Here is a 56,768-nt window from a genome sequence, read left to right on the forward strand (position 1 = left end):
CTCAGTTGTTAAAATAAGCACTAATAATCCAGCCCAACAAGGTGAATCATTGAATAAGTTGCTATACCCTTAGCACGCTATGATTGAGACTGATCTCGTACCACAAGATAGTGCAGGCTGCACGTTCTGTTCAGACTGCCGGCAACCGTAACGAATGATGGGCCACTCGCGTCACTTATGAAAATTCACGCTATCAGCCAGAGCTTGCCCCACGCACGTTATCAGCGTTGCCCCCAATGCGATACCCTTTTTTCCTTACCGGATGTGAAATCGCATCAAACGGCTTATTGCCCGCGCTGTCATGCCAAAATCCAGAATGGCCGTGACTGGTCAATGCGTCGTCTGACCGCGATGGCAGTGACAATGCTGGTGCTGATGCCCTTTGCTTTCAGCCTGCCACTGGTTGAAATTCGCTTACTTGGCATGCGCATAAACGCCAGTCTGCTGGAAGGCGTATTGCAGATGGCGCAGCAGGGCAACGTGCTGACAGCCGCCATGGTCGCGTTTTGTACAATCGGGGCTCCGGTGACGCTGGTTGCCGGCATCAGCTATCTGTGGATTGGCAACCGGCTGGGCATGAATCTGCGACCGGTGCTGCTAATGCTTGAGCGGCTGAAAGAGTGGGTGATGCTGGATATCTACCTGGTAGGTATTGGCGTCGCCTCTATCAAAGTTCAGGATTACGCCTCGCTGGCGTTGGGTTATGGTCTGGTCGCTTACGTAGCTCTGACCCTGTTAAGCCTGCTCACTATTATTCATCTTAATGTGGAAGAGCTCTGGGAGCATTACTATCCCCAGTCCATCCCAACCGCGCCGCCAGAGCGCTGGCAGGTGTGCCTCAACTGTCATCACACCGGCATGCCCGATGAGCGTGGTCGCTGTACCCGCTGCCACACGCCGCTTGATTTTCGCCGTCGCCACAGCCTGCAAAAATCCTGGGCGGCGTTAATTGCGTCGATCGTGATGCTGATACCCGCCAACCTGCTGCCGATTTCCGTGGTCTTTGTAAACGGTTCGCGGCGTGAAGACACTATCTTTTCCGGTATCCTCGGGCTGGGCTCAGGCAATATTCCCATTGCTGCGGTGGTGTTTATCGCCAGTATCCTGGTGCCTTTCACTAAAGTGCTGGTGATGCTGACGCTGCTGCTCAGTATTCACTTCAAATGTGAACAGGGGCTGAAAACCCGCATCCGGCTGCTGCGCGTGGTGACCTGGGTGGGACGCTGGTCGATGCTGGATCTGTTTGTTATTGCTTTAACCATGTCGCTGGTCAATCGCGATCAGCTGCTGGCTTTTACCATGGGACCTGCCGCGCTTTACTTCGGCGCAGCGGTAATCCTGACTATTATGGCTGTTGAGTGGCTGGATAGCCGCCTGATCTGGGATGCACATGCAACAGGAAACGCCGACTACACCGACTAGCGCAACCGTGCGTAACAAACGCAAGTTGTCGCCATTCTGGCTTTTGCCCATTATCGCCCTGCTGATTGCCGGCTGGCTTTTATGGACCAATTATCAGGAGCGCGGTACCACCATTACCATCAACTTCCAGACGGCGGACGGCATAGTGCCGGGCCGCACGCCGATTCGCTATCAGGGCGTGGAGGTCGGTACTGTGCAGGGTATTGAGCTGAGTGATGATTATCGCAGCATTCGTATCAAAGCGAGCATCAAAAGCGATATGCGCGACGCCCTGCGCGAGAATACGCAATTCTGGCTGGTGACGCCAAAAGCCTCCCTGGCCGGCGTCTCCGGGCTTGATGCGCTCGTGGGCGGTAACTACATCGGTATGATGCCTGGCGATGGTAAAGAGCGCGACCATTTCACCGCGCTTGATACGCAGCCTAAATACCGGGTCAATACCGGCGAGCTGCTCATCCATCTGCATGCGCCCGATCTCGGTTCGCTTAATACCGGCTCGCTGGTCTACTACCGGAAAATTCCGGTGGGTCACGTCTATGACTACAGCCTTAATAGCAATACTGATGGCGTCACCATTGATGTGCTGATCGAGCGGCGCTTTATCAATCTCATCAAAAAGCAGAGCCGCTTCTGGAATGTTTCCGGTATTGATGCAGATGTCAGCCTGAGCGGCGCGAAAGTGAAGCTGGAGAGTCTGGCCGCGCTGGTAAACGGCGCTATCGCGTTTGATTCACCCGATAAAGGCGAACCGGCTGAGAGCGAGCAGAACTATCAGCTCTATCCGGATCTGGCACACAGCCAACGCGGCGTGCTGATTAACCTCGATCTGCCTGATGGTAACAACCTCAAAGCCAACAGTACGCCTCTGATGTATCAGGGGCTGGAAGTAGGCACCCTGACAAAACTTACGCTGCTGCCTGACGGCAAAGTCTCTGGCGAACTGACGATTGATCCCTCAGTGACCGGCCTGATGCGCAGCGGAACACGTATTGAGATGCGCGCACCGAAACTCAGCCTCACTGACACCAGCCTGAGCAGCCTGCTCACCGGTAACACGCTGGAGCTGGTGCCCGGTAAGGGCGAACCGCAGGACCATTTCAGCGTGCTGCCCGCCAGCGAAACGCTGCTGCAGAAACCGGATGTCCTGACGGTACAGCTTAGCGCGCCGGAAACCTACGGTATCGATGCCGGCCAGCCCCTGGTGATCTATGGCATGAAGATTGGTCAGGTGATCTCGCGCAAACTGGATGAGAACGGCATCAATTTCGTGGTCGCGATTAATCCTGAATATCGTCAGCTGGTGCACGCTGACAGCAAGTTTATCGTCAACAGTCGCCTGAACGTAAAATTTGGCCTTGATGGTATGCAGGTGCTGGGTGCCAGCGCACGTGAATGGGTGGATGGCGGTATTCGTCTCGATCCCGGCGCAAAAGGGAAAGCCTCCAGCCGCTACCCGCTCTATGCAGACGCCGAGCGTGCTGCTGAAGGGATCACCGGCGATCAGCCGCCTGCCACGCTGACGCTGACGGCAACCAGCCTGCCGGACGTACAGGCAGGTTCCGTAGTGCTCTACCGTAAGTTTGAAGTCGGTGAAGTGGTCGACGTGGTGCCGCGTGCGGATGCGTTTGATATCTCAGTGCATATTCAGCCGCAGTATCGCAAGCTGCTGACCAGCGAAAGCGTATTCTGGGCCGAAGGTGGCGCAAAAGTGCAGCTCAACGGCAGCGGTCTGACCGTGCAGGCGTCGCCGATTAACCGGGCGCTGAAAGGCGCCATCAGCTTTGACAATCTGACCGGTGCACAGGCGAAAAAAGGCGTTAAGCGCGTGCTCTATGCGTCAGAAACCGCAGCCCGCGCCGTCGGCAGCCAGATCACCCTGCACACCTACGACGGCAGCAAGCTGGCGGCAGGCATGCCGGTGCGCTATCTCGGTATTAATGTCGGTCAGGTGGAGTCGCTGGCGCTGAGTCAGGATAACAATCAGGTGGTCGCTAAAGCCGTGCTCTATCCGGAGTATGTGCAGGACTTTGCCCGCACGGGCAGCCGTTTCTCAGTGGTATCGCCGGAAATTTCTGCGGCAGGCGTCAACCATCTGGAGACGATTCTGCAGCCCTATGTCAACGTCGATCCCGGCAAAGGTGCGATGGCGCGCAGCTTTGAGCTGCAGGAAAGCACAATCACCGACTCGCGTTACCTGAACGGCCTGAACATTTATGTCGATGCCGCCGAGGCGGGATCGCTCTCCCTGGGTACGCCGGTTCTGTTCCGCGGCGTTGAGGTCGGTACGGTCACCGGCACCTCGCTGGGTAATATGGCCGATCGGGTGCAGATTGCGCTGCGCATCAGTAAAAAGTATCAGCATCTGGTGCGGAATAACTCAGTATTCTGGCTGGCATCCGGCTATAACCTCGATTTTGGCCTGATTGGCGGCGTGGTGAAAACCGGCACCTTCCAGCAGTTTATTCGCGGCGGCATTCAGTTCGCTACGCCGCCAACCGTGCCGCTGGCACCGCAGGCAGGCGCCAACAAACACTTCCTGCTGCAGGATGAAGCGCCGAAAGCGTGGCGTGACTGGGGTACCGCTATCCCTGCTCCGCGCTAAACAACCGGGCAGCCAGCAGGCTGCCCGTTCTCTTTGCGCGTGTTACACTGCGCCCATCATTTGTCAGCGCGGTAAATTGTTGTGTCCAGTCGTTTTCCTGAAGAGTTCATTACCCTCATGCGTGCCAGCCTCCCTGATGAGGCTGAACTGCAACGCTTTCTTGCTATCAGCCAGCAGCCGCTGCGCAAAAGTGTACGCGTCAACACGCTGAAGATCAGCGTGGCTGATTTTCTTGCCCGCACGGCGCAGTATGGCTGGCGGCTGACGCCGGTTCCCTGGTGCGCAGAGGGATTCTGGATCGAGCGCGATGATGAGAGCCTGCCGCTTGGCAGCGTGGCTGAACATCTTAGCGGTCTGTTCTACATTCAGGAAGCGAGCTCGATGCTGCCGGTGACGGCGCTGTTTGCCGCCGCGCCGGACGCACAGCAGGTTATGGATATGGCGGCGGCACCGGGATCCAAAACCACGCAGCTGGCGGCGCTGATGCATAATCGCGGCGCGATCCTCGCCAATGAATACTCCGCCAGCCGGGTCAAAGTCCTTCATGCCAATATCAGCCGCTGCGGCGTCAGCAACGTGGCGCTGACGCATTTCGATGGCCGGGTGTTTGGCGCAGCGCTGCCGGAACAGTTCGACGCCATCCTGCTTGATGCTCCCTGCTCAGGCGAAGGCGTGGTGCGTAAAGATGCAGATGCGCTGCGCAACTGGACGCTGGCCAGCACCGAGGCGATTGCGGCCACCCAGCGCGATCTTATCGACAGCGCTTTTCACGCGCTCAGGCCCGGTGGCGTGCTGATCTACTCAACCTGTACCCTTAACACCATTGAGAATCAGCAGGTCATAGCCTGGTTGCTGACACGCTATCCCGACGCCATTGAGATCCTGTCGCTGCAGGATTTGTTTGCCGGCGCAGAGGCTGCCCTGACGCCGGAAGGCTATCTGCACGTGTTTCCTCACTGCTTCGACAGCGAAGGATTTTTCGTCGCGCGTCTGCGTAAAACCGCCAGCGTGCCGGCACTGCCGGCGCCGGGCTATAAACTCGGGAAACTGCCGTTTGCGCCCGCCAGCCGAAAACTCAGCGCGGAGGTGATGCAGGCAGCGGCTAAGGTGGGCCTGCAGTGGGATGAGAGCCTGACGCTCTGGCAGCGCGATAAAGAGCTGTGGCTGTTTCCGGCCAGCGCAGAGCAGTGGCTGAATAAGGTGCGCTTCTCACGCATTGGTCTGAAACTGGCTGAAACCTTTCCCAAAGGCTACCGCTGGCAGCATGAGGCGGTGATGGCACTGGCCAGGCCTGATGCATCGCTGGCGTTTGCGCTGAATGAAGCGGAAGCGGAAAGCTGGTATCGCGGACAGGATATCCATCCGGAGACACTGCCTGACCGGGATGAAGTCATCGTCACCTGGCAGCAGCAGCCGCTTGGACTGGCTAAAAAAGTGGGCAACCGCATTAAAAACAGCTATCCGCGCGAGCTGGTGCGTGACGGCCGGCTGTTTCGCTAGCAGGCTGCGGCTCATAATCTGATGGTTGAGCGTTAGTTTAACCCAACCGGCATAGTGTAATGCCGGTATGGCGTCGCCATGGAGAGCACAGCATGAAAGGCCGTAAGCAGTTTATCATTGTGTTGATTATGCTGGTGACCGGCAGCCTGCTGCTGCTGGAATCGCTGGCCCGGCTGGTGCATCTGCTGATAGTGGGTTAGCGGGTTATCAAAAATATTGCCAGCATAAAAAATGCCCAGAGACCGGTAAAGGTCATCATACCCAGCCGGCGGGTTTTTGCCTGTCCGACAATTGCACCAATAAACAGGCTGAGGATGGTCAGCGTCCCTGTCATTACCCAAAGTAAATAGTGTGTATCTGCCATTAATGATCTGTCCTGAAATATACGAAACCAAGGCATTTTATACCATTTCAGGCAGTATAACGCTGCTTTACTCTTTCCCGATCTCAGGTACAGCCAGAGAAGCGCTCATTAAAAAACCCGTATAGTGTCAGGCCATACGGGTTAACTGAGTGGTAAATACATCCCGATCAGATTCTGCGCGTGTCATCCACAGGAAGCGCGTCATCATTGGGCACAGCACCGTCATCCATGGGCAAATCTTCATCTGCACCGGGTGCCTGTCCATCATCGGGGATAGGCTGAATATCTTCTGGACGTTCTGACATATTTACCTCCTGACCCTGGGTTGGGTATTTTCAGTATAGGCACTGCTGTCTGACGCTCTGCGGCAGCCTGAGGGATATGTGCGCCAGCCGCAGAAAAAAAGATAAATGTCACACCACTCTTATTTAGCGTCTACGCGTTATTTCCCTTTATCTTCCCAGGGATCTTTCTTTTCATCTTCACTGCTGTCACGCGTACGGGGAATTTCGCCATGCTCATCCGGCGCGTCCTGAACCGGATGGTCATCCTCTTCATACGCATTTCCGGCAGAGGGGGCCGCTTCAGGCAATCCTTTGGCTACATCGCCCTCATGTTTACGCTCTTCATTACTGTTATGTTTGAACATGTTCGCCTCCTGTCATCAAGAACCTAAGTATAGGCAACAGAAGCAATGACGCCATGAATGGCGACGTCTGAGATAAAAATCTGGCCTTACAGCTGTTTTAATCAGGACGATAAAATTAAGCCAGCCGCTGCCGTCAGCGCACAGATTTATCAGCTAGGGTTAATGTGCAACGCCGGGTTGCCTGTTAATCAAGGAGTCTCTGATGAAGCTGTTTTTTAGTGGATTAATTATCTCTGCCAGCCTGCTGATGCTGGCCGGTTGTCAGCAGCCGGAACGCCCGCTGGGTCCGGATGGCCGCCCTGCTCCGCCGATGGAGCATCCGGTGCCCGGCGGGCCGATGAGTAAAGGCCCGGCAGGCCAGCCTGAAGCCTGAGCGCCTGCCAGGCGCTGGATTATTCTGTAGCCATCGGGATAGATGCTGTCGTCAGCAAAAAGTAAAAAGGCCACCCTGAGGTGGCCTTTTGCGTGGCAGAGATCGGTTATCTGTGAAGCATATCGTTATTCATTTTAAGCTTAGCTAACGTATTCATCGCCGCAGGGTTAAGAGCAACCATCGCTGTTTTACAGAATATGCACTTAGCACCCGCCGGATTCTTCTCAGAAACGTCAAATGCGGATTTGCGATACTGCGAGCCCAGACAGTGAGGGCAACGCATAGAAATTGAAACTGAAATAATTTTTATATCCTTTGGTTTAAAACGGCCTTTCGCGGCCTGTCTGTTTATTGTTAAGGGTACAGCATAACTCTTTTTTACAAAACTCACCCTTTGCTATAACAATATAGTACAAAAAAAGAGTTTTGCTGTGTTTTTAAGATCGATACGGACTAAAACATCTGTAACTGAGACAGCGCAACCTGAAGTTAGTGCGGCAGGTAAACCACTTTATTCTCTGAACTTAATCAGTTAGCGGTCTGTCAGCGTCACCGCCGTCACGCTGAATTCAGACAAAACGCAGGGCGATAATGCTGTTTCAGAATAATCACCCGCCATGATTAAATTTGACGAAGTGTGATATCCGTCCTTGACTTTGTCTGTACATATCCGGGAGGGCGAACCATGACTGAGCTACTGCACATTATTTCTGTAGGCACACTCGTTGCAGGTATTTATCTGCTGGAGTGAGCGCTTTACCCGCTGCTGCGCGCGCTTTGCGGGCAGCAGCGGGCAAAGGAAAGGCCCTGCCGAAGCAGAGCCCTGAATTGGTGCGCCTGTTGATCATCATTGATTAGCAAACAGTCCGTCGTTAGATACGGCGCATTGAGTTGTCACCCTTTAAGCGTAGCCTGTTTCAGCAATAAGGCAAACTTTTAACCTGTTTTGTCCGGTTTATAAACTACAGAACGGAGCCAGTTACCGGCTGAGGCCTTATACTCAGCAAGATTGTTTATATGATAATATCTGCATTATTCAGGTCAGGAATGTAAAGGAACCGCACATCGCGCACGGCAGATAATGAAAATTTTTATTGTAAACTTAAAAAGATCGGTCGAAAGACGGAATAAAATTGCATCCCAGCTTGATGCACTTAATCTTGATTACGAATTTGTCGAAGCGGTCGATGGTACGCTCATGACAGCCGATGAAAGAGCTGCCGCAAGTGCACCGATTAATTACGCATTTTTACCCGGAGAGATTGGGTGCGCATTAAGTCATCAAAAAATTTACCAGAAAATCGTCGACAGCAATATTGAAGCGGCAATGATTCTGGAAGATGACATTATTTTCACTCGCGAAGCCAGGGACGTACTGGAAAAAATAAAGCCCGCCAGCCACAGACCAGAAGTGATCCTTTTTAGCCGTGCAAACAGTTATTTATTATCGCCTGTCTCTCATTTAACCCATAAACATACTCTGCATAAAACGCTGCAGGCCACCACCACTCACTCATACGTAATTAACCACAAAGCCGCGCAATCTCTCTTAAAAAACCTGCATCCTATTTGGATCACTGCAGATAAATGGACGCTTTTTGCAGAGCACGCGTTTGTAAGCGTTTTTTCGGTGGTCCCGCATCCGGTTCAGCTCTCCGAAGAGGCCAGCCAGTCTACAATAAACAGTAATAATGATATGAGTGAGATTGCCCGGCAAAAAAAGGTTATCTGGAATCAACTTATGTCATCACGACCGTTAAAAGCCAGGTTAAAACACCGTTTCCGGCGAGCGATCGTTCCACTGTTTTATAAAATAGTGGATCAGGGAAAGGGATAACGCTTCTGTTCTGTCAGGTAGCTGACTGACTATCCGCTAACGCCTGGATTTATCTGTTCAGAACCAGTGCGAGTGCCGTCCGGAGTGAAATGTCGGGTAAATGCTGGGAAACCCCTGAGTTATCTTTCGATAACAACCAGTTAAAAAAAGACCCAATACGATTCCTGTATCGGGTCCAGGGAAATGGCTCGTAGTGAGCCGTGCGCTAAAAGTTGGCATTTTTGAAGGCGAGGTGCCTTGCCTTTTAAAGGTAGTCCAACGGCGAACATTGTCCAGCAAGCAGCCTGAGGCGAGCCGGAAAGCTGCCAACTCTGTGATCGCGCTGGCACTACCAGACGCCTGCAACGCTTTTTGACGGCGGCGTCTGCCGGCTTTTACTTAACGCACAGCTGCTGCGCGCGATCGATAATCGGCTGCAGCGACATTTTACTGCCGGGATGCGCCTTATCATCTGCCAGGATAGTATTAATCGACTGTAGCGTGCCCTGCCCCGCATCGGCACGCGCCAGCGCTTTTTCATTCAGCGGATACTGCAGTAGCGTGCTGGGGTTAATGGCAAACAGTGCGCCATCCTTTTCACAGGTCAGCATCACCTCTTCACGCGTGAAGGGCCACTTTGCCTTACCGATTTCAAAACGACTGACCGTAATAATTTCGCCCGCCAGCGCCTGGCTGCAGAGCGCCAGCAGCAGGCAGGCAGGAATCACTTTTTTCAGCAAAATATTGACCTCATTTCATCTTCACTGACACGGCAGGCAGACAGATTACCCGGCGGGTTTTCCGGCGCTGCCGCTGATGTGGCAGCAGGATACGCCGCCCGATTCAGCGTGTCGAGACCTGCAGTGCGATCCGGTTGCCCTTGATCCTGCTGCATGAAACCATTATTTTTGCCGCTGATTATCAGGAGAAAAGCATGCGTTATAATCTTGCACAGCTGTCGCAGGAAGAGAAATACAAAGTCAACGTTGAGCTGGCGGCGGCAGGCGTCGCGTTCAAAGAGCGCTACAATATGCCGGTCGTGGCGGAGATGGTTGAACGCGAGCAGCCGGAAGCGCTGCGCGACTGGTTCCGCCAGCGCCTGATGCACTATCGTCAGGCTTCGCTCAGCCTTTCCCGCCTGCCCTACGAACCTAAGCAGAAATAACCTATGTTACGCGTGATAGATACAGAAACCTGCGGCCTGCAGGGCGGCGTGGTAGAGATCGCCTCCGTGGATGTTATTGACGGGCAGATAGTCAATCCGATGAGCGATCTGGTCTGCCCGGATCGCCCTATCAGCCGTCAGGCAATGATGGTGCACCGCATCACAGAAGCGATGGTGGCGGATAAACCGCCGATAGAAGCGATCATCAGCCGCTATCACGGCAGCCCACACTATGTGGCTCACAACGCCAGCTTTGACCGCCGCATGCTGCCCGCCATGCCGGGCGAATGGATCTGCACCATGACGCTGGCGCGCAAACTGTGGCCCGGCATTAAATATGGTAATCAGGCGCTGCGGCACAGCCTGAAACTTGAGGTGACGCCGCCTGCAGACCTGCATGCACACCGCGCGCTTTATGACTGCTACGTTACCGCCGCGCTGCTGATCCGTATTATGGAGATCTCCGGCTGGAGTCCGGCAGAGATGGTAAGCCGGACTGAACCGGCTGCGCTCTCCGGAGATATCTTTCCATTTGGCAAATATCGCGGACAGAGTATCAGCGCTATTGCGCGCCGCGATCCGGGTTATCTGCGCTGGGTACTGGACAATGTCCGCGATCTGCGCCCGCCGCTGCGGCAGGCGCTGCGTAAATATGTCAAAGACGATCAGTAATCCACCCGATCCGGCAGGCTGCCCTGCGCCAGAGCAATCAGGAACGTAAATTCCTGCGCAACGCCCTCATAGGATTTAAAGCGTCCCGACTTACCGCCGTGGCCGGAATCCATGTCGGTACAGAGCAGCAGCAGCGCGTCACTGGTTTTATGTTCGCGCAGCTTTGCCACCCACTTGGCGGGCTCCCAGTACTGCACCTGTGAATCGTGCAGCCCGGTGGTGATCAGCAGATGCGGATACGCCTGCGCGGTCACATTATCATAGGGGCTGTAACGGCTGATGTAGTGATAGGCGTCGGGCTGTTCCGGATTGCCCCACTCATCATACTCGCCGGTGGTTAACGGAATAGTAGGATCGAGCATGGTTGTCACCACATCCACAAACGGCACCTGCGCTACCACGCCGTGGAACAGGGTCGGTGCCATATTGACAACCGCGCCCATTAGCAGCCCGCCCGCGCTACCGCCCATGGCGTAGAGACGCTGCGGATCGCCATAGCCTTTGGCCACCAGCCCCTGCGTCACGTCGATAAAATCGGTGAAGCTGTTCATCTTATGCATCAGACGGCCGCTGTCATACCACTGCTGGCCCAGCTCGCCCCCGCCGCGGACATGCACAATGGCATAGATAAAACCGCGCTGCAGCAGGCTGACGCGGCTGGCGCTAAAGTTCGCCTCCATCGTGCTGCCGTAGGCGCCATAGCCATAGACCAGCAGCGGATTTTTACCGCGCTGAAAATATTTCCGATGATAAACCAGCGATACCGGCACTTCGGTACCGTCGCGCGTTTTGATCCACTGGTGCTCACTTCTGTACTCATCCGGATCAAAGCCTGGTATCGGCGTCTGTTTGAGGATGCGTCGCTCCCCGGTCTCCATATTCAGTTCAAACAGCGTATCGGGCGTGGTCATCGAGGAGTAGCCGTAGCGCAGCGTATCGCTCTCCGGCGTGGGGTTAAACGCCAGCCAGGTCACATAGGCGGGATCGTCAAACGCGATACCATAGCTCTCGCCGCTGGCGCGGTTAATCTGCCGCAAAGTACTGACGCCGCGCTGGCGCTCTTCTACTACCAGCCAGCTGCGAAACAGCTGGAAATCCTCCAGAACGACGTGCTCGCGCGCCGGTATCAGCGTCTCCCAGCGCTGCTCCGCCAGCCAGGCGCTGCGGTAGAGACCGAAGTTCTTGCCGTCGCGGTTCGAGCGGATATAAAAATTGTGGTTATAGTGGTCGATGCTGTATTCGTGATCGCGCCGGCGCGGGCAGAATACCTGCGGCTGCGCGTCAGGATACTCCGCGTCCAGCAGCAGGATCTCACTGGTGGTGGTGCTGAAGAGCGCAATCAGAATAAAGTGCTCTGACGTGGTTTTATGCACGCTAAGATGAAAGCTCTCATCCTTCTCTTCATATACCAGCTGGTCATCACTCTGCGGATGGCCCAGCTCATGGCGCCATATCTGATACGCCAGCAGCGTTTTCGGATGTTTGCGCACATAGTAAAGCGTACGCGAGTCGTTTGCCCAGGCTACGCTGGATGAGGCGTTATGTAATACTTCAGGATACCAGCTGCCGCTCTGCAGGTTACGAAAGCGGATACCATACTGACGGCGCGATAAAAAATCTTCCGCCAGTGCCATAACCTGATTGTCCGGGCTGATATCCAGCGCTCCCATGGTGTAGAAGTCGCTGTGCGCAGCGCGCCGGTTGCCGTCAAGCAGCAGCTGCCAGGATGCGTCCGCCCCGCCCTCAACCGGCTGCCGATAAAACGCTGCATATTCGTTCCCGGCCTCATAACGGCGCTGATAGCGAAAGCCGTTTTTCGTATAGGGCACAGAATAGTCCTGACCCGGAATACGATCGACAATCTCTTTCAGCACCTTCTCCTGCAGTGCATTCTGCGACGCCATCATCGCCCTGCCGTAGCGGTTCTCCTCCTGCAGATAGGCAAGCACGCTGGGGTCTTCACGATCGTCATCGCGCAGCCAGAAGTAATCATCAGTGCGCGTATCGCCATGCAACGTCATGACATGCGGAATTTTTTTTGCCTGCGGCTGTTTCATAACGCGGTTTCTCCCGGAGAAATCGTTTTATGCAAGCGTGGCACCAATCAGGCGGGAATGCCAGAACTGCCGCAGGCGCAGCTGTTTCCGACCTCTCAGCCAGCAGATTCTGCGGCGATGTCTCGCTGGATCCCGTCACGAACATCCTCCGGAATATTCAGCGCATCGCCCAGCGCGGTGAGATAACTGCGCTCCATAAAGTGGTCGATATCGACAGCTGCACAGCTGAGCACGTAGAGTTCCAGCGCCTCCTCTTCATTTTTTACTCCAGCCGCCAGCCACTGCGGATCGAGCGGACGCGCCATCGCCTGCTTAATCAGGCTTTCCGCCTGCGCGCCATAGCCCGCCTGCTGAATCTGTTTCTCAATTGCAGCCTGTTCAGCCTCATCAATATGACCATCACTTTTGGCCGCAAATACCAGTGCAGCGATCAGCCGCTCTGCGCGCTGGTCAGGCGGCGTCTGTTGCCCGTCAGTGCCGGATGCGGGCGGATACGCTGTGCGGATACGATCTTTATATTTATTCCATAACAGCGCACCGGCTGCCGCACCGCCGCCCAGCAGTAGCGCCTTGCCGCCAAATTTTGTCAGCAGCTTACGTGACGATTTGCTGCCCGCCAGCACGCCTGCCAGCCCACCCAGTGCCCCGGGCCCCAGGAGGTCACCCAACCCGGAAGTCCCGCCCTTTTTCTTTGCCAGAACCGTCTGAAGCTGCTGCAGCCACTGATTCATTGTTTAACTCCCGTTTAAGTTAGCCCGCTTTATCCTGGCGCAACCTGCGTCAGAAAATGTCAGAGCGGGCAAAGTACGGAAAATCTTTACCGGCGTAAAACGTGAGCGCGCAAACGTTTTCGTATATACTGCTGGCGCTTTTTTGACTGCTAAGGTGACAGGTATGACAACTCTCGGAACGGCACTGCGACCCGGTGCCACGCGCGTTATGCTGCTGGGCTCAGGCGAGCTGGGTAAAGAGGTCGCGCTGGAGTGCCAGCGTTTAGGTGTGGAAGTGATCGCCGTCGATCGCTATGCCGATGCGCCGGCGATGCAGGTTGCGCATCGCAGCCACGTAATCAATATGCTGGATGGCGAGGCGCTGGCTGCACTGATCGCCCGTGAACAGCCGCACTTTGTGGTGCCGGAAATTGAGGCGATTGCCACCGATACGCTGGTTGAGCTTGAAGCCCGGGGGCAGAAAGTGGTGCCGACCGCTCGCGCCGCACGCCTGACCATGAACCGGGAGGGGATCCGTCGTCTGGCCGCCGAAGAACTGAACCTGCCCACCTCACGCTATCAGTTTGCCGACAGCCAGGCGCACTTTTTTACCGCAGCAGAAGCGATAGGGTTTCCCTGCATCATTAAGCCGGTGATGAGTTCATCCGGCAAAGGTCAGAGCTTTATTCGCAGCGCGGACGCGCTGCAGCAGGCGTGGGATTATGCCCAGCAGGGTGGCCGTGCCGGTGCCGGCCGGGTGATTGTTGAAGGCGTGGTCAGATTCGATTTCGAAATTACGCTGCTGACGGTCAGCGCCGTTGACGGCATCCACTTCTGCGCCCCGATCGGCCATCGCCAGGAGGAGGGAGATTACCGCGAATCCTGGCAGCCGCAGCAGATGAGCGCCGCTGCCCTCGCACGGGCGCAGGAGATTGCGGCCAGCGTGGTAAACGCGCTGGGTGGATATGGCCTGTTTGGCGTTGAGCTGTTCGTTTGCGGTGATGAGGTGGTGTTCAGCGAAGTGTCGCCCCGCCCGCATGATACCGGCATGGTGACGCTGATTTCTCAGGATCTCTCTGAGTTCGCTCTGCACGTGCGGGCGTTTCTCGGGCTGCCGATCGGCACTATTCGCCAGTATGGACCGGCGGCGTCAGCCGTGATCCTGCCGCAGCTGGAGAGTCAGGATGTGCGCTTTGCACACGTTGATGCCGCGCTGGGCGCGGGCCTGCAGCTGCGCCTGTTTGGTAAACCGGAGATCAGCGGACAGCGTCGCCTGGGCGTTGCGCTGGCAACCGGAGAGAGCACGGAAGAGGCGGTAGCGCGCGCCGTCGCCAGTGCGGCAGCGATAACCGCCGAAGGCTGACAGCGCTGGCAGCAGGCCATACGCCTGCTGCCAGATATCTGCTTCCCGGGCTACCGCGCGCCCGCTATCGCCTCACGCGCCAGCTGCGTAATCCGCTCCCAGTCGCCCTGCTGCAGCGCCTCATCCGGTACCAGCCACGAGCCGCCGATACACAGCACGCTTTTCAGCGCCAGATAGTCACGATAGTTTGCCGGTGAAATGCCGCCGGTCGGGCAAAACCGTACCTGCGGAAAAGGTCCGGCAAGCGCGGAAAGCGCCTTTACGCCGCCGCTGGCTTCAGCCGGGAAGAACTTGAATTCGCGCAGGCCATGATCCATACCCATCATCAGCTCTGACACGGTGCTGATCCCCGGGATCAGCGGTACCGGCCCCTCTGTTGCGGCCCGGAGCAGCGACTCGGTCAGTCCCGGGCTTATCACAAACTGCGCGCCTGCATCCGTGACCTCTTTCAGCTGCTGCGTATTGATAACCGTACCGGCGCCCACAATCGCTTCCGGCACCTCACGAATAATGGCGCGCAGCGCATCCATCGCAACCGGCGTACGCAGCGTCACCTCCAGCACCCGGATACCGCCTGCGACCAGCGCTTTTGCCATCGGCACAGCGTGCTCAGGCTGCTTTACTACAATAACCGGCACGACCGGCCCGGTGCTCAGCACCTGCTCTGCACTTATCTTCCAGTTCTTCATGAGGTTTCCCTGGTCACCGCAGCCCCGACGGCTGCGTTCTCATCATTAGCGCTTTACCATACAAGATAAAACGGCTTTGCGTCTATGCAACACCACGTGGTGATGCTGCTGTGGACTCTCTCTGCTATGGGCGTTGGCACGCGCTGCGCAAAAAAATACCCCTGCATGGCAGAGGTATTGGTTGAGTCTGAATGGCGCATCCGTACAACGGGCGATTACTCGCTAAATTCGTTCCATGAACGGCCGTCGCGGGTGATCATCGCAACGGAAGCCACCGGGCCCCAGGTGCCTGCCTGATACGGTTTAGAGGCGTCGCCATCCGCATTCCAGGCCTCGATAATTGAATCCACCCAGCCCCATGCTGCTTCTACCTCATCGCGACGGACAAACAGCGCCTGAATGCCGCGCATTGATTCCAGCAGCAGACGCTCATAGGCATCCGCCAGATGTGACTGATTAAAGGTTTCTGAATAGCTCAGATCCAGCTTAGTGGTCTGCAGCTTATGCTTGTGATCCAGCCCTGGTACTTTGTTAAGGATCTCGATATCCACACCTTCATCCGGCTGCAGACGAATAGTGAGTTTGTTCTGCGGCAGTTCAGAATAGGAGTCTTTGAACAGGTTCATCTCCGGGTTCTTGAAATAGACGACGACCTCAGAGCATTTGGAAGGCAGACGTTTGCCGGTGCGCAGGTAGAAAGGTACACCCGCCCAGCGCCAGTTATCAATATCAACGCGAATAGCCACAAAAGTCTCGGTTGCGCTCTGCTTGTTAGCGCCCTCCTCTTCCAGATAGCCCGGTACTTTTTTACCCTGTACAAATCCTGCCGTGTACTGACCGCGTACGGTTTTTTCACGCACGTTGGTTTGATCGATCCGGCGCAGTGAACGCAGTACTTTTACTTTCTCATCGCGGATTGCATCTGCACTGAGATCGGAGGGCGGTGACATAGCAATCATGGTCAGTACCTGCAGCAGGTGGTTCTGAATCATGTCGCGCATCTGGCCCGCTTTATCAAAATAACCCCAGCGGCCTTCAATCCCCACCTCCTCTGCCACGGTGATCTGCACGTGGTCGATGGTGCGGTTGTCCCAGTTATTCACAAAGATTGAGTTAGCAAAGCGCAGCGCCAGCAGATTCAGCACCGTCTCTTTGCCCAGATAGTGGTCAATACGGAACACCTGGCTCTCGTCAAAGAATTTACCCACGCTGTCGTTGATTTCACGCGAGGTTTCCAGCGAGGTACCCAGCGGCTTTTCCATTACCACGCGGGCAGGTTTTGCGTTCAGCTTCGCTGCGCCAAGCCCTTCACAAATGGCACCGAACGTGCTCGGTGGCATAGCAAAGTAGTTAATGGTTACGCGCTCTTTTTGATCGAGCATTTTACCCAGTTTGGTGAAATGCGTTGTATCGTTCACATCGAGGTTACAGAAGTCGAGACGGCCGCTGAGCTTATCCCACAGCGCTTCATCAATCTTCTCTTTCATGAAGGTTTCCAGCGCCTCGCGTACCACTTTGGTATAAGCCGCTTTATCCCACTCCGCACGTCCTACTCCGATAATACGGGTGGTTTCGTGGATCTGACCAGCTTTCTCCAGCTGATAAAGCGAAGGCAACAGTTTACGGCGTGCAAGATCGCCTTTGGCACCGAAAATCACCAGATCGCATGCCTGGGCTGTTTGTGTTACCGCCATTTTCCTCTCCTCGTTGCAGGATCTCCCGGATGTGCATCCTCACCATCCCGGACCTTTATTGTCATGTTCTTACGGCACAATGTACTTTTTTCGCCGCGCCAGGACAAGCGAGCGTCCCGCTGTTCATCGCGACGTCGCGTAACCAACAGGCCGGCGTCCCTGACCAGGGTTTACGTCAGTCATTACAGACGGGGCCTGCAGAAGTATGACAAAGAATTCAGCTTCGCATTTATCTGCCGCTGCGCGAAGGTGTGCTTCACAGAGCAAATTTTTACTAAATCAAGGTGATGTAAGCGCTTTCATGTCTGTGCGGTGCCGTTCGGGCGCATTTTAGCTCTGCTATGCAGCCGTGTTATACCGATGCTAAAAATGCGCAAGCAAAACCGGGGTTATCCTGTGCCGCGTTTTAGCGTGATAGATCGCTCCGCACTTTGACAAAGCAGACCCATCTTAACAGGGTCAGACATTTGGTGTACCTTAGGTGTAAGCGTTTACCTGGCGTTAATACTTCAAGCCCTTTTGCGTCAACACCCTGGAAGCAGTATCAATAGCCAAACAGAGACACGCGCATTGTAAATTTAATGCCAATCACTCAGATAGAATAAAAGGATCACCGAATGACCAGCCCTACAGCTTTCATCTCAAAATCCCCGTCACGTCGTCTCAGAAGAACCAAGATTGTTACTACCCTCGGCCCGGCAACCGACCGCGACAATAACCTTGAAAAAATCATCGCGGCAGGCGCTAACGTAGTACGCCTTAATTTCTCCCACGGCACGCCCGAAGATCACCAGCAGCGCGCCGATCGCGTACGTCAGATAGCCGCCAAGCTGGGGCGTCACGTGGCGATTCTCGGCGACCTGCAGGGGCCAAAAATCCGCGTCTCTACGTTTAAAGAAGGGAAAGTATTTCTCAGTGTCGGCGATCGTTTTCTGCTTGATGCGAACCTGAGCAAAGGTGAAGGCGACAAAGAAAAAGTCGGCATCGATTACAAAGGATTGCCGGAAGATGTCGTGCCGGGCGATATTCTGCTGCTCGATGATGGCCGCGTACAGCTGAAGGTGCTGGAGGTGCAGGATGTGAAAGTCTTCACTGAAGTTACCGTCGGTGGTCCGCTCTCTAATAACAAAGGTATCAACAAGCTGGGCGGCGGCCTCTCTGCCGAAGCGCTGACTGAAAAAGATAAGCTGGATATCGTCACGGCGGCAAAAATCGGCGTTGATTATCTGGCGGTGTCATTCCCGCGCAATGGCGAAGATATGAACTACGCCCGTCGTCTGGCTCGCGACGCCGGCTGTGATGCAAAGCTGGTGGCCAAAGTGGAGCGCGCAGAAGCGGTTGCGACACAGGAAGCAATGGATGATATTATCCTCGCGTCTGACGTTGTCATGGTGGCGCGCGGCGATCTGGGCGTTGAAATCGGCGATCCGGAACTGGTTGGTATTCAGAAAGCGCTGATCCGTCGCGCCCGTCAGCTGAACCGCACCATCATTACCGCCACGCAGATGATGGAATCGATGATCACCAATCCCATGCCAACCCGTGCGGAAGTGATGGATGTGGCCAACGCCGTGCTGGATGGTACTGACGCCGTGATGCTGTCAGCGGAAACCGCAGCCGGGCAATATCCGGCGGAAACCGTTTCTGCGATGGCGAAAGTCTGCCTCGGCGCTGAAAAGATCCCAAGCGTAAACGTCTCCAAACATCGCCTGGACGTACAGTTTGACAACGTCGAAGAAGCGATCGCGATGTCAGCTATGTATGCAGCAAACCATCTGCAGGGTGTTTCTGCCATTATTACCATGACCGAATCAGGCCGTACCGCGCTGATGACGTCACGTATCACGTCAGGTTTGCCGATTTTTGCGATGTCGCGCCATGAGCGTACGCTAAACCTGACCGCTCTCTATCGCGGCGTGACGCCGGTCTATTTTGACAGCAACAACGACGGTGTGGCTGCCGCCCACGACGCGGTAAATCTGCTGCGCGATAAAGGTTTCCTCGTCTCCGGCGACCTGGTGATTGTCACCCAGGGTGATGTGATGGGCGCAACCGGCACCACCAACACCAGCCGCGTGCTGCGCGTCGACTAACGCCGACGCGTTAAGCGTAGCGGCTGTAAAAATGGACAAACGCGACTGCTCTGGCGGTCGCGTTTTATTTTGCATTTTCAGGGAGGCTTGATGGCCCGCTACCAACCTATTGCCCGCTTAACCGGACGTACGCTGCTGTTTCCACTGGCGCTGGTCCTGTTTGAGTTCGCTACTTATATCGCTCATGACATGATCCAGCCCGGCATGCTGCTGGTCACGCAGGAGTTTGCAGTCGGCCCGCAGTGGGTCTCCACCTCTCTGACTGCCTATCTGATGGGCGGCGTGGTGCTGCAGTGGCTGCTGGGCCCGCTATCAGATAAGTATGGCCGGCGTCCGGTATTGCTTTCCGGCATCCTGTTTTTTGTGCTGGCCTGCATCCTTACCACCTGGGTCAGCACAATTGAGCAGTTTGTCACGCTGCGCTTCATTCAGGGCATCAGCCTCTGCTTTATTGGCGCCGTCAGCTATGCGGCGGTACAGGAAGCGTTTGAAGAGGCGCTCGCGGTGCGGGTAATGGCCCTGATGGCGAATGTGGCGCTGCTGGCGCCGCTGGCCGGTCCGCTGGCCGGGGCGGCATGGCTTACCGCAGGCAGCTGGCGCAGTATGTTCTGGCTGTTTGCGATCTGCAGCGTGATCGCCTTTATTTTGCTGTGGCGCATCATGCCGGAAACGGCAGGCGATCGCAGTCGCTCCGTTGCGCTGCCGGTGCTGGCGCGCGGCTATGGCCGGCTGGCACGTGACAAACAGGTGATGTACGGTTCCTTTGCTATCGGCCTGGTGTTTATTCCCATTCTGACGTGGGTGGCGCTGTCACCGGTGATCCTTATGCACGATGAGGGCCTGTCGCGCATGCACTATGCCCTGCTCCAGCTGCCGGTGTTTCTGGCTATGATTGCCGGCAATCTGACGCTGGGCAAACTGGCGGGTCGCGTACCGATTGAACAGCCAGTGAAACTGGCCGCCTGGCCCATCTTAATCGGACTCGGCATAGCGCTGATTGCCAACCTGATGAACAGCCACACCTACCTGCTGTTAACCGCCGGACTCAGTCTCTACGCGTTCGGGGCTGGCATGGTGAATGCCGGTCTCTATCGCCTGACGCTTTACGCCAGCAGTGAAGGCAAAGGCAGTATTGCCGCCATGCTGGGAATGATCAGCATCCTGACGCTGGCAGCGGGCATTGAGCTGGCTAAAGCGGGCTATTTTCACGGCGGTACGCCGTGGTTCAGTACACTGAATTTTGCTGCGGGTCTGCTGTGGTTTGTGCTGGTTACGCTGTTTCTGCGTGAGCGCAGACGACTGAGCAGGGTCGAAGAGGTCGTATAACCGTGCGCTGCCGCTACGCACTGCGGGTAGCGGCAGCATACAGAATTACTTACGCGGATAGAGATCTTTACGCCGGTAAGGCTCAATATCCCCCTCTTTACGCGTTTTCAGCAGCTTCAGGATCCAGGTATATTGCTCCGGATGCGGCCGCACAAAAATCTCCACTTCTTCATTCATACGGCGTGCCAGCCTGGTGTCATCCGCATCCACCAGATCGTCCATCGGCGGCCGCACGTAGATCTCCAGGCGGTGCGTTTTACTGTTGTATACCGGAAACAGCGGCACTACCCGCGCCCGGCAGACTTTCATCAGTCGTCCCACTGCCGGCAGCGTAGCCTTGTAGGTTGCAAAGAAATCGACAAACTCGCTGTGCTCAGCACCGTGATCCTGATCCGGCAGATAGTAGCCGTAGTAGCCCTGACGCACTGAGGCGATAAAGGGCTTAATCCCGTCGTTGCGCGCATGCATACGGCCACCAAACCGGCGGCGTACGGTGTTCCACAGATAATCCATCAGCGGATCGCTCTGATTGTGAAACATCGCTGCCATCTTCTGCCCTTCCGACGCCAGCAGCATGGCGGGAATATCCACGCCCCAGCCGTGCGGCACCAGGAAGATCACATTCTCTTTGTTGTTCTGTAAGTCGGTAATAATTTCACGGCCGTGCCACTCTACCCGCTGACGCACCCGCTCCGGGTTGCGCATGCCGAGTTCTGCCATCATCGCCATCGCCTGCGGCGCGGTAGCAAACATGCGGTCAGCAATCTCTTCGCGCTGCGCTTCACTCAGTTCCGGCAGGCAGTAATAGAGATTGATCAGCGCACGACGCCGCGCACTTTTTGCCAGCTTACCGGCAAAGGTGCCTAAGCTACCCAGTACAGGATCGCGCAGGCGTGGCGGCAGCATTGCCATGCCCGCCAGCGCACCAACCGCCAGCCAGCTTCCCCAGTATTTAGGTTTTAAAAAAGAACGTTGAAAAACGGGAATAAACTCGCTGTTATTTTTTTTTCGGGTTTCCATGCACTCGCCTCTGACAATGACGGCTCAATAATAGTGACGGCAGCTATTTTTGCAATCTTCACGCGCCTGAAAGCAAAAAACCGACGAATTAATCGTCGGTTTTACGTTTATTCGCCGCCGGACTTTTACAGCGCCAGCTGCGGCAGCCAGGTTTTAACCTGTGCAAGGTAGGTACTGCGATCTTTCCCGGTCAGCCCTTCCATGCGCGGCATTTTCGCCGTCAGCGGGTTAACAGCCTGATTATTAATCCACACCTCGTAATGCAGGTGAGGACCGGTTGAGCGCCCGGTATTACCCGAGAGCGCGATGCGATCGCCGCGTTTAACTTTCTGCCCCGGCTTTACCAGCGCACGGCTCAGGTGCATATAGCGCGTCATATACTGACGGCCGTGACGAATCGCCACGTAGTTGCCCGCAGCCCCGCCATTTTTAGCCACCACCACTTCGCCATCGCCGACGGCCAGCACCGGTGTCCCCACCGGCAGCGCAAAGTCGACGCCTTTATGCGGTGAGATGCGCCCGGTTACCGGGTTGAGGCGGCGCGGGTTAAAGTTTGAAGAGACGCGATACTGCTTAACCGTTGGAAAGCGCATAAAGCCCCGCGCCAGACCCGAACCGCTGCGATCGTAGAACTTGCCATCTTCCGCGCGGAAGGCGTAGTAATCTTTGCCGCCGCTGCGCACGCGCACGCCCAGCAGCTGGCTCTGGGCACTTTTACCATCCAGCATCTCGCGCGACATCAGCACGCTGAACTCATCGCCCGAACGCAGTTTGCGAAAATCCATCTGCCACTGCATCGCTTTAATGACGTTGCTGGTTTCAGCGCTGCTCAGACCGGCACGCTGCGCACTGGCAGCAAAGCTGCCGCGCACTTCCCCTTTCAGCACGCTATTTTGCCATTCGCCTTTCTGCATCTCCTGCTGCATGCTGAAGCTGCCATTTGGCTGACGCGCATAGGTACGGGTTTCACGGCGGTTGATTTCCCAGCTAAACGCCTGCAGCTGCCCTTCTGCATCCAGCGTCCAGCTTAGCTGCTGGCCCACCTGCAGATTGCGCAGCGCTTTATCACTGGCGACCAGCGCATTGATGTCGCTGAGATCGATGCCATACTGATTCAGCGCGCTGCTTAACGTATCGCCAGATGAAATGGTGTAGTCATGCTGATCGGGATTGTCAGGCACATCTTTGTCGATGTCGTCCGCCGGCAAATCCTCTTCAGGTTCGGCCGTGGTTTGATCGATAGGCTCGCTGGCTTCCGGCAGCAGAGTGCGCAATGCGTTTTTATCCAGCGCAATCTCTTTGACAATCGGCGCAACGTCATGGGGATGATAGACATACGGCCGCCAGACAGCGACGGCCAGTGTGACAACGGTTAATGACCCCAGCATAACGCGGTGGGGGCGCGGCAAATTATTAAATGCGAGGGCGACAGAGCGGGCTATCTGCTGCACTTTTATCTTTTCCTCTATGCTCCATTCAGGCAGCTCGCATACTGGCTCGACAGCTGTGAGAGGAATTTCACATAACTGTCTTTGGTTAAGCTGATCCCCATGCCTAATGGATCCAGCGTGCCTTTGCGTACGCTGGTGCCACGTGACACGGCATCGATGACCGCCGGCCTGAATTGTGGCTCAGCAAAAACGCATACGGCTTTTTGCTCAACCAACTGTGTTCGTATTTGATGTAAACGCTGAGCGCCAGGCTGGATTTCAGGATTGACGGTAAAATGCCCCGCGGGGGACAAACCGTAGTGTTTCTCAAAATAGCTATACGCGTCGTGAAAAACGAAATAACCCTTGTTCCGCACCGGCGCAAGCTGCGCGCCAATGTGTTTGTCCGTCTCGGCCAGTGCTGCTTCAAACTGCTGCAGATTGGCGTCAAGTTTGGCTTTGCTTTCGGGCATAAGTTCCAATAATTTTCCGTGGATTGCAACAGCGGATTCTTGCGCAATCTTCGGTGACATCCACAGGTGCATGTTATATTCACCATGATGATGGTGAGTATGAGATGAGTCCTGATCTTCGGACTTATCTGAGGCGAGCCCTTCTTCGTGCTCATCCTCATCTTCTCCGCCCCGAATCAGCTGAGATTTCACCGCCGGCAGCGCGGCGATTTCCAGGTTCCTGCTGGCGGGCAGAGCGGCGGCAGGTTTAGTCAGAAAAGCCTCCATTTCAGGCCCGACCCAGATGACTAAGTCCGCGTTTTTAATGCGTTTTACATCAGAAGGACGGAGTGCGTAATCGTGTTCCGAGGCGCCATCCGGCAGCAATACTTCAACCGGCGTAATGCCTTCTGAAATCGCAGCTGCGATAAATCCTAACGGTTTGATTGACGTGACGACCGCTGAGTGGGCCGGAAGCGCAAGCGCGGCTAAAATGGCAGTGGCAGAAAGGTTAAAAAACAGGCGCTGCTTATTGTGTAACATAATGCGTCATTCCATCGTGACTGGGTGATGGAATGTGATATTATAACATTCTAATTTCAATGCAACCCGTAAATTATATGTCTTCACTTGTTACACTTGATGATATTTCAGTGACCTTTGCTCAGCGCCATGTGCTGGCAGGTATCTCGCTGACGCTTCAGCCTGGTAAAATTCTGACCCTGCTGGGCCCTAACGGCGCCGGCAAGTCAACGCTGGTGCGAACGGTTTTAGGTCTGCTGACGCCGGACCGCGGCAGCGTACAGCGCGCGCCGGGTCTGCGTATTGGCTACGTGCCGCAAAAATTGCATATCGATCCCACGCTGCCGGTTACCGTAGAACGCTTTATGCGTCTGACAGGCGGCAGCAGGCGTGCCGATATCCTGCCGGCGCTGAAGCGCGTACAGGCCGGGCATCTGCTGCAGGCGCCGCTGCAGAAACTCTCCGGTGGTGAAACGCAGCGCGTATTGCTGGCGCGCGCCCTGCTGAACCAGCCGCAGCTGCTGGTGCTGGATGAACCGACCCAGGGCGTTGATGTAAACGGTCAGGTGGCGCTTTACGATTTAATCGATCAGCTGCGACGCGAACTTAACTGCGGCGTGCTGATGGTCTCACACGATCTGCATCTGGTGATGGCGAAAACCGACGAAGTGCTGTGCCTTAACCACCATATTTGCTGTTCCGGTACGCCGGAAGCGGTGTCACAGCATCCTGAGTTTATCGCCATGTTTGGTCCGCGCGGCGCACAGCAGCTGGCCATTTACCGGCATCAGCATAACCATCGTCACGACCTACAGGGACGTATCGTTTTACGCAAAGGAAACAGCCCGTCATGATTGAATTATTACTCCCCGGCTGGCTCGGCGGCGCGCTGCTGGCGCTGGCGGCCGGACCGCTCGGCTCATTTGTGGTCTGGCGCCGTATGTCCTACTTTGGCGATACCCTGGCGCACGCCTCGCTGCTGGGCGTGGCTTTTGGCCTGCTGCTGAACGTTAATCCTTACTACGCGGTTATCCTGGTGACAATCTGTCTGGCGCTCGGCCTGGTATGGCTGGAACGTCGCCCGCATCTGGCCATTGATACGCTGTTAGGGATTATGGCGCACAGCGCGCTTTCGCTTGGTCTGGTCGTGGTCAGCCTGATGCAGGGGGTCCGCGTTGATCTTATGGCCTACCTGTTTGGTGACCTGCTGGCGATTACGCCGGACGATCTCTGGCTGATGGGCGGTGGCGTTGCCATTGTACTGGCGGTGATGGCGTGGCAGTGGCGCGCCCTGCTCTCTATGACCATCAGTCCGGAGCTGGCGCAGGTTGACGGCGTGAATATTCAGCGTACCCGGCTGATGCTGATGCTGGTGACCGCCCTGACGATCGGCGTCGCAATGAAGTTTGTCGGCGCGCTGATTATTACCTCACTGCTGATTATCCCTGCCGCAACGGCGCGCCGCTTTTCGCGCTCTCCGGAACAGATGGCGGGCTGTGCAACGCTCGCCGGACTGATCGCCGTGACCGGTGGCCTGACATTCTCCGCCACCTATGATACTCCTGCCGGCCCCTCCGTCGTGCTCTGCGCCGCCGTGCTGTTTATACTCAGCATGATAAAAAAACCGGCTGTCTGAGCCCTCCGTTTTCGCGATGCAAAACGGGCACCTGAGGTGCCCGTTTTTTGTCTGCCAGCGTACTGTACCCTACTCTTCGCGCACGATATCAAAGTGCCGGTAAGCGTGCTGCGTGGCCATACGGCCGCGCGGCGTACGCTGAATAAACCCCTGCTGGATCAGGAAAGGCTCTATAACATCCTCGATCGTTTCGCGCTCTTCGCCTATTGCCGCCGCCAGGTTATCCAGCCCTACCGGGCCACCCATAAACTTATCGATAATCGCCAGCAGCAGCTTGCGGTCCATGTAATCAAAACCCTGCGTATCGACATTCAGCATATCCAGCGCGCTGGCCGCCACGTCACCGCTCATGTTGCCTGCGGCACGGACATCGGCAAAATCACGCACGCGGCGCAGCAGGCGATTAGCGATACGCGGGGTGCCGCGTGCGCGACGGGCCACTTCCAGCGCGCCCTCTTCACTCAGCGTCAGACCGAGACAGGCCGCGCTGCGGCTGACAATGTGCTGCAGATCCGGCACGTTATAGAACTCAAGCCGCTGGACAATGCCGAAACGATCGCGCAGCGGGGAGGTCAGCGACCCGGCGCGCGTCGTCGCGCCAATCAGGGTAAACGGCGGCAGATCAAGCTTGATTGAGCGGGCGGCCGGCCCCTCACCGATCATGATATCCAGCTGATAATCTTCCATTGCCGGATAGAGCACCTCTTCCACTACCGGGGAGAGACGGTGGATCTCATCGATAAACAGGACGTCGTGCGGTTCGAGATTGGTGAGCATCGCCGCCAGATCGCCCGCTTTCTCCAGCACCGGCCCTGACGTCGTGCGCAGATTAACGCCCATCTCATTCGCCACGATATTCGCCAGTGTGGTTTTCCCCAGCCCAGGCGGGCCGAAAATCAGCAGATGGTCAAGTGCATCGCCGCGCAGCTTCGCCGCCTGGATAAAAATCTCCATCTGTTCGCGCACCTGCGGCTGACCGACATACTCCGCGAGCAGCTTCGGGCGAATAGCACGATCCAGGCTCTCTTCTTCATTATATGAACTGCCCGAGACCAGGCGATCGGCTTCAATCATGTGTTACCTCAGATAGCTGCACGCAGCGCTTCGCGGATCAGGGTTTCGCAGTCTGCGTCAGGCTTGCCCACTTTGCTGATCATGCGGCTGGCTTCCTGCGGTTTATATCCCAGTGCCACCAGTGCAGCCGCCGCTTCTGCTTCAGCGTCGTTGCTCTCCGGCGCGACCGCTGGGGTCGTCAGCGTGAAGGCTGAGTCGCCGCCAAAGAGGTCGCCATGCATGCCTTTAAAGCGATCTTTCATCTCAACCACCAGGCGCTCAGCAGTTTTTTTGCCGACACCCGGCAGCTTCACCAGCGAGGCGACCTCTTCACGCTCAACAGCGGTCACAAACTGCTGCGCTGACATGCCCGATAGGATCGCCAGCGCCAGCTTGGGACCAACGCCGTTGACTTTGATCAGCTCGCGAAAGAGCGCGCGCTCCTGTTTGCTGTTGAAACCAAACAGCAGCTGGGCATCTTCACGCACCACGAAATGGGTGAAAATGACCGCCTCCTGGGCGATCTCCGGCAGCTCGTAGAAGCAGGTCATTGGCATATGCACTTCATAACCGACGCCGTGCGCTTCAAGCAGCACCAGCGGCGGCTGTTTTTCCAGAATGTTGCCTCGTAAACGACCAATCACCTGAGCAATTCCTTAATCTGTGAGTAAGCGGTGCAGGGTATTCCCTGTGACCAGCGCAGCCGCTGGCGGTGTGATAGCGGCTATGTATAACATAAAAAAGGCTGGATGCATATCCAGCCTGTTAGCGCGTCTGATGGCAGCTTAACCCGAGCGCAGCCGCCCGCGCGTCATCACCAGTTTGCTGTCGCTCATGCGCGCCGCATTCTGGCTAACGTGGCAGTGGGTGATGGCGATAGCCAGCGCATCTGCCGCATCCGCCTGCGGGTTGGCCGGCAGTTTCAGCAGCGTGCGGACCATATGCTGCACCTGGCTCTTCTCCGCCCCGCCGGTTCCGGTAACCGTCTGTTTAACCTGCCGCGCCGCATATTCAAACACCGGCAAATCGGCATTGACCGCGGCCACAATCGCTGCGCCGCGAGCCTGGCCAAGTTTCAGTGCCGAATCCGCATTTTTCGCCATAAACACCTGCTCAATCGCAAAGTAGTCAGGCGAAAACTGCGTGATGATTTCGCAGACGCCGGCATAAATCAGCTTCAGGCGTCCCGGTAAATCGGTCACGTTGGTGCGGATACAGCCGCTGCCCAGGTAGCTCAGCTGACGGCCGGTCTGACGGATAACGCCGTAGCCGGTAATGCGCGAGCCGGGGTCAATCCCGAGAATAATCGCCACAGCACGCCTCCGGTTGCCGGAAAAATAACCACGCCATTACAGCGTTTCCGCCACCTCGTCAGAGATCTCACCGTTGTGATAAACCTCCTGCACGTCGTCGCAATCTTCCAGCATATCGATCAGCCGCAGCAGTTTTGGTGCCGTTTCTGCATCCAGTTCCGCTTTGGTTGACGGGATCATGGAGACTTCAGCGCTGTCAGCTTTCAGACCGCCCGCTTCCAGCGTATCACGCACGTTGCCCAGCTCTTCCCACGCTGTGAAGACATCGATGGCACCGTCATCATAGCTCACCACATCTTCCGCACCCGCTTCCAGTGCTGCTTCCATCACCGCATCTTCATCCTGACCCGGAGCAAAGGAGATCACTCCTTTTTTGCTGAAGAGATAGGAGACAGAGCCGTCAGTGCCCAGATTACCGCCGGTTTTGGTGAAGGCGTGGCGCACTTCCCCGACGGTACGGTTACGGTTGTCACTCAGGCATTCGATCATTACCGCAGAGCCGCCCGGACCGTAGCCTTCATAAATGATGGTTTCCATATTGGAATCATCTTCGCCGCCGACGCCGCGTGCAATGGCGCGGTTCATGGTGTCGCGCGTCATGTTATTTGAGAGCGCTTTATCCATCGCTGCGCGCAGACGCGGGTTAGAACCTGCATCGCCGCCGCCCAGCTTCGCGGCAGTGACCAGCTCGCGAATGATTTTAGTAAAGATCTTGCCGCGCTTGGCGTCCTGCGCCGCCTTACGATGTTTTGTGTTCGCCCATTTACTGTGACCAGCCATCTTACATTTTCTCCGATCTTTTACAGGGTGCAGGCTATCTTGCCTGCGCTCTTATCCCCGGCAGCATCCACGCCATCCGCACGCAGAGATCTGCGCGGCGGTGGTGGCGCTGACGATGAACAATTGCGCTGCGCCGATAACGCCTGACTGCTCAATGTTAGCGGTGCGGTTTGATAAAACAGCACACGATAGTTGGACGAAGGGAATACGCTTCGTCGAATGTGTGGAATTTACCCTGGTTGCCACCGGAAAACACGCGGCGGCGCTCGCTCAGATAAACTCTTCAATCGCCTGGCGATTGCTCCAGGATTTGGTTAACGCCGCAGCCTCTTCAGCGATCAGCCAGCGGGCAGCCAGGTGCTCACTCAGCAGCGGCATCCGTTCAGCCGGCAGCGCCAGCCGGAACCAGTGCTCGCGATTGTGCGTTATGCCTGGCGCATAGCGGTGACGAAAATGCGGGAAGATCTCAAATTCAATCTGCCGCTGGCAATCTTCAAGCTGCAGCCCTTCGCCACAGATATCGATCGCCAGCTCTTCCGCCACTTCGCGTGCTGCAGCCTGAGCCGGCGTTTCACCCGGCTCCAGACTGCCGGTGACCGACTGCCAGAAGCCGCGATCATCGCGCCGCTGCAGCATCAACACCCGGCCGGTATCTCGCGCAAAGATCACCACCAGCACCGATACCGGATGTTTAAAGCCCATTACTGCTGCTCTGGCTTTTCTTTCTTCGCGACAATCTGAATGCCCAGATCGCTCAGCGCAGCTGGATTTGCCAGGCTTGGTGCTTCCGTCATCATACAGGCTGCCGCCGTGGTTTTCGGGAAAGCGATCACGTCACGAATATTATCGGTGCCGGTGAGCAGCATAGTCAGACGATCAAGGCCAAACGCCAGACCGGCGTGCGGCGGCGTACCATATTTGAGCGCGTTCAGCAGGAAGCCAAACTTCTCCTGCTGTTCTTCAGCCGTAATGCCGAGAATGCTGAACACGGTCTGCTGCATCGTCCCGTTGTGGATACGCACAGAGCCGCCGCCCACTTCGTAGCCGTTGATCACCATATCGTAGGCATTAGCCACTGCCTGCGTCGGCTCGGCTGCCAGCTGCTCCGCCGTAAGCGACTTAGGTGAGGTAAACGGATGGTGCATCGCTGCCAGACCGCCTTCGTCATCCTCTTCAAACATCGGAAAGTCGATGACCCAGAGCGGTGCCCAGGCTTTCTCGTCGGTGATCTTCAGGTCGCGGCCAGCTTTCAGGCGCAGTGCACCCAGCGCATCCGCCACAACTTTAGCGCGATCGGCGCCAAAGAAGATCAGATCGCCATCCTGCGCGCCGGTGCGATCCAGAATCGCTTCCACGATCTCAGGCGTCAGGAATTTAGCCACCGGACTCTGCACGCCTTCAGCGCCACTGGCGCGGGCGTTGATTTTCATCCATGCCAGGCCACGTGCACCATAAATCTCAACAAACTTCGTATATTCATCAATCTGCTTACGCGTCAGCGTCGCACCGCCCGGCACGCGCAGCGCAGCAACCCGTCCTTTGGCGTCGTTCGCCGGACCAGAGAACACCTTAAACTCTACGTCTTTCAGCAGATCGGCAACGTCCACCAGTTCCATCGGATTACGCAGATCGGGTTTATCAGAGCCGTAGCGGTTCATCGCTTCTGCAAACGTCATCAGCGGGAAATCACCCAGATCAACGCCTTTGATCTCAAGCCAGAGCTCGCGGATCAGGCGCTCCATCTTCTCCCGCACCTCTTCCGCGCTCATAAAGGAGGTTTCAACGTCGATTTGCGTAAATTCAGGCTGGCGATCGGCCCGCAGATCTTCATCACGGAAGCATTTTACAATCTGATAGTAGCGATCGAAGCCGGACATCATCAGCAGCTGCTTAAACAGCTGTGGCGACTGCGGCAGCGCATAGAACTTGCCTTTATGCACGCGGCTTGGCACCAGATAGTCGCGCGCGCCTTCCGGCGTTGCTTTGGTCAGCATCGGCGTTTCAATATCCAGGAAACCTTCACTGTCCATAAAGCGGCGAACAAAGCTGGTAATTCTGGCGCGCGTTTTCAGGCGCTGTGCCATCTCCGGGCGACGCAGATCGAGGTAACGATAGGTCAGACGCGCTTCTTCGCTATTGACCTGGTTGGAGTCCAGCGGCAGCGGCTCCGCGCGATTAATGATGGTCAGCGCGTGGGCAAACACTTCGATATCGCCGGTCGCCATATCGCTGTTGCGGTTTTTCTCTTCACGCGCGCGCACCGTACCGGTGATCTGGATGCAGAATTCGTTGCGCAGCTCAGACGCCAGCTGGAAAGCCTCCTGATAATCGGCATCAAAAAACACCTGAGCGATCCCTTCGCGGTCACGCATATCGATAAAAATCAGGCTGCCGAGATCGCGACGGCGATTAACCCAGCCGCAGAGAGTAACTTGCTGACCCACATGAGACAGGTTGAGCTGTCCGCAATATTCTGTACGCATAACGTATCCTTTTAACTTCGCCGCTGCTGCCAGGCAGCATCAGGGCGCGTAACCTCTGAAGATGCTGCCGCAAAAAAGGCAGCTATTATAATGGAAAAAGCCAGGCAGGATAAGTAGAGCTGCTGCAAAGCAGCTAATTCATCGGCATTTATGCGTTATCCTCTGCCCGCTTTCTCTTACAACCGGCATCCGGAGTCCGTTTTGACGCTTCGTATTGGTCTACCACAATGGCATCACCCGCAGTGGAAACAGTTTGGTCTGCACACGCTGGAGGATTATGCGCGTCTGTTTAGCTGCGTAGAAGGGAATACAACGCTGTATGCGCTGCCAAAACCTGAGGTGGTGCAGCGCTGGCGCGACATGACGCATGACGATTTCCGCTTCTGCTTTAAATTTCCCGCAACCATCTCTCATCAGGCTGCTCTGCGTAATTGTGATGATTTAGTCAGCGATTTTTTTCGCCTGCTGGATCCGCTCAGCACGCGCCTGGGGCAATACTGGCTGCAGCTGCCCGCGAGTTTTTCACCGGCACAGCTTGACGATCTGTGGCGCTTTCTGGATAGCCTGCCGCGCAGCTTCAGCTATGGCGTTGAAGTGCGTCATCAGGCATTTTTTGCCCGTGGCGAGGCGGAGCGCCAGCTAAACCGTGGCCTGCACGCGCGCGGCGTTAACCGGGTGGTACTGATGTAACCTGCCTTATGATACACTCTGGATCAGCAGACTATTCAGGGTTTCCCTATGCCAAAAGCCATTTCTTATGTCAGGTTCTCCACAAGACAGCAATCCACTGGTGACAGCACGAAACGCCAGAGCAGACTTATAAACTCATGGCTGGAACAAAACCCCGGCTATGTGCTGGATGAGCATATGCGTTATCAGGATTTGGGTATAAGTGGCTACTCAGGTGCCAATGCTAAATCGGGTGCATTTGGTGAGTTCCTTGCTGCAGTAGAGTCTGGTTACATTGAACCGGGTTCTGTACTGCTGGTGGAATCACTGGATAGAGTTTCCAGACAGGACATTGACAAGGCTGGCGAACAACTTCGGAAGATATTGAGAGCGGGCGTTGAAGTGGTCACGCTGGTGGACAATAGCTGGTACAAAGAAGAATCGCTAAGAGATAGCCTGTCTATGATCAAAGCGATGCTGGTAATGGAAAGAGCGCACGAAGAGTCGCTTACTAAGTCAAAGAGGCTTCAATCAGCGTGGGCTAACAAACGTCGTGATGCAGAATCAACGGGCAAGATAATGTCTCGTCGCTGTGTAGCGTGGTTGAAGGTCTCTGAAGATGGTAAGTCGTTTGAACAGATTCCCGAAAACGTGAAAGCTGTTCAGCGTGTCTTCCAGTTAAGGTTAGATGGTCTGTCTCATGTAAAGATAGCCAAACAAATGAACGAAGAAGGATTTGTCACCCTGAACCAGTTCAGATCAAAAACTGGTGAGTGGTCACAATCGACGATAACTGACCTTCTCAGCAATCGTGCGGTGATTGGCTACAAAGTCCCGTCGAAGTCAATGGTTGTAAAGGGCGTGCAGGAGATACCAAGCTACTACCCTGCTGTTATCACACAAGAGCAATTCTTCGCTGTGCAGCAACTTAAAGAGGGTTCTGGACGCAGACCATCCTCTGATAAGCCCCTGCTAACGAATCTTTTCAAAGGCGTTATGCGCTGTGCAGAGTGTGGCTTCATCATGATCGTTACTGGTGTTACTGCAAAGAGGTCAGGTAACTATCGCTGTTCAATGAAATACGAAGGTCGCTGTAACGCCAAAGGCATATCCCGATTGCAGACTGACAGAGCATTGGTGCAGGGGCTGCTGTACAACGCTCACAGGCTCAATCTAAGCAGTGATAACAGTGAGGTAATAGGTAAGCTTCAGTCTGAGCTGGAAACGCTACAGAAGCAACGAGAGAGGCTTGTTAAGCTGGCTATGTTGACGGATGACACTGAATCAGTTGCTGGTGAGTTGAGAGCACTGAATAAGCAGATAAAAGAGGCTGAGAAAGAGATTGCAACAACCCACCAGCGTGACCAATCGAGCAAGCTGGATACAATCAACCATCTTGACCTGACTGTTAAAAAAGACAGGGTAGAAGCACAGATCATTATTAAACGCATGATCCGTACAATCACAGTCAATACAGCAACGAAGGTTTGTAAAATTGAGTTCCACAATGGGCTTGTGTTCCACGATTACCCACTGGACAAGGTTATTGATGGTGCCAGAGATCTGGAGCTACTGCCTATTATGGGGTACTCAGAAATAAGATATGGTATAGGTAATCACCACACCCCAAATCACGTGTTAATGGCTAATGCCCCTGATTGGGTTAAGGATGAAGAAGAAAATAATAAATAAAATCATTAAGAAAGGATAGATTAGTTCAATGTTTCGCCAACAAGGATCTATAATCCACTAAAGAGTTAGCGTAAATTATACTGATCAATTAAGGTTATGGAGAAAGCTATGTCTTGGGTGTGTCCACATTGTGACGTTGCAGCAATAATTAAAGATAATGACTTTCATTATGCAAAAATTGATTTAGAATCTTTATCAAAAATTAATTGTTACCAATTTAAAGGCATTACCTGCCCTAATCCTGATTGTAATAAAGCAGTTATAACTCTCGAAGAAACGCCATATTGGGTTCCTCCTTTCACTGATGAGTCAGTTTTATTGCATTCGAGTACCAAAAAAAAATCAATAATTCCTTCAGGATTGAAAGGACGTGCCAAAACCTACCCGAGTTATATACCTGAGGCAATCATTACCGATTACAAAGAAGCATGCGCAATAGTAGAGCTATCCCCCAAATCATCAGCTACTTTATCAAGACGCGCATTGCAGGGCATGATCAGAGACTTTTGGCAGGTTAAAGAAGAAAATTTGAGCAAGGCAATAAAGGCTCTTGAAGACAAAGTAGACAGCAATATGTGGGACGCAATTGACGGTATTAGGAAGGTTGGTAACATCGGCGCTCATATGGAAAAGGACATCAACACCATAGTTGAAGTTAATCCCGGTGAAGCGACGGTACTCATTGGAATGATAGAGATGCTTCTGGACGAGTGGTATATAACAAGGTACGAAAAGGAGCAGCGTATTAAAAAAATGAAAAAGTTAGCAGACGAAAAACAAGCTGCAAGAAAGCCGCAGAGCACATAAATCAAAAATCCCCGTCAGCTATCAGAGCCAGCGGGGATCTCATTATCAACATGCTGTAGCGAGCATTTCCTTCCCTTTACTCAGAAAGTAAGCTCGTAAATCATCAGAGTCAAAACGATGCTGATGAGTCCTGCGTGTTATCTCTTCCAGATTCCACAGCGAATCAACTTTCGCCATTTCCTGAAGCATGTCTTCAACTTCTGCCTTGCTTGAGTAACTGTAAGCTACGACGTTGTTCATAAAAACCTCTTTAGTTGGTTAACTCATGAACAACACTACTAAAGCCGGAGAAGATGATCAACACAAAAAAGCGAATAAAATCATTAAGATAATCCTAAATAGGATTTTTTTAGAAGTTATTTTCTTTTCAGAAGGGATGGACTGAAGCCAGCATTACCACCTGTTGATTGCCATCTTAAATGACTCTGAGGTGTCTGTTAACCCGTGGCGATTCATTCAGTTTCAAGGTCTGCGAGGTGTTCTGTTTGCTATTGATGTTGATCAATGGTCACGCTGGTTTCTTGCTGTGACTCCATCAGCTTAAGGAGTTCGTTTACTTCAAGCATTAACGCCCCTTCAGGCTGTTTCGAGACGGCAGACGGCAATAACACTAAAGGTTAATACGAGTGCAGGGATAATTATTAAGGTCTCGTTTGAATAAAAATAAAAATTGCCCTCTCACGTTTCCATGAGAAGGCGGGGAAGAATTCGCAAAGACCACTTGCGACCACCCTGCAAGGAGGAGTGGCTTTGCACCTGCTGCCAGAACGATAGAACTTGCAAGAACATCGGGATACACAGGATTTTGACCGCTGGAGAGAAGTCTTTGCGAATACGACAAGAGAGATATTTGATAAAAGAGGTCATCGACTGCTGAGAAAGTGACTCATCTTTGGCAGCATCATTCAGGAGGTAAGGAAAACAACAAAGCATCAAGACCGAGAGTGGGAGTCTGAACACGAAGAACAAATTTTCAGAACACATAAGTTTTATGTAGCATCATTGCAACATAATGTCAATATTAATACAACAATAACGATTGAAAAAACACTCAATTTTGTTTCTGTATTGCCGATAACCCTAAAGATACATTCTCAAAATTAAGGACAATCAGATGAAAAAATATTCAATGCTTCTGACAAGCTCGCTTCTTCTCAGCAATGCAGCCCATGCTTTTGGGGAAAGTCCTGCTGAACTACAGGAAAAAGCTGCGCGTGTTATGGCACAAGAGACAGGTATGAGCCGTGCGCAGATTAATCAGATGAAGGCTTCCATCAGGAAGAATGCGCCAGACGGTGATGTCAGCACATGTACTAACTATGGGATCGCGCTGGAGCAAAATATGGCTGAGAGTATGCCCTCTATGTCGGACAAACTGAGCGAAGCAATACAAGATTTTGCTACTTGGGGATGTGTGGCTAAGAACGGTCAATAAAGTGCAATTGGCAGGCTGCTGATCCCTACCCTGCCACCAGTCGAGTTTTGGTAGTAATAGCTTGGTTCGACTGGTTGTGCGCGCAACTGATCAGCAGTTGCTTTTACGTTTTTATATGCCTGCTGGCGTAAATATTCGCGTCTTCTGTCTTCTTCAGCAATACGTGCGAGGTAGGCTGATAGCTCAGCATCCTTCTTGAGGTTGGTGTAGTTATTTACCATTCATAGGGTTACCTTTTTTTTAAAAATTAGGGGTGGATTTAACAGACAGGCAAGGGGGGTGGCTGGGAAAATATCTGTGGAGTCTGTGTACGGGTGCTAAGTGGTTCTGAAAGTTGAGTTACCTTGCTTTCGCAGAGGGACCCAAAAATATCTGCACAGATGCGCTGTGAGAGCGGAGAAGAATTCTGGTCAGATCTGGTCACATAAACACTTGATCCGACCATAGATAGCTATCGGTAAAGTTAATCACACGTGAGCTTCTTCACTTTTGCCACCATTCCCACAGAGCACTCACAAATTTTTGCTATCTCTGCATATGTGTAGCTGCCTTTAACCAGGTAACGAGCAATCTTGTCACGTAATGCTGTGTCTGCTGGGCGTCCCTGATACTTACCCTCTTCTTTTGCTTTAGCAATACCCTGTGATTGACGCTGACGACGTTTGGTGTAGTCCTCATGGGCATAGTGAGCGGCAATATCCACCATCAGACCGTTTATCAACTGAATGATCCTGTCATCTGCTGATGCTTTCAATGCACCGTGTGATGTTGGCAGGTCAACCACGACAACCCGTAAACCATGTTGAGCAATGGTCGCTTTCAGTTCTTCGTATTGTGCGGCTGGTAAGCGAGTCAACCTGTCGATGCTCTCGACGAGAATCAGATCGCCCTTCTTCGCGTTGTTGAGCAGTCTGGTCAGTTCAGGGCGCTCCAACTTTGCACCAGAGAAGTTTTCAACGTAGTGAACCACGTTCTTTAGCTGGTGGTCTTCAGCGAACTGATTAACTGTCTGGAGAGCACGAGTAGCATCCTGGTCAGAGGTCGATGCACGAAGGTATATGTGAGCAGTTGTCTTCATAGTTGGCCTGTTGTTCACAATGGGTTTCAATGAGTTTATTCTACGTGAAAATACTATGTAGAGTAAAGACTAATAACCCTATGTGAACAACATTATTCACGAAACCTGTTTTCAACTCAGGTATACCCTATGTGAAAGGTCAGGTGACATTCTTTGATGCTAACTTACTAACTCCCGCATGACGTTGGAAAGTGGGTGATGGTGACGCTATATCTGGCTTTTTAGTTAAAATTTTAAGCTGTTTGTTAACCTTCGATTGTTCATGCCTGCGTTGAGCATTACGGTCAGCGGAGTATTTTCCCATTACTGCAAGCTGATCTTTAAGCTGCACATCGTCAGGTTTGAGACCGAAGATTTTTAACAATGTGAGATCACGGTAGAACACTGCAGCTTGAAACAGCGCAATGTCTGCAGGATCAATGCAAATGCGTAATGAAGCTGATGCAACAGATGATTTATGAGCAAGTTGAGTTTTGGACATTAAGCAAATTTTCCAAAGAAGATGGATAGATGGGTAATGGTAACGAACGATTAGCTAAAATTTTGAAGTAAGCGAGTGATTATCGATTTCTATTTTCTACACCTCAAACTCAAATTTTTTCCTGATTTGTCCTTTTTTACCTTCGCCAAGATGTTGAACTCTACGCCTTCGATTGAGATTTACGCGCTCAGTCATACTATTAAAAAAAGTATGAAGCCGTTGACAGCTAATCCAAGCCTTATGCCACGCGGATCCAGGACTTTTCCCGGCAACCAAGACTGATTTATTGCCAAAAATCAACTCTTGTTAAGCAAAGAATGCTGACTAAAATAGCGACTATATTCTCGAATGAAGGCACTTGCTACAAAAAACCTCAACGCCTTGTAAAATATCAATTTTTATTTTTAGGAGACATTTTTATAGAATCATAATATGATTCACAAGCTCAAAAAAATACAAACTAAAGGCAATCATAACATGACTGCCATCTATCGCAGATGCATGTAGAATGTGTTAATCAATGTTGATTTTTTATGCAGGACACATTTTTGAACAGGAGGTAACTCAAGACAAAAAAAAAGCTGGAAAGCACGGCAATGCTCCCAGCCTTTATCACACTAAAGATCCGCAACAGTAAGATGTATCGTTACCGAACTACCTTACCTACGATTTAACAAGATTATTGTGAGGTAGTTTGGGTCCACTGTAAAGTCAGTTAAAGGAGTTACTATGAGACTCAAATCGTTTTTCATTGACCCAAATGGCAAACCTCAACCCTATCTAATCCCAGTGATTTGGGTAACAAAAATGGCTCTCAATGCGCTTTTCCGCCATTTACTATCACGTTTGATACCGTAGCATTTAAGGGGCAGACTGCCCCTTTTTCGCTGAATTTTTCCTCAACAACGTTTTTGTAGCGGATGAAAACAGCAGATTAAGTGGCTAAATCCTATTAAGTGGAGGCGTATCGCCATACTTGGACAAATAGTCTATAAAAAATTCTTTTTCAAGCAGAGCTGGGGTGGTGCTCACCCACATGAACACTTGCAGATATGCATACGGAAACTTTTCCTGAAATCTCATATCGTTCCAATATCGCTTTCCTGTCTCATGTTTAAGCTGCAGATAGTCTTTGCTAAACGAACGAGCCATGTCACCTGTACGGTGAGAAAATAACTTTGCCATGCCTATATAGAGAATGCCGTACGGGTCATTATCCAGCACTCTGGGAACAGTTATTGGCCTACCCACCGCATCATAGCTCCTGAGCATGTAAACGCCACCAGAAGTCAGGTATGACGGGTCTACAGTGGAAGTGAACTGGTCACCAGCAAGAAGCAGATCTGAAAGATGCTGGCTAAAACTGTAATTCTGGAGATCCATACTCTTCTTTTGGTCAGAAGGGGTAAAAAGAATTAGTGTAAAAATAGGATAATGGAGAAACTGGCTTTGCCTTAACATTGCTTAAAGCGCTCACCATTTCGCTTAGTTTTTTACAGAGTTTTGATCAGTAATCTTTAAAGTGGGTCTGTTCAGAGAGAGGGAGCAAGCGACCGATAAGGCTCGTTAAGCGTAGCGAAGAGTCATTCTGTTTATGTGATAAGGCTGTTAAAAGTTTTCTTTACAGATCTGTTTAGACAACTAACGCTGTCGGACAGGTGATTGTGATGGAGTATAAGAAGGATTGATATAATATTAACATTTTGTCAAGATCTTGTCTTTACCTAAAAGTGCGGCAGACTAATAAAAGGCACTTTTTGTATCTTATGTATGGAAAGCGAGCAATTCAAATGGGGCAATGTACACCCTACCAATTCTAAGAGTCTTATCTACAAATGATCGTTGAGCCTACATATTGGCAAGAACTACCATTTGAACCTACTAAGCTATTACCAACTTGGCTGTAAGAAGTTGTACCTGATCCGTAAGAATAGGACTGCACTTGCGGGGCTGAGTAGGATTGACTTTGCTGCATTATCTGCTGGCCTTGGTTGCGTATGGATTGACCAGTTTGCTGTAACTGCTGATTTAACTGAGCCATCTGCATCTGTTGGTTCATTCGATTTATCTGATAGATCTGCATATCATTCTGCGTCATAGCCTTTCTAAGACCCGTATTGTACCCATCAGCATCCTTACACAAAATAGTACCTGGCACGACTAACTCTGCGCTACGGCAATCATCGTCACCCGACAGATAATAGTCACCAGCAAAGTAATTAGGCTGCGCTTGATGCGAGCAGCCCACCAGCATCATAGATAACAACGCTGTTACTAAAATTCTTTTCATCTTATTCCCTGAGTTAATGAAGAACTTTCTTATTGCATGGTAATTTTCAATCAAATGTAAGGGAAAGTAAATTAAGCATTGGTTAAATTTACTTTATTGAGAATTGTTTTGTGTGCATCATTAGATGGTTGTAACCCTCGACAGCCGGCCGGTGCACGCTTCTGCCTCACAATCGGCTGCCGCTATCGACGCGCGGGCGAAAAAACCGCGCGTGCCGCCACATGCGGTGCGCACCGGCACTCAGCCGATGGTCCGGTTTATCGGCAGCGATAGCGTGGCAGAGAGCGAAGCCCTCTTTCCGCCGTGGCGCAGCAAGCTGGCAGCGTGGCAGACAGAGAGCGATCCGCTGCTGTTTATTCATACGCCGGATATGGGAGAGGTGTTTCCGCTGGTGCAGGCGCTCTGGCCACAGCTGCAGGCGCTGGAACCCGGCCTGCGCGACCTGCCAGCGTGGCCGCAGCAGAGCGCGCTGTTCTGAGCAGGGAAACGGGTGCAGCAGAGGCGACTTTCTGCCAGAATAGCGCCCTTTCCGTTTTTCTCTTCGGATTTTCCATTATGTCTGACCGCGATACGCTATTTTCCGCACCTATCGATAAGCTGGGTGACTGGACCTTTGACGAGCGCGTGGCTGAAGTCTTCCCCGATATGATTCAGCGCTCGGTGCCCGGCTACTCCAACATCATTTCAATGATTGGTATGCTGGCAGAACGCTTTGTACAGCCCGACAGCCAGGTGTATGACCTCGGGTGTTCACTGGGGGCCGCCACTCTTTCGGTGCGCCGTAACATCCGCGTACCCGGCTGCCAGATTATTGCCGTGGATAATTCGCCGGCGATGGTTGAGCGCTGCCGCCGCCATATCGACGCCTTTCGTGCCGATACGCCGGTACAGGTGCTGGAGGCCGATATCCGCGATATCGAAATTGAGAACGCTTCGCTGGTAGTGCTCAACTTTACGCTGCAGTTTCTGGCGCCTGACGCCCGCATTACGCTGCTGAAAAAAATTGCCCGCGGCCTGAATCCCGGCGGCGCCCTGGTGCTGTCAGAAAAGTTCAGCTTTGAAGATGCTGAGGTGGGCGAACTGCTGTTTAACATGCATCACGATTTCAAGCGTGCCAACGGCTACAGCGAACTGGAGATTAGCCAGAAGCGCAGCATGCTGGAGAATGTCATGCTGACCGACAGCGTGGAAACGCACAAAGCCCGCCTTAAAGCGGCGGGCTTTGCTCATGCAGAACTCTGGTTCCAGTGCTTCAACTTTGGTTCACTGGTGGCGCTGAAATGATCGACTTTGGCCGTTTTTATCAGCAAATCGCCACCGGCCCGCTGGCGAGCTGGCTGGAAGTGCTGCCGGCGCAAATCGCGGCCTGGCAGCGTGACAATCTGCACGGACATTTTCGCAACTGGGAAAAAGCGGTGGAGTATCTGCCGCTGCTGACGCCGCAAACGCTGGATCTGGTGCACAGCGTCAGCGCGCAGCGTGACGATCTGACCGATCGCCAGCGCGCCGGTATCGAAAAACTGCTGCGTAATCTGATGCCGTGGCGTAAAGGCCCCTATGCGCTTTACGGCACGGAGATCGACACGGAATGGCGCTCTGACTGGAAATGGGATCGGGTGTTACCCCATATCTCTCCGCTCGCCGGGCGGACGATTCTGGACGTTGGCTGCGGCAGCGGCTATCACATGTGGCGTATGCTGGGCGCTGGCGCGCAGATGGTGGTGGGCATCGACCCGATGCAGCTGTTTCTCTGCCAGTTCGAAGCGGTACGTAAGCTGCTGGGTGACGATCGCCGCGCGCATCTGCTGCCGCTCGGCATTGAACAGCTGCCCGCGCTGCAGGCGTTTGATACCGTATTCTCTATGGGCGTGCTCTATCACCGCCGCTCACCGCTCGATCATCTGCTGCAGCTGAAAAATCAGCTGGTGAGCGAAGGTGAACTGGTGCTGGAAACGCTGGTGATTGAGGGCGATGAACATGCCGTCCTGGTACCGGGTGAGCGCTATGCGCAGATGCGCAACGTCTACTTTATTCCGTCAGCGGCAGCGCTGAAAGGCTGGCTGGAGAAGTGCGGTTTTGTTGATGTACGCATTGCCGACTATGCGGTCACGTCCGTGGAAGAGCAGCGTCGCACCAGCTGGATGACCAGCGAGTCGCTGGCAGAGTTTCTCGATCCGGCCGATAGCAGCAAAACGGTTGAGGGTTACCCCGCGCCGCTGCGCGCCGTACTGGTTGCCCGCAAGCCCTGAAAATACGCGCCGCGACGGCATCGCGGCGCGTCAGGTATTATCCTGCTACTGCTCATCTGCTGACCGATCCCAGTACTGATATTTATAGGCGGAAGTAAGATGACGCTCGATAGTGCCTTTGGCAAACACCTCTTTTTCGTGCAGAAAACTCAGCGTACAGTTGCCGGCTTCATCCCAGAGCTGACAGGTGTCCGTAGAGTGCAGCGTGCTGACCGGCGTGGTCGCCAGCCCGCTTAATCCCAGCTCGCGCCACTGCTTATCGTAACGCCAGATCTCCCGGCTGCGCGCGCTTTGCGTCTCAACCACCCGATCCTGCGCATTCCAGCGCCAGCGGTTTTCACCGTTATTTTGTTTATCGCTGCCGCGCGTGACGCTCTTCTGCACCCGTAATCGCGGGTCGTAATGATAGGCGATCGCTGCAGAACCCTCACTGCCCATATTCACGAATTTATCGGTGGCGCTGATGATGTTTCCCTGCGGCCCTTTGCGCCAGCTCAGCGTACCCTGTCGCTGATCCACCACTTCTTCACGCCCCGACTTAATCGCGGTAACCCGCCAGGCGTACTCCGCTACCCAGCCGCGCTGTACGCGGGCAATATGCTGCTCCATGCTCAGCACAATATTCCCTTCGCGCTTATCGTAGCTGATATCAGCCACCATCAGGTCGCCGCAGCGGTCAAACTGGCCCAGCACGCGTTTCTGGGAGTCAACGTCTTTACCAAACTCCCCGGCAATAACCTGCCGCACCGCGCCTTTTGCCGCGCCGCCCAGCAGGATCCAGAGATTGCTGCTGCTGATGTTATGGCTGAGCGGCGGACAGGGAGCGGTGGCCGCCTGCGTCGGGCAGGCAGCTAAATATGTCAGCAACAGCGTTGCACAAAGGTGGCATTTCATAGGGTTATCCGCATGGAGCCATCTGTTAAGCAAAGCACCTTTTCCGGCAAATCGCTATGCAGATGGCGGGCGGAGAAGAAAATTATGCCGGGTATAGCGAATATACAAGGGGCTGAATCAACCGCAGAACAGGCTATGTTTGCCGGCAGCCGGCTCACCTGCGCGTTTTTAACGGCATAAAAAAAACCCCAGCAAATGACTGGGGCGTGGTACTTGCAAACATCACGTCAGGGTTGGTGGCGTGCTGTGCGGCAAAATCGATAGCGGATCAGGCGACCCGGTTAACGTTCATCTGCATCATACTTTTCATGGCTTCTATTACGTCACCATCAACGCAGGAACGGCTGAATTCATCGGTTTCTGCTTCGACGCACATCGAAACACCCGCTTTGCGATAGCGCATAGGGGAAGCGATGGCGCGACTGGCTGAGCTGTGGACCTCCTGCAAGCCGCAATCCAGAAACTTCTGCAGATTGCTCAGGCGTACACCAGCACCGGCCATAATGATTGGACCCGTGCTTAATTGATTAAGTTCCCTGAGTAGTGCAATTCCTGTTTCTGCACTCTGCTGCTGGCCTGACGTCAGAATGCGCGCGACACCCAAATCGGTCAGCACCTCCAGCGCCCGCCTGGGGCTGTGGCACAGATCAAACGCCCGGTGAAAGGTCACGGCCAGGCCTTCGCACAGTTGCATAATCTGCTGCATACGCGGCACATCGATATGCGCATCTTCATCCAGAACGCCCACGACGACGCCGGGAAAGCCCCATTCGCGTATCTGCGCGATATCCGATTTCATGATGTCAAACTCCAGACGGGAGTAGCAAAAATCGCCGCCGCGCGGCCGGATGATGGGATGCACCGGAATAGTCAGCTCGCGCAGCGCGGCCTGCAGCATGCCCGCTGATGGCGTCAGCCCGCCCTCGCGCGGGGCGCTGCAAAGCTCTACGCGATCGGCACCGGCGCGCTGGGCGGTCACTGCGCAATCAATGCCGTAGCAACAAATTTCCAGTTTCGTCATCGGTTTCTCCTTATCACGACTGCTGGCTCAGAGGGGGTAGCTTCGGTTAGTCTGTTACTCACTCATTTTACGTGGAAAGCGCACTATGGTATTCGATTTTGATCAACGGATAGACCGCGGTCACAGTGATAGTCTTAAATGGCACAAATATCGTGACCGTGATGTGCTGCCACTCTGGATTGCAGATACCGATTTTCGCTCGCCACCCTGTATTATTGAGGCCATTCAAAAGCGGGTCGCACACGGCGTATTTGGTTACGGTGTCACGCCTGCCGGACTGACAGAGATTATCGTGCAGCGCATGGCGGAGCGTTATGACTGGATTATCAGGCCGGAATGGATAGTGATATTGCCGGGTGTGGTAAGCGGACTTAACATTGCCGTGCGTGCTTTTACCGCAGCCGGAGAACGTACCGTGGCGCCTGCGCCCATCTATCCGCCGTTTCGCGGCGCTTCCCGGCTGGCCGATCGCGCACAGCTCAGTCTGCCGCTGCAGCGGACAGAAAATCGCTGGGTCATGGACATAGATCGGGCGGAGATGACGGGCAACGAGCGACTGCTGATGCTGTGCAACCCGCAAAACCCCGGCGGCACGGTGTACCGGCGCGATGAGCTATCCCGGCAGCTTGCGTTTGCGCAGCGTCACGATCTTATCGTCTGTTCAGATGAGATCCATGCCGATCTGGTGCTGACGCCGGGCGTGCAGCATACGCCGTTTGCCGCGCTGAGTGAGGATGCTGCACAGCGCAGCATAACGCTTATCTCTCCCTCTAAAAGTTTCAATATCGCCGGGCTGGGCGCCTCTATGGCCATTATTCCCGATGATACGTTGCGCCGGCGCTTTAAGCAGGTGCGTGAGGGGATCGTGCCGGGCGTGGATATTCTGGCGCTGGTTGCCGCCGAGGCGGCGTGGCGCGAGGGTGATGCGTGGCTGCAGGCGCAAATTGCCTATCTGCGCGCAAACCGCGACTGGCTGGCGAGCCGCATTGATGCCCTGCCCGGCCTCGATATGGTTGTGCCGGACGCGACCTATCTCGGCTGGATTGACGCCAGCGGCCTGCAGAGTGAAAACCCGGCGCGCTATTTTGAGCAGTACGGGCTCGGCTTCTCGCCCGGAGGCGATTTTGGCGATGACCGCTTTGTCCGCTTCAATTTTGGCTGTACGCGCGCCACCCTGCAGGAAGCGGCAGCGCGTCTGGAGCAGGCGGTGGAAGCCCGGCGTTAATCGCGCTCGCTGGCGACAATCTCTTCAAGTCGCCAGGGGTGAAATTTAATCGTGGTTTCACCATCGGTGACGGCCAGCACAGGATTAGGCAGGCGTTCATTCTCGCCCTGCGGCGCGCTGGTTTTAAAAGAGATGCCGGGCTGCGTCAATGCCGCATCAGAGAGCAGCGCCATGGCGCGCATGCCCAGCGTTTCCGGCTCACCGCGCAGGACGATCTCAATATGTTCCCAGCCCTCGTGCCGGTACAGCTTCGCGCCCGGCCAGGGCAGCTCAATCACATCAATCTGCTGCCCTGCCAGCGTGACCGGCTGCCGGAGTTTAAACAGACAGATCGGTCGACCGTTAATCATCGCTTCTGAAAAGAGCTCACCAATCTGCAAAAAGCCGCGCTTCCAGCGTTCGGCGGTAGCAAACTGGTGACAGCGCACGGCCAGATGATCAATCTCGTGTGCCTGCGGTGAAAGTCCGAGTCGCGCAGCAAAAGCCTGCAGCGCCTGCTCAAAACGGCAAAAATCTTCTGTTAAATCGTCTAACTCCGGGGGAAAGTCCAGCTTCATTACCTGAAACCTCAACGTCTGTTCAGTGAAATTAATCATTAAAATCAATATGCCAGCTTTTTCAGCCAGACAAAACCTTCGGATTCATCCGATTTAGTCAATAAAAACCGCCAAAACCAGATAAAAACAGGCTTACATTCAGATTATTCGCCTAATCAGGGCCAGTCTTAACTTTATAAAAACAAGCTAAGCTTATGATTAGATTGACGAATCTTTACACAATGAGATAACTCTTATTTGGGCGCCAATGAATTGCAGATAACCCCCCTTTCTTATAAATTTGAGTTTCTACCTCACAAGGAACGGCTCTATGTCTATGCTCATTGTTGTCGCGGTTCTCATTGCATTAACGGGATTCGCCATTTCCCGTCACTGGAAGGTGCGTGAAGACAAAAGCGTCAAAAATCCTCGTCGTCACCCGCGCCGCCGTTAATCGGCGCGCGGTTTTGCCGTCAGCTGACCAGTCCGGGCCGACTGCTGTTGCTGACGCATCCTAACATTTCACGTATACTTCCCCTCTCTTTTTTTCCATCCCGACACAAGCGCGGGATGATGGTATCGGCTCGTCCTCTGCTGACGGGCCTTTTCAGCATATGAAGGTAACGCGGTGAATATTCAGGCTCTTCTTTCCGATAAAGTCAGTCAGGCGATGCGTGCAGCGGGTGCGCCCGACGATTGCGAACCGCTGGTTCGTCAGTCAGCTAAAGTCCAGTTTGGTGATTATCAGGCGAACGGCATCATGGGCGCGGCAAAACGGCTGGGCCAGGCACCGCGTCAGCTGGCTGAACAGGTGGTGAAGCATCTGGATCTGACCGGCATTGCCAGTCATACCGAGATTGCAGGGCCTGGCTTTATCAATATTTTCCTCGATCGCCAGTGGCTGGCACAGCAGGCCGCGCAGGCGCTGCAGCAGCCCGATCTCGGCGTCAGCAAACCTGAACCGCAAACCATTGTTATCGACTACTCGGCACCTAACGTGGCGAAAGAGATGCACGTGGGCCACGTGCGCTCCACCATCATCGGCGATGCGGCGGTGCGGACGCTGGAGTTTCTGGGTCACAATGTGATCCGGGCTAACCACGTCGGCGACTGGGGTACGCAGTTTGGCATGCTTATCGCCTATCTGGAAAAGCAGCAGAATGAAGATCATGCTGATATTGCTCTCGCCGATCTGGAAGCATTTTATCGCGAAGCAAAGCGTACTTACGATGAAGATGAAGCGTTCGCCGCGCGCGCGCGCAGCTATGTCGTCAAGCTGCAGGGCGGCGATGAGTATTGTCGCGTCATGTGGAAAAAGCTGGTTGATATCACCATGAGTCAGAATCAGCTGGTCTATGACCGTCTGAATGTCACCCTGACGCGTAATGATGTCATGGGAGAGAGCCTCTACAACGATATGCTGCCAGGCATTGTCGCTGACCTGCGTGAAAAGGGTCTGGCGGTCACCAGCGAAGGCGCGACGGTGGTTTTCCTTGATGAGTATAAAAACAAGGAAGGCGAGCCGATGGGCGTTATCATCCAGAAAAAGGATGGCGGCTATCTCTATACCACTACCGATATCGCCTGCGCGAAATATCGCTATGAAACGCTGCACGCCGATCGCGTGCTCTACTATATCGACTCGCGCCAGCATCAGCACCTGCAGCAGGCGTGGACCATCGTACGTAAAGCGGGCTATGTGCCAGCCTCGGTGCCGCTTGAGCACCACGCCTTCGGCATGATGCTGGGCAAAGATGGCCGTCCGTTTAAAACCCGCAGCGGCGGCACCATCAAGCTGGCGGATCTGCTGGATGAAGCCGTTGAACGCGCCCACACGCTGGTCAGCGCTAAAAATCCGGAGATGTCGCCGCAGGAACTGGCCGATCTGGCGGAAATTGTTGGCATCGGCGCGGTTAAATATGCCGATCTCTCCAAGAGCCGTACCACAGATTACATTTTCGACTGGGACAACATGCTGGCATTTGAGGGCAATACCGCGCCTTATATGCAGTATGCCTATACCCGCGTCCTGTCGGTGTTCCGTAAAGCGGGTCTGGATGCAGAGACTCTGAGCGGTGAGATTACGCTGACGGATGAGCGCGAAGCGCTGCTGGCCACGCGCCTGCTGCAGTTTGAAGAGGTGATCACGCAGGTTGCGCGTGATGGTACGCCGCATGTTATGTGTGCTTATCTGTATGACCTGGCCGGACTCTTCTCCGGCTTCTATGAGCACTGCCCGATTCTGGCGGCTGAAGAGGCGTCTGTACGCAACAGCCGCCTGCAGCTGGCGGCTCTCACCGCGAAGACCCTGAAACAGGGGCTGGATACGCTGGGGATTAAAACCGTCGAACGGATGTAATGACGGCAGCTGATAAAAAACCCGCCTTGTGCGGGTTTTTTGTTATTACCGATAGTTTACGGTCACTTCACTGCTGAGCACCCGCAGACCCGGCGGCAGCGCTCCCTGCCCCTGAAAGCCAAACGCCAGATAGAGTGGCTCTTCGGCCGGGATCAGCGCCAGACCGCGCGTGGATCCGCTGGCACCATCCAGCTCCACGCAGCGCTGGCTGGCGCAGAGGCGCACCACCAGCCCGGACGGTGCCGGACGGCTGAGCTGATAGCGCCAGTTCACCACGGCGATGTTGCCGGGTGCCGCAGAAGGCGCCCTGAGCGCTGGCGATAACAGCCAGCTGCCGCGTGCCCCAAGTCCGGGACCGCTGACGCTGGCGCTCCACGCACCGGTAGCGGCTATGCCCGCCAGCGGTGTGAACAGCAGCAGCAACATTAACGGATAGCAGCGCCGCATTATTTGCCTCCAATCGTGGCGGTCATGCGGATCTGGCGATTGTCACTCAGCTCCAGATTGGAAAGTACCACCAGCTGCGGCAGGTTACGCCGCAGGAAGCGCGCCAGCAGCGCACGCAGCGGATGGTTCACCAGCAGGACCGGCGGCGCACCGCTCATCTCCTGCTGCTGCAGCGCCGCCTGTGCCTGCATCAGCAGACGATCGGCCAGCCCTGGCTCCAGGCCACCGCCGCCCTGCAGCGCCTGCAGCAGCAGACGCTCCAGCATGGCATCCAGGCCAATAACCTGCACCTCTCCGCTGCCCGGGAACCACTGCTGGGTGATCGCCCGCCCCAGCGCCACGCGTACTACGCTGGTCAGCTCCTGTGGGTCGCTCTGCACCGGCGCGTGCTCCGCCAGCGTTTCGATGATGGTGCGCATATCCCTGATTGATACCCGCTCGGTAAGCAGGTTCTGCAGCACTTTATGCAGCGTGGTCAGGCTGATTACCCCCGGCACCAGATCTTCCGTCAGCTTCGGCATCTCCTGAGTAACGCGATCCAGCAGCTGCTGCGCCTCCTGCCGGCCAAACAGCTCGCTGGCGTACTGTCCAATCAGGTGGTTGAGGTGCGTTGCCACCACGGTGCTTGCCTCGACCACGGTATAACCCTGAATCTGCGCCTGCTCTTTCAGGGCGCTGTCGATCCAGATCGCCGCCAGGCCAAACGCCGGATCAACGGTAGGCTCGCCCGGCAGGCTGCCGGCTGCGGTGCCGGGATTAATGGCCATCCAGCGGCCAGGGTAGGCGTCACCGCTGCCAATCTCCACGCCTTTCATCAGAATGCGATAGCGTGCGGGCGGCAGCTCCATGTTGTCGCGGATATGTACCACCGGCGGCAGAAAACCAACCTCCTGTGCCACTTTCTTACGGATGCTGCGGATACGGCCCAGCAGCTCGCCATTCTGGGTATGGTCAACCATCGGAATGAGGCGATAGCCCACTTCCATTCCCAGCGAATCCTCCAGCTGAACGTCGGTCCAGGAGGCCTCAACCGTGGCGGGCGTCTCTTGGGTTTTCATCAGGCTGGCTGATTCAGGCTGCTTCTTCGGCTGCATCTCACGGCCGCGCAGCCACCAGGCAAGCCCGAGCAGCGCGCCGGTAAACAGCAGAAAGACAAAGTTAGGCATGCCGGGCACCAGACCAAGCAGGCCGATTACCCCGGCGCTGAGCATCAGCACGCGTGGATTATTAAACAGCTGCCCGACCATCTGCTCACCGACATCCTGGTCAGTGGCGACGCGGGTGACGATGACGCCTGCTGCCGTGGAGATCACCAGCGCCGGGATCTGCGCCACCAGGCCATCACCGATAGTCAGCAGTGTATAGGTCTCACCGGCGTGGCCAACATCCATCCCATGCTGCACAACGCCCACCAGCAGGCCGCCAATGACGTTGATCACCATGATGAGAATACCGGCGACGGCATCCCCGCGCACAAACTTGCTGGCACCATCCATTGAACCGTAGAAATCGGCCTCCTGCGTCACTTCGGAACGGCGACGCTTGGCCTCATCTTCGCCAATCAGACCGGCGTTAAGATCGGCATCGATCGCCATCTGCTTGCCGGGCATTCCGTCCAGTACAAAGCGGGCGCCGACTTCCGCAATACGTCCGGCGCCTTTGGTGATGACCATGAAGTTGATGATCACCAGAATGATAAACACCACAATACCGATGGCAAAGTTACCACCGACCAGAAAGTGGCCAAACGCTTCTACGACGCGGCCCGCTGCGTCGGCCCCGGTATGTCCTTCCAGCAGAATGATACGGGTGGAGGCGACGTTCAGCGCCAGGCGTAATAGCGTTGAGAACAGCAGTATGGTGGGGAACGCCGCAAACTCCAGGGTGCGCTGGGTGAACATCGCCACCAGCAGCACCATGATCGATAGCGCGATATTAAAGGTAAACAGCAGATCGAGAATGAAGGCGGGCAGCGGCAGCACCATCATCGACAGGATCAACATTATCAGCACCGGTCCTGCCAGCACCTGCCATTGCGTCTCTTTAAAACTGCCCGGTAAACGCAGCTTTTCGGCCAGATTAGCCATCGTCTCTGTTCTCTCCTGCAAAGTCCATCTCTGCCGGGACCGGCAGATGCTTAGGTTTGGTCGGGATCAGGCCGCCTTCGCGCTTCCAGCGCCGCAGCTGCCAGACCCAGGCCAGCACTTCCGCTACGGCAGCGTACAGCGCACCGGGGATAAACTGACCAATTTCAGTATGCCGATAGAGCGCTCGCGCCAGCGGCGGCGCTTCAAGGATCGGCACGCGGTGCTCTTTTGCCACTTCACGGATGCGCAGCGCGATGTCACCTGCGCCTTTCGCCACCACTTTTGGCGCATTCATCTTGCCTTCCTGATACTGCAGCGCCACCGAGTAGTGCGTCGGGTTCGTCACAATCACGTCAGCTTTCGGTACATCAGCCATCATGCGGCGGCGGGCCGCCGCGCGCATCGCCTGGCGGATCCGCCCCTTCACGTGCGGATCGCCCTCATTCTGTTTATGTTCGTCGCGGATCTCCTGACGCGTCATGCGCAGCTTTTTGAAATAGCTGTAGAGCTGCCAGAACACATCAAAACCGACCATCGGAAACAGACCCAGCATCACCAGCCCGCAGCTGGTGGCGACCATACTCAGGCCATGGTGCAGCGCGTTAACCGGCGATTCCGCGATCAGCCGCAGCATCTCCTGCCAGTGGCTCCAGAGATACCAGCCCGCTACCACCCCTACCAGCACCGCCTTGAGGATCGCCTTCACCAGTTCAGCCGCGCTCTGGCCGGAAAAGAGGCGTTTTATGCCTGGCAGCGGGTTGAGCTTCTTAAAATCGAGTTTGATCGACTTACCGCTGATATGAATGCCGCCCAGCGCCATCGGGGCCGCCATGGCAACAATTACCAGCCCGCCCATCAGCGGCAGCAGCGCCACCACTGCCTGCATGACCAGATTGCCGATATGCGCCACAATAATTTTGTCATCGTTCACCATACCGTGATCGAAGCGAAAGCCGGTTGCCACCATACGGGCAAGCTGTGTGGCCATGTGGGAACCGCCGAGCCAGAGGATCATCAGCCCGGTCAGCAGCATCAGCACCGATGTCAGCTCGCGCGATCGCGGGATCTGCCCCTCTTCCCGCGCTTTCTCAAGTCGGTGGGGGGTGGGCGATTCTGTTTTGTCCTCGCTGCTACTCTCTTCAGACACAGCACACCTCAGCTGGCAGAAATTCTGAGCACAGGATGACAAACTTACCCGGGAGTGAAGCGCGGATTAAACCACGAAATAACCTGCTTATTGCGTCATAAGTAAAATCGTTGTCGTGCCCTGTCCGTTTTCTCAGCAGAAACAGCGCACAAAAGACGTGACGCGATCGGGGTTTTGGGGATCTGAACAGGCGCGGAAAATCTTAAAATGAGAATTTTCTGCAAAGAGATCACATTATTAATTTCACTGTAAAACATAAATTTTTATAATGTTTTATCCCGGACAGACGTTTGCCTGAAAAGATTCTTCGCTACCCGGCCTGCCCGATGCCGGGTGAACCGTAAAAGTCGCTTAACTGTTGCAGCCTTCTGCAGACCTCCTCTGCGGCTTCAGGCGTGATGTTATGGCGCTAACACGCAATTTACCGCGATGCAATAGTTTGAATTCTCAAAAGTCTTAGGTAGACTGAGACGCACGTTGTCCTGAAGAGATCTGGCTGTTTTTCGTGGTTTTTTCGCAACACACTATGTTCATACTCGCCGGGTACGCCCACTGTTACTCTGCAATTAATCTGATGGAATGATAAGGATGATGGTGAAAAAAACGCTTATGCTTACGCTGCTGGCGACCCTGACGCTGGCCGGGTGCAAAACCCCGCCGCCGGCAGTGACAGAGGATACGCTGGTAACCAGTACGGTTAACGGCGTTACCCTGACGCATCGTTATGCGGTTGCCGCACCGGCAGAGTTCACCCCCGTCAACGCATCCTGGCGCGCACTCTACGCCGCTTCCGTTATGACCACCCCTGACTACGGCGGTAAAGTCGTGCGCTACCTTGATAACGCCCAGCGCTTTGAAGTGCTTGGCCGGGTGGAGCATAACTGGCTGGCGATTGCTGAAGAGCCTGAAGGCCAGCTGATAGGCTATATCCCCCCTAAAGCGGCCGTTGAGACCAGCCGCTATGACGCCACGTTGCGCAGCGATCGCCCGAAACCGCGTCGCGCTAAACAGGTGTGCGTGGCAGTAGGCGGTGCCAGTAAGGCGTGCCGCACCACTGATACCGCGACCTGGATCCTGGATTGAGTCAACAATCTGGCGCATATTGGCGACAGTCATACCGCAGTTTATGGCAAAATAGCGCCGTCATCGCCAGGAAAAACGAGAGTTAATGATGCAGGATCCCATTGCCCGCGAGGATATCAGCGCGGGCAACGATAACCTTTTGCTGAACGCCGCCGCCCCGGTGCTGAATGCTGTTGTCCGCATCCGGCAGGCTGCCACGCATGACGATCCGGCCGGGTTGCGCCAGCTGCTGATTGATGAAATCCGGCTGTTTGAACAGCGCTGCAAGCAGGCTGGCCTGCCGTTTGAGATGATTATCGGCGCACGCTACTGTCTTTGCAGCGTGCTGGATGAGGCGGCGGCACAGACGCCGTGGGGGACGCGCGGCGTCTGGTCAGGCAACGGCATGCTGGTGAGTTTTCACAATGAGAGCTGGGGGGGTGAAAAATTCTTTCAGCTTCTCTCCCGCGTTTCACAAAGTCCGCAGCAGCATCTGTGGCTGCTTGAAGTCATCCATTACTGTCTGCTGCTGGGATATGAAGGTCGCTACCGCGGCAGCGAAAGCGGCCGCACACAGTGTGAAGGGATCCGTAAACGTCTGGCGCAGCTGATCCACGACGCGCGCGCTGCAGAGAGTAGCACCGCAACGCCGCTGGTCGAGGTGCATCCGTTAGTGAACAGCCTGACGCGGCCGATGGTCCCGCTCTGGGCCTGTGCCACCGTGGCAGCGCTTATCGCCTGCATGGTCTACAGCATGCTGAACTGGCGGCTCGGCAATGCGGCTGAACCGCTGCTGCGCGATATCTATCAGACTCCCCTGCCGCAGATCATGCCCGGACGACGCCCCGCTTCACCGCAGGCGCTGCTCGATCTGCGCCAGCGTCTGAATGATGTGATTGCCGCCGGTCAGCTGGAAGTCAGCGATGGCGCGTTTGGCAGCAAAGTCATTATTCCCGCCGATAAACTTTTTGTTCCGGACGGCACCGTTGTAAACCCGGTCGGCCGCGCGCTGCTGGCGCACGTCGCCAGCGCTATGAAAAGCGTTAAAGGAACCGTTCTGGTCTCGGTCTATACCGATAACCGCGCCGTCGATGGCCGTTTCGCCTCCAGCTATGAATTTTCACTGGCCCGCGCGCGCGCTATTACGCAGCTGCTGACGACGCAGCTGGCGTCGGGGCAGAGCGTTAAAGCTGAGGGGCGCGGCGACAGTAATCCGCTGCTGCCTAACGACAGCAATGAAAACCGCGCCCGCAACCGCCGGGTTGAGATCACACTCTTCGCTGCGCCGGAAGCAGCGGTTACCCCGGAGGGCCAACGCTGATGCGCACATCTGTTCGTCACCTGCTGACTCATCGCCTGCTCTGGAGTCTGATTGGTGTTACCGCCCTCAGCTGCCTGGTGTGGATGCTTGGCCCGCTCTGGGTATGGGGTGAGACCCGACCGCTGGAGCCGGTTTTCTCCCGGCAGCTGGCCGTGGCCCTGCTCTTTTTTTGCTGGACGCTGTTTCAGCTTATTCCGGCAATATGGCGCGGCTGGTTCAATAGCAAGCTGCTGAATCGTCTCCAGAGCATGAGTCAGGAAGAGCTCTCCGATCGTCACTCCACCGAACAGGTGCTGGCACAGCGCTTTAGCGAAGCCGCGCTGCGTCTGAAACGCACGCAGTTTGGTCGCCATCATCAAAAAAGCTGGCTGGCGCGTTTTCAGAGTCACTATCTTTATGAGCTTCCGTGGTATCTGATTGTCGGCGCACCGGGCGCGGGCAAAACCACCGCGCTGCTGAACGCCGGCCTCTCTTTTCCCCTTACGGATACGCACGGCAATAGCGCAGTGCGTGGCGTAGGCGGCACCCGTCACTGCGACTGGTGGTTTACCGACAGCGCCGTGCTGATCGACACCGCCGGGCGCTATGCGCTGCAGGAGAGCCAGCGCGCGCGCGACAGCGCCGAGTGGCAGAGCTTTATCAACCTGCTCAAGCGCTACCGCACGCGTCAGCCAATTAATGGCGTGATCCTCACCATCAGCGTGGCCGACCTGCTGACCGACACCGCAGAGGCGCGGCATGCGCAGGCCACGGCGCTGCGCTGCCGTATGGCTGAGCTGCATCAGCAAACCGGTATCCATTTTCCGGTCTATATCATGGTAACCAAAACGGATCTGCTGAAGGGATTTCTGAGCTTTCATGCGGGCCTCAGCAAGCCGCAGCGGGATGCCATCTGGGGATTTACCTTTCCCTGGGAGCCGGGCAAACCTCACAAAGACGAGTGGCAGAGCAGTTTTACGGCACGTTTTCAGCGGCTTGAGCAGCAGCTTAAGCAGCAGCTGTCGGAGCGCATGGCGGCCGACCGCGATCTGATGCAGCGCGCTGACAGCTTTCTCTTTCCGCAGGAGTTTGGTTCACTGCGCCCGCTGCTTAATGAGTATCTGGACGTGATCTTCTCCCGTCATGAGGAGGATATTGCCTGGTCTGCCCGCGGGCTGTTTTTTACCAGCGGGACCCAGGAAGGCCTGCCGTTTGACCGCATTATGGGCGCCCTTAATCGCAAGCTGCAGCTGCCGCAGAGCGGTGACCACACCCTGGCAGCCTGGGACAGCGTTAACCGCAGTAATCCTATTCCGGGCAATAAAGGCCAGAGCTACTTTATCCGCGATCTGCTCAGCGAACTGGTGTTTCGCGAAAGCGGCCTTGCCGGCAGCAACCGCCACTGGGAATACCGCAACCGTCTGCTGCACTGGATCGGCTATGGCGCGCTGGCGGGTGCGCTGATCCTGCTGTGCGGCTTATGGCTTACCAGCTATGTGCAAAACCAGCGCTATCTTGATCAGGTGGCGAGCCGTATTGCGCCCCTGACGCAGCAGAGTCAGCAGGTCACACATCAGCCCGTCGATAATATTTTTGATCTGCTACCCTTTTTAAATAACCTGGTTAAGCTGCCGCTGTCCGAGCGCTTTTCGCTGGATAATCCGCCGCTTACTATGCGCGCCGGACTCTATCGCGGCACACAGGTCAGCGACGCGGCCTGGGTGCTTTATCAAAATGCGCTTAAGTCTCTGCTGCTGCCGCGGGTGGCGCAGCAGATCACGCATTTGCTGCGCGACGATCCTGGCACCGATAACGCTTACAGCCGCAACGCGCTGCGCGCCTATCAGATGCTTTATCAGCCGCGAAATTACGACGGCACGTTTCTGCGCAGCTGGCTGATCGAAAATCTGCAGCGCACGCTGCCGGCCGATGTCAGCGTGCGCGATCTGCAGCAGCTCGACTGGCATCTCAGTCAGCTGCTCGATCAGCAGATACAATCTTCACCCTATGCACGTGATAACGCGCTGATGATGCGCAAGCTTGCAGAAAACCTGAAACGGGCGGGTCAGGAGAGCAGCGTGCTGGCGACCGCGCCAGAGGCCTCTGCCGGACAGCTGACCCGCTATAGTGAGTGACGGTGAGGTAAACATGGCGAACCACAGCGTGCCGGGCTGGTATGGCAAACTCCCCGCTACCGGCGATTTTTTGCGGCAGCGCCTGAGCGAGGCTACGGTCTCCCCCTGGAGTCACTGGTTTCAGCAGGGACTCACCCACTGGCATCAGCAGCAGCACGCCAGCACGCAGCTCTTTTTGCGCGCGCCGGTGTGGAACTTTGTTCTGCCGCTGTCGCCGCTGCGTCAGCAGGTGCAGATGGGCTGCCTGCTGCCCTCGTGCGATCGCGTAGGACGCGCCTGGCCGCTGCTGGCCCTGCGCACCTTTACGCTGAATGAGTGGCACCCGGCGCAGCTGACTATCTCCGGCGACTGGTTTCGCGAACTGGGCGGGCTGCTCTGGTCAGCGGTGCGCGAGCGCACCCTGCCGGAGAGCCTGGAAGCAGAGATGCAGCAGCTCTCACCCCTGCTGGTGCCCGGCAATCAGCGCAGCGATATTATGGATGTCATCGGTTTTGCGGATCTTCCCTGCACCCTGAGCTGGCAGGAAGTGGCAGAACGGTTTGAACCGCAGCAGCATATCAGCTACTGGTGGAGTAATCGCAGTGACGGCTTTGCCCACGCCACCCATAAACACAGCGGCCCGCTGACCGCAGAGCTTTTTTCACTGTTATTTAACCCGGCGGCGGGTGCG

Annotated in this window: 54 protein-coding genes and 2 pseudogenes (1 of these 56 only partly in view); 26 read left to right on the forward strand and 30 right to left on the reverse strand. The window is 54.9% G+C overall.

Annotated features, from left to right (window positions below; genetic code table 11):
- Window positions 1-177 precede the first annotated feature (177 nt).
- The 3 genes from yebS to rsmF all read left to right on the forward strand — a co-directional run bounded on the left by yebS (window position 178) and on the right by rsmF (window position 5,524).
- Window positions 178-1,422, forward strand: coding sequence for a membrane integrity lipid transport subunit YebS (gene yebS, locus B4056_RS15575; RefSeq protein WP_071668878.1), 1,245 nt, complete (start codon window positions 178-180; stop codon window positions 1,420-1,422).
- Window positions 1,391-4,024, forward strand: coding sequence for a PqiB family protein (locus tag B4056_RS15580; RefSeq protein WP_113655099.1), 2,634 nt, complete (start codon window positions 1,391-1,393; stop codon window positions 4,022-4,024). Before yebS ends, B4056_RS15580 begins: the two co-directional genes overlap by 32 nt.
- 75 nt (window positions 4,025-4,099) lie before the next feature.
- Window positions 4,100-5,524, forward strand: coding sequence for a 16S rRNA (cytosine(1407)-C(5))-methyltransferase RsmF (rsmF, locus tag B4056_RS15585; RefSeq protein ID WP_094111074.1), 1,425 nt, complete (start codon window positions 4,100-4,102; stop codon window positions 5,522-5,524).
- 196 nt (window positions 5,525-5,720) lie between these two features.
- Here rsmF and B4056_RS15590 read toward each other — a convergent pair whose 3' ends face one another.
- The 3 genes from B4056_RS15590 to B4056_RS15600 form a co-directional block, all read right to left on the reverse strand.
- Window positions 5,721-5,888, reverse strand: a complete 168-nt coding sequence (locus tag B4056_RS15590; protein ID WP_166713891.1) for a hypothetical protein — start codon at window positions 5,886-5,888, stop codon at window positions 5,721-5,723.
- Window positions 5,889-6,055: 167 nt separating this feature from the next.
- Window positions 6,056-6,193, reverse strand: a complete 138-nt coding sequence (locus B4056_RS15595) for a hypothetical protein (protein WP_158086430.1) — start codon at window positions 6,191-6,193, stop codon at window positions 6,056-6,058.
- A 137-nt stretch (window positions 6,194-6,330) separates the two neighbouring features.
- A complete protein-coding gene (locus B4056_RS15600) occupies window positions 6,331-6,537 on the reverse strand; it encodes a hypothetical protein (RefSeq protein WP_039384852.1) in 207 nt (68 codons plus the stop codon).
- A gap of 202 nt (window positions 6,538-6,739) precedes the next feature.
- Between B4056_RS15600 and B4056_RS15605 the strand changes: the two genes are divergently transcribed.
- Window positions 6,740-6,910, forward strand: a complete 171-nt coding sequence (locus B4056_RS15605) for a hypothetical protein (protein ID WP_039384855.1) — start codon at window positions 6,740-6,742, stop codon at window positions 6,908-6,910.
- Window positions 6,911-7,016: 106 nt separating this feature from the next.
- Here B4056_RS15605 and B4056_RS17075 read toward each other — a convergent pair whose 3' ends face one another.
- Window positions 7,017-7,193 carry a hypothetical protein gene (locus B4056_RS17075; RefSeq protein ID WP_419721727.1) on the reverse strand — a complete coding sequence of 59 codons (177 nt, stop codon included), beginning with the start codon at window positions 7,191-7,193 and terminating at the stop codon, window positions 7,017-7,019.
- A 798-nt stretch (window positions 7,194-7,991) separates the two neighbouring features.
- Here B4056_RS17075 and B4056_RS15610 point away from each other — a divergent pair.
- On the forward strand, window positions 7,992-8,747 hold the full coding sequence (locus tag B4056_RS15610; RefSeq protein ID WP_288655234.1) for a glycosyltransferase family 25 protein: 756 nt from the start codon (window positions 7,992-7,994) through the stop codon (window positions 8,745-8,747).
- Between the two features lie 374 nt (window positions 8,748-9,121).
- On the opposite strand, the gene B4056_RS15615 is transcribed toward B4056_RS15610, so the two are convergent.
- The gene (locus tag B4056_RS15615) at window positions 9,122-9,469 is read right to left on the reverse strand and encodes a YebY family protein (protein ID WP_039384858.1); all 348 of its coding nucleotides are present in this window, start codon (window positions 9,467-9,469) and stop codon (window positions 9,122-9,124) included.
- Between the two features lie 191 nt (window positions 9,470-9,660).
- Here B4056_RS15615 and B4056_RS15620 point away from each other — a divergent pair, with 191 nt between their 5' ends.
- Both B4056_RS15620 and exoX read left to right on the forward strand, forming a co-directional pair.
- Window positions 9,661-9,891, forward strand: a complete 231-nt coding sequence (locus B4056_RS15620; RefSeq protein WP_288655237.1) for a DNA polymerase III subunit theta — start codon at window positions 9,661-9,663, stop codon at window positions 9,889-9,891.
- Between the two features lie 3 nt (window positions 9,892-9,894).
- Entirely contained in the window at window positions 9,895-10,563 is a 669-nt protein-coding gene (gene exoX, locus B4056_RS15625; protein WP_071668880.1) for an exodeoxyribonuclease X, read from the forward strand.
- On the opposite strand, the gene B4056_RS15630 is transcribed toward exoX, so the two are convergent.
- Window positions 10,557-12,620 (reverse strand): prolyl oligopeptidase family serine peptidase, encoded by a 2,064-nt coding sequence (locus B4056_RS15630; protein WP_113655098.1) that lies wholly within the window; start codon window positions 12,618-12,620, stop codon window positions 10,557-10,559. The genes exoX and B4056_RS15630 overlap by 7 nt on opposite strands.
- 95 nt (window positions 12,621-12,715) lie before the next feature.
- Complete coding sequence (locus B4056_RS15635) at window positions 12,716-13,351, reverse strand: tellurite resistance TerB family protein (protein ID WP_094111071.1); 636 nt, start codon at window positions 13,349-13,351, stop codon at window positions 12,716-12,718.
- Between the two features lie 163 nt (window positions 13,352-13,514).
- Here B4056_RS15635 and purT point away from each other — a divergent pair, with 163 nt between their 5' ends.
- Window positions 13,515-14,693, forward strand: coding sequence for a formate-dependent phosphoribosylglycinamide formyltransferase (gene purT, locus B4056_RS15640; RefSeq protein WP_288655241.1), 1,179 nt, complete (start codon window positions 13,515-13,517; stop codon window positions 14,691-14,693).
- Window positions 14,694-14,743: 50 nt separating this feature from the next.
- On the opposite strand, the gene B4056_RS15645 is transcribed toward purT, so the two are convergent.
- Both B4056_RS15645 and zwf read right to left on the reverse strand, forming a co-directional pair.
- Window positions 14,744-15,382 (reverse strand): bifunctional 4-hydroxy-2-oxoglutarate aldolase/2-dehydro-3-deoxy-phosphogluconate aldolase, encoded by a 639-nt coding sequence (locus B4056_RS15645; RefSeq protein ID WP_094111070.1) that lies wholly within the window; start codon window positions 15,380-15,382, stop codon window positions 14,744-14,746.
- A 215-nt stretch (window positions 15,383-15,597) separates the two neighbouring features.
- The gene (zwf, locus tag B4056_RS15650; RefSeq protein ID WP_071668883.1) at window positions 15,598-17,076 is read right to left on the reverse strand and encodes a glucose-6-phosphate dehydrogenase; all 1,479 of its coding nucleotides are present in this window, start codon (window positions 17,074-17,076) and stop codon (window positions 15,598-15,600) included.
- 617 nt (window positions 17,077-17,693) lie between these two features.
- Between zwf and pyk the strand changes: the two genes are divergently transcribed.
- Entirely contained in the window at window positions 17,694-19,169 is a 1,476-nt protein-coding gene (pyk, locus tag B4056_RS15655; RefSeq protein WP_052246499.1) for a pyruvate kinase, read from the forward strand.
- A gap of 90 nt (window positions 19,170-19,259) precedes the next feature.
- Window positions 19,260-20,495, forward strand: a complete 1,236-nt coding sequence (locus tag B4056_RS15660; RefSeq protein WP_094111069.1) for an MFS transporter — start codon at window positions 19,260-19,262, stop codon at window positions 20,493-20,495.
- A gap of 45 nt (window positions 20,496-20,540) precedes the next feature.
- Here B4056_RS15660 and lpxM read toward each other — a convergent pair whose 3' ends face one another.
- From lpxM to znuA, 3 genes are all read right to left on the reverse strand, one after another.
- The gene (lpxM, locus tag B4056_RS15665) at window positions 20,541-21,515 is read right to left on the reverse strand and encodes a lauroyl-Kdo(2)-lipid IV(A) myristoyltransferase (protein ID WP_150034342.1); all 975 of its coding nucleotides are present in this window, start codon (window positions 21,513-21,515) and stop codon (window positions 20,541-20,543) included.
- 125 nt (window positions 21,516-21,640) lie between these two features.
- On the reverse strand, window positions 21,641-22,966 hold the full coding sequence (gene mepM, locus B4056_RS15670; protein WP_071668885.1) for a murein DD-endopeptidase MepM: 1,326 nt from the start codon (window positions 22,964-22,966) through the stop codon (window positions 21,641-21,643).
- A gap of 14 nt (window positions 22,967-22,980) precedes the next feature.
- On the reverse strand, window positions 22,981-23,940 hold the full coding sequence (znuA, locus tag B4056_RS15675; protein WP_094111067.1) for a zinc ABC transporter substrate-binding protein ZnuA: 960 nt from the start codon (window positions 23,938-23,940) through the stop codon (window positions 22,981-22,983).
- Between the two features lie 77 nt (window positions 23,941-24,017).
- Between znuA and znuC the strand changes: the two genes are divergently transcribed.
- Together znuC and znuB are read left to right on the forward strand one after the other, a co-directional pair.
- Entirely contained in the window at window positions 24,018-24,773 is a 756-nt protein-coding gene (gene znuC, locus B4056_RS15680) for a zinc ABC transporter ATP-binding protein ZnuC (RefSeq protein WP_094111066.1), read from the forward strand.
- On the forward strand, window positions 24,770-25,555 hold the full coding sequence (gene znuB / locus B4056_RS15685; protein WP_094111065.1) for a zinc ABC transporter permease subunit ZnuB: 786 nt from the start codon (window positions 24,770-24,772) through the stop codon (window positions 25,553-25,555). Before znuC ends, znuB begins: the two co-directional genes overlap by 4 nt.
- 69 nt (window positions 25,556-25,624) lie before the next feature.
- Here znuB and ruvB read toward each other — a convergent pair whose 3' ends face one another.
- The 6 genes from ruvB to aspS all read right to left on the reverse strand — a co-directional run bounded on the left by ruvB (window position 25,625) and on the right by aspS (window position 31,184).
- Entirely contained in the window at window positions 25,625-26,629 is a 1,005-nt protein-coding gene (ruvB, locus tag B4056_RS15690) for a Holliday junction branch migration DNA helicase RuvB (protein WP_065649104.1), read from the reverse strand.
- An 8-nt stretch (window positions 26,630-26,637) separates the two neighbouring features.
- Entirely contained in the window at window positions 26,638-27,252 is a 615-nt protein-coding gene (ruvA, locus tag B4056_RS15695) for a Holliday junction branch migration protein RuvA (RefSeq protein WP_039384888.1), read from the reverse strand.
- Between the two features lie 141 nt (window positions 27,253-27,393).
- Complete coding sequence (ruvC, locus tag B4056_RS15700; protein WP_039384890.1) at window positions 27,394-27,921, reverse strand: crossover junction endodeoxyribonuclease RuvC; 528 nt, start codon at window positions 27,919-27,921, stop codon at window positions 27,394-27,396.
- Window positions 27,922-27,957: 36 nt separating this feature from the next.
- Window positions 27,958-28,701, reverse strand: a complete 744-nt coding sequence (locus B4056_RS15705; RefSeq protein ID WP_039384891.1) for a YebC/PmpR family DNA-binding transcriptional regulator — start codon at window positions 28,699-28,701, stop codon at window positions 27,958-27,960.
- A gap of 270 nt (window positions 28,702-28,971) precedes the next feature.
- Window positions 28,972-29,403 carry a dihydroneopterin triphosphate diphosphatase gene (gene nudB, locus B4056_RS15710; RefSeq protein ID WP_288655249.1) on the reverse strand — a complete coding sequence of 144 codons (432 nt, stop codon included), beginning with the start codon at window positions 29,401-29,403 and terminating at the stop codon, window positions 28,972-28,974.
- Window positions 29,403-31,184, reverse strand: a complete 1,782-nt coding sequence (gene aspS / locus B4056_RS15715; RefSeq protein ID WP_039384894.1) for an aspartate--tRNA ligase — start codon at window positions 31,182-31,184, stop codon at window positions 29,403-29,405. The genes nudB and aspS overlap by 1 nt, the downstream gene beginning before the upstream one ends.
- A gap of 201 nt (window positions 31,185-31,385) precedes the next feature.
- Here aspS and B4056_RS15720 point away from each other — a divergent pair.
- The 3 genes and pseudogenes from B4056_RS15720 to B4056_RS15730 form a co-directional block, all read left to right on the forward strand.
- Window positions 31,386-31,868, forward strand: a pseudogene (locus B4056_RS15720) (DUF72 domain-containing protein); the annotation flags it as partial.
- A 54-nt stretch (window positions 31,869-31,922) separates the two neighbouring features.
- Window positions 31,923-33,545 (forward strand): recombinase family protein, encoded by a 1,623-nt coding sequence (locus B4056_RS15725; protein ID WP_288655251.1) that lies wholly within the window; start codon window positions 31,923-31,925, stop codon window positions 33,543-33,545.
- Window positions 33,546-33,653: 108 nt separating this feature from the next.
- A complete protein-coding gene (locus B4056_RS15730; protein WP_288655254.1) occupies window positions 33,654-34,352 on the forward strand; it encodes a DUF4145 domain-containing protein in 699 nt (232 codons plus the stop codon).
- Window positions 34,353-34,397: 45 nt separating this feature from the next.
- On the opposite strand, the gene B4056_RS15735 is transcribed toward B4056_RS15730, so the two are convergent.
- The gene (locus B4056_RS15735) at window positions 34,398-34,592 is read right to left on the reverse strand and encodes a hypothetical protein (protein WP_288655257.1); all 195 of its coding nucleotides are present in this window, start codon (window positions 34,590-34,592) and stop codon (window positions 34,398-34,400) included.
- Between the two features lie 874 nt (window positions 34,593-35,466).
- Here B4056_RS15735 and B4056_RS15740 point away from each other — a divergent pair.
- Complete coding sequence (locus tag B4056_RS15740) at window positions 35,467-35,787, forward strand: hypothetical protein (RefSeq protein ID WP_288655259.1); 321 nt, start codon at window positions 35,467-35,469, stop codon at window positions 35,785-35,787.
- Here the strand turns inward: B4056_RS15740 and B4056_RS15745 are convergent.
- The 5 genes from B4056_RS15745 to B4056_RS15765 form a co-directional block, all read right to left on the reverse strand.
- Window positions 35,781-36,008, reverse strand: a complete 228-nt coding sequence (locus tag B4056_RS15745; RefSeq protein ID WP_288655262.1) for a hypothetical protein — start codon at window positions 36,006-36,008, stop codon at window positions 35,781-35,783. The two genes, B4056_RS15740 and B4056_RS15745, sit on opposite strands and share 7 nt — an antisense overlap.
- Before the next feature lie 242 nt (window positions 36,009-36,250).
- Window positions 36,251-36,865: a recombinase family protein gene (locus B4056_RS15750; protein ID WP_288655264.1), complete on the reverse strand. Its 615-nt coding sequence runs from the start codon at window positions 36,863-36,865 to the stop codon at window positions 36,251-36,253.
- Window positions 36,866-37,004: 139 nt separating this feature from the next.
- Window positions 37,005-37,346 (reverse strand): hypothetical protein, encoded by a 342-nt coding sequence (locus B4056_RS15755; RefSeq protein ID WP_288655265.1) that lies wholly within the window; start codon window positions 37,344-37,346, stop codon window positions 37,005-37,007.
- Window positions 37,347-38,288: 942 nt separating this feature from the next.
- Window positions 38,289-38,729, reverse strand: a complete 441-nt coding sequence (locus tag B4056_RS15760; protein WP_288655267.1) for a hypothetical protein — start codon at window positions 38,727-38,729, stop codon at window positions 38,289-38,291.
- A gap of 442 nt (window positions 38,730-39,171) precedes the next feature.
- Window positions 39,172-39,636: a hypothetical protein gene (locus B4056_RS15765; protein ID WP_288655268.1), complete on the reverse strand. Its 465-nt coding sequence runs from the start codon at window positions 39,634-39,636 to the stop codon at window positions 39,172-39,174.
- 130 nt (window positions 39,637-39,766) lie between these two features.
- Between B4056_RS15765 and B4056_RS15770 the strand changes: the two are divergent.
- From B4056_RS15770 to cmoB, 3 genes and pseudogenes are all read left to right on the forward strand, one after another.
- Window positions 39,767-40,114, forward strand: a pseudogene (locus tag B4056_RS15770) (hypothetical protein); the annotation flags it as partial.
- 77 nt (window positions 40,115-40,191) lie between these two features.
- Complete coding sequence (gene cmoA, locus B4056_RS15775; RefSeq protein ID WP_288655269.1) at window positions 40,192-40,920, forward strand: carboxy-S-adenosyl-L-methionine synthase CmoA; 729 nt, start codon at window positions 40,192-40,194, stop codon at window positions 40,918-40,920.
- The gene (cmoB, locus tag B4056_RS15780) at window positions 40,917-41,885 is read left to right on the forward strand and encodes a tRNA 5-methoxyuridine(34)/uridine 5-oxyacetic acid(34) synthase CmoB (protein ID WP_039384896.1); all 969 of its coding nucleotides are present in this window, start codon (window positions 40,917-40,919) and stop codon (window positions 41,883-41,885) included. The genes cmoA and cmoB overlap by 4 nt, the downstream gene beginning before the upstream one ends.
- 45 nt (window positions 41,886-41,930) lie before the next feature.
- On the opposite strand, the gene B4056_RS15785 is transcribed toward cmoB, so the two are convergent.
- Both B4056_RS15785 and cutC read right to left on the reverse strand, forming a co-directional pair.
- Window positions 41,931-42,779: a hypothetical protein gene (locus B4056_RS15785; protein WP_039384901.1), complete on the reverse strand. Its 849-nt coding sequence runs from the start codon at window positions 42,777-42,779 to the stop codon at window positions 41,931-41,933.
- 268 nt (window positions 42,780-43,047) lie between these two features.
- A complete protein-coding gene (gene cutC / locus B4056_RS15790; RefSeq protein ID WP_288655271.1) occupies window positions 43,048-43,800 on the reverse strand; it encodes a copper homeostasis protein CutC in 753 nt (250 codons plus the stop codon).
- 85 nt (window positions 43,801-43,885) lie between these two features.
- Between cutC and B4056_RS15795 the strand changes: the two genes are divergently transcribed.
- Entirely contained in the window at window positions 43,886-45,025 is a 1,140-nt protein-coding gene (locus tag B4056_RS15795) for a MalY/PatB family protein (RefSeq protein ID WP_113655092.1), read from the forward strand.
- Here B4056_RS15795 and B4056_RS15800 read toward each other — a convergent pair.
- On the reverse strand, window positions 45,022-45,582 hold the full coding sequence (locus B4056_RS15800; protein WP_094111062.1) for a VOC family protein: 561 nt from the start codon (window positions 45,580-45,582) through the stop codon (window positions 45,022-45,024). The genes B4056_RS15795 and B4056_RS15800 overlap by 4 nt on opposite strands.
- Window positions 45,583-45,892: 310 nt before the next feature.
- On the opposite strand from B4056_RS15800, the gene B4056_RS15805 reads away from it, so the two are divergent.
- The gene (locus tag B4056_RS15805; RefSeq protein ID WP_255402039.1) at window positions 45,893-46,015 is read left to right on the forward strand and encodes a hypothetical protein; all 123 of its coding nucleotides are present in this window, start codon (window positions 45,893-45,895) and stop codon (window positions 46,013-46,015) included.
- A 174-nt stretch (window positions 46,016-46,189) separates the two neighbouring features.
- Window positions 46,190-47,920 carry an arginine--tRNA ligase gene (gene argS, locus B4056_RS15810; RefSeq protein ID WP_094111061.1) on the forward strand — a complete coding sequence of 577 codons (1,731 nt, stop codon included), beginning with the start codon at window positions 46,190-46,192 and terminating at the stop codon, window positions 47,918-47,920.
- A 45-nt stretch (window positions 47,921-47,965) separates the two neighbouring features.
- Here the strand turns inward: argS and flhE are convergent, their stop codons facing one another.
- From flhE to flhB, 3 genes are read right to left on the reverse strand one after another with little or no spacing between them, the layout of a single operon-like run.
- Window positions 47,966-48,367 (reverse strand): flagellar protein FlhE, encoded by a 402-nt coding sequence (gene flhE, locus B4056_RS15815; protein ID WP_071668897.1) that lies wholly within the window; start codon window positions 48,365-48,367, stop codon window positions 47,966-47,968.
- Entirely contained in the window at window positions 48,367-50,454 is a 2,088-nt protein-coding gene (gene flhA / locus B4056_RS15820) for a flagellar biosynthesis protein FlhA (protein ID WP_039384912.1), read from the reverse strand. Before flhA ends, flhE begins: the two co-directional genes overlap by 1 nt.
- Window positions 50,447-51,601 carry a flagellar biosynthesis protein FlhB gene (flhB, locus tag B4056_RS15825; RefSeq protein WP_039384913.1) on the reverse strand — a complete coding sequence of 385 codons (1,155 nt, stop codon included), beginning with the start codon at window positions 51,599-51,601 and terminating at the stop codon, window positions 50,447-50,449. The genes flhA and flhB overlap by 8 nt, the downstream gene beginning before the upstream one ends.
- Window positions 51,602-52,195: 594 nt before the next feature.
- On the opposite strand from flhB, the gene B4056_RS15830 reads away from it, so the two are divergent.
- The 4 genes from B4056_RS15830 to tagF all read left to right on the forward strand — a co-directional run.
- The gene (locus B4056_RS15830; RefSeq protein WP_039385979.1) at window positions 52,196-52,684 is read left to right on the forward strand and encodes a hypothetical protein; all 489 of its coding nucleotides are present in this window, start codon (window positions 52,196-52,198) and stop codon (window positions 52,682-52,684) included.
- Window positions 52,685-52,769: 85 nt separating this feature from the next.
- A complete protein-coding gene (icmH, locus tag B4056_RS15835; protein WP_094111060.1) occupies window positions 52,770-53,984 on the forward strand; it encodes a type IVB secretion system protein IcmH/DotU in 1,215 nt (404 codons plus the stop codon).
- Window positions 53,984-56,098 carry a type VI secretion system membrane subunit TssM gene (tssM, locus tag B4056_RS15840; protein WP_094111059.1) on the forward strand — a complete coding sequence of 705 codons (2,115 nt, stop codon included), beginning with the start codon at window positions 53,984-53,986 and terminating at the stop codon, window positions 56,096-56,098. Before icmH ends, tssM begins: the two co-directional genes overlap by 1 nt.
- A 13-nt stretch (window positions 56,099-56,111) precedes the next feature.
- A protein-coding gene (gene tagF / locus B4056_RS15845; protein ID WP_071668900.1) for a type VI secretion system-associated protein TagF crosses the window boundary here: on the forward strand, window positions 56,112-56,768 show its 5' portion. Its footprint extends 42 nt past the window's final position; the window shows 657 of its 699 coding nt (coding positions 1-657); it begins with the start codon at window positions 56,112-56,114; its stop codon lies beyond the right edge, outside the window.

It is taken from the genome of Pantoea sp. UBA7232, from assembly GCF_002473195.1.
Classification (GTDB): Bacteria; Pseudomonadota; Gammaproteobacteria; order Enterobacterales; family Enterobacteriaceae; genus Pantoea; species Pantoea eucrina.

What these genes read in the sequence shown, in the direction of transcription:
- yebS (WP_071668878.1), top strand. Translation starts at nt 178, where the DNA reads ATGAAAATTCACGCTATCAGCCAGAGCTTGCCCCACGCACGTTATCAG.
- B4056_RS15580 (WP_113655099.1), top strand. Translation starts at nt 1,391, where the DNA reads ATGCAACAGGAAACGCCGACTACACCGACTAGCGCAACCGTGCGTAAC.
- B4056_RS15590 (WP_166713891.1), bottom strand. Translation starts at nt 5,888, where the DNA reads ATGGCAGATACACACTATTTACTTTGGGTAATGACAGGGACGCTGACC.
- B4056_RS15595 (WP_158086430.1), bottom strand. Translation starts at nt 6,193, where the DNA reads ATGTCAGAACGTCCAGAAGATATTCAGCCTATCCCCGATGATGGACAG.
- B4056_RS15600 (WP_039384852.1), bottom strand. Translation starts at nt 6,537, where the DNA reads ATGTTCAAACATAACAGTAATGAAGAGCGTAAACATGAGGGCGATGTA.
- B4056_RS15605 (WP_039384855.1), top strand. Translation starts at nt 6,740, where the DNA reads ATGAAGCTGTTTTTTAGTGGATTAATTATCTCTGCCAGCCTGCTGATG.
- B4056_RS17075 (WP_419721727.1), bottom strand. Translation starts at nt 7,193, where the DNA reads ATGCGTTGCCCTCACTGTCTGGGCTCGCAGTATCGCAAATCCGCATTT.
- B4056_RS15610 (WP_288655234.1), top strand. Translation starts at nt 7,992, where the DNA reads ATGAAAATTTTTATTGTAAACTTAAAAAGATCGGTCGAAAGACGGAAT.
- B4056_RS15620 (WP_288655237.1), top strand. Translation starts at nt 9,661, where the DNA reads ATGCGTTATAATCTTGCACAGCTGTCGCAGGAAGAGAAATACAAAGTC.
- exoX (WP_071668880.1), top strand. Translation starts at nt 9,895, where the DNA reads ATGTTACGCGTGATAGATACAGAAACCTGCGGCCTGCAGGGCGGCGTG.
- B4056_RS15630 (WP_113655098.1), bottom strand. Translation starts at nt 12,620, where the DNA reads ATGAAACAGCCGCAGGCAAAAAAAATTCCGCATGTCATGACGTTGCAT.
- B4056_RS15635 (WP_094111071.1), bottom strand. Translation starts at nt 13,351, where the DNA reads ATGAATCAGTGGCTGCAGCAGCTTCAGACGGTTCTGGCAAAGAAAAAG.
- purT (WP_288655241.1), top strand. Translation starts at nt 13,515, where the DNA reads ATGACAACTCTCGGAACGGCACTGCGACCCGGTGCCACGCGCGTTATG.
- B4056_RS15645 (WP_094111070.1), bottom strand. Translation starts at nt 15,382, where the DNA reads ATGAAGAACTGGAAGATAAGTGCAGAGCAGGTGCTGAGCACCGGGCCG.
- zwf (WP_071668883.1), bottom strand. Translation starts at nt 17,076, where the DNA reads ATGGCGGTAACACAAACAGCCCAGGCATGCGATCTGGTGATTTTCGGT.
- pyk (WP_052246499.1), top strand. Translation starts at nt 17,694, where the DNA reads ATGACCAGCCCTACAGCTTTCATCTCAAAATCCCCGTCACGTCGTCTC.
- B4056_RS15660 (WP_094111069.1), top strand. Translation starts at nt 19,260, where the DNA reads ATGGCCCGCTACCAACCTATTGCCCGCTTAACCGGACGTACGCTGCTG.
- lpxM (WP_150034342.1), bottom strand. Translation starts at nt 21,515, where the DNA reads ATGGAAACCCGAAAAAAAAATAACAGCGAGTTTATTCCCGTTTTTCAA.
- znuA (WP_094111067.1), bottom strand. Translation starts at nt 23,940, where the DNA reads ATGTTACACAATAAGCAGCGCCTGTTTTTTAACCTTTCTGCCACTGCC.
- znuC (WP_094111066.1), top strand. Translation starts at nt 24,018, where the DNA reads ATGTCTTCACTTGTTACACTTGATGATATTTCAGTGACCTTTGCTCAG.
- znuB (WP_094111065.1), top strand. Translation starts at nt 24,770, where the DNA reads ATGATTGAATTATTACTCCCCGGCTGGCTCGGCGGCGCGCTGCTGGCG.
- ruvB (WP_065649104.1), bottom strand. Translation starts at nt 26,629, where the DNA reads ATGATTGAAGCCGATCGCCTGGTCTCGGGCAGTTCATATAATGAAGAA.
- B4056_RS15705 (WP_039384891.1), bottom strand. Translation starts at nt 28,701, where the DNA reads ATGGCTGGTCACAGTAAATGGGCGAACACAAAACATCGTAAGGCGGCG.
- nudB (WP_288655249.1), bottom strand. Translation starts at nt 29,403, where the DNA reads ATGGGCTTTAAACATCCGGTATCGGTGCTGGTGGTGATCTTTGCGCGA.
- aspS (WP_039384894.1), bottom strand. Translation starts at nt 31,184, where the DNA reads ATGCGTACAGAATATTGCGGACAGCTCAACCTGTCTCATGTGGGTCAG.
- B4056_RS15725 (WP_288655251.1), top strand. Translation starts at nt 31,923, where the DNA reads ATGCCAAAAGCCATTTCTTATGTCAGGTTCTCCACAAGACAGCAATCC.
- B4056_RS15730 (WP_288655254.1), top strand. Translation starts at nt 33,654, where the DNA reads ATGTCTTGGGTGTGTCCACATTGTGACGTTGCAGCAATAATTAAAGAT.
- B4056_RS15735 (WP_288655257.1), bottom strand. Translation starts at nt 34,592, where the DNA reads ATGAACAACGTCGTAGCTTACAGTTACTCAAGCAAGGCAGAAGTTGAA.
- B4056_RS15740 (WP_288655259.1), top strand. Translation starts at nt 35,467, where the DNA reads ATGAAAAAATATTCAATGCTTCTGACAAGCTCGCTTCTTCTCAGCAAT.
- B4056_RS15745 (WP_288655262.1), bottom strand. Translation starts at nt 36,008, where the DNA reads ATGGTAAATAACTACACCAACCTCAAGAAGGATGCTGAGCTATCAGCC.
- B4056_RS15750 (WP_288655264.1), bottom strand. Translation starts at nt 36,865, where the DNA reads ATGAAGACAACTGCTCACATATACCTTCGTGCATCGACCTCTGACCAG.
- B4056_RS15755 (WP_288655265.1), bottom strand. Translation starts at nt 37,346, where the DNA reads ATGTCCAAAACTCAACTTGCTCATAAATCATCTGTTGCATCAGCTTCA.
- B4056_RS15760 (WP_288655267.1), bottom strand. Translation starts at nt 38,729, where the DNA reads ATGGATCTCCAGAATTACAGTTTTAGCCAGCATCTTTCAGATCTGCTT.
- B4056_RS15765 (WP_288655268.1), bottom strand. Translation starts at nt 39,636, where the DNA reads ATGAAAAGAATTTTAGTAACAGCGTTGTTATCTATGATGCTGGTGGGC.
- cmoA (WP_288655269.1), top strand. Translation starts at nt 40,192, where the DNA reads ATGTCTGACCGCGATACGCTATTTTCCGCACCTATCGATAAGCTGGGT.
- cmoB (WP_039384896.1), top strand. Translation starts at nt 40,917, where the DNA reads ATGATCGACTTTGGCCGTTTTTATCAGCAAATCGCCACCGGCCCGCTG.
- B4056_RS15785 (WP_039384901.1), bottom strand. Translation starts at nt 42,779, where the DNA reads ATGAAATGCCACCTTTGTGCAACGCTGTTGCTGACATATTTAGCTGCC.
- cutC (WP_288655271.1), bottom strand. Translation starts at nt 43,800, where the DNA reads ATGACGAAACTGGAAATTTGTTGCTACGGCATTGATTGCGCAGTGACC.
- B4056_RS15795 (WP_113655092.1), top strand. Translation starts at nt 43,886, where the DNA reads ATGGTATTCGATTTTGATCAACGGATAGACCGCGGTCACAGTGATAGT.
- B4056_RS15800 (WP_094111062.1), bottom strand. Translation starts at nt 45,582, where the DNA reads ATGAAGCTGGACTTTCCCCCGGAGTTAGACGATTTAACAGAAGATTTT.
- B4056_RS15805 (WP_255402039.1), top strand. Translation starts at nt 45,893, where the DNA reads ATGTCTATGCTCATTGTTGTCGCGGTTCTCATTGCATTAACGGGATTC.
- flhE (WP_071668897.1), bottom strand. Translation starts at nt 48,367, where the DNA reads ATGCGGCGCTGCTATCCGTTAATGTTGCTGCTGCTGTTCACACCGCTG.
- flhA (WP_039384912.1), bottom strand. Translation starts at nt 50,454, where the DNA reads ATGGCTAATCTGGCCGAAAAGCTGCGTTTACCGGGCAGTTTTAAAGAG.
- icmH (WP_094111060.1), top strand. Translation starts at nt 52,770, where the DNA reads ATGATGCAGGATCCCATTGCCCGCGAGGATATCAGCGCGGGCAACGAT.
- tssM (WP_094111059.1), top strand. Translation starts at nt 53,984, where the DNA reads ATGCGCACATCTGTTCGTCACCTGCTGACTCATCGCCTGCTCTGGAGT.